Source organism: Intestinimonas timonensis, from assembly GCF_900626145.1.
GTDB classification, from domain to species: Bacteria; Bacillota; Clostridia; order Oscillospirales; family Oscillospiraceae; genus Intestinimonas; species Intestinimonas aquisgranensis.
Map to the genome: position 1 here is coordinate 472,155 of NZ_LR130817.1, position 55,914 is coordinate 528,068.

At 49.4% G+C, this 55,914-nt stretch carries 62 protein-coding genes, 23 tRNA genes and 1 other RNA gene (2 of these 86 running past the window's edge); 70 read left to right on the forward strand and 16 right to left on the reverse strand.

Going from position 1 to position 55,914, the window contains the following annotated elements; translation table 11 throughout:
- The 10 genes from E0E29_RS18090 to E0E29_RS08620 all read right to left on the reverse strand — a co-directional run.
- Positions 1-17, reverse strand: partial view of a hypothetical protein gene (locus E0E29_RS18090; protein WP_165449845.1) — the 5' end (the start) only. Its footprint begins 157 nt before the window's first position; the window shows 17 of its 174 coding nt (coding positions 1-17); it begins with the start codon at positions 15-17; its stop codon lies beyond the left edge, outside the window.
- 27 nt (positions 18-44) lie between these two features.
- Positions 45-218, reverse strand: a complete 174-nt coding sequence (locus E0E29_RS18095) for a hypothetical protein (RefSeq protein WP_165449846.1) — start codon at positions 216-218, stop codon at positions 45-47.
- A 64-nt stretch (positions 219-282) separates the two neighbouring features.
- Positions 283-609 (reverse strand): hypothetical protein, encoded by a 327-nt coding sequence (locus E0E29_RS08590; RefSeq protein ID WP_130849533.1) that lies wholly within the window; start codon positions 607-609, stop codon positions 283-285.
- 122 nt (positions 610-731) lie between these two features.
- On the reverse strand, positions 732-1,163 hold the full coding sequence (locus E0E29_RS08595; protein ID WP_130849534.1) for a hypothetical protein: 432 nt from the start codon (positions 1,161-1,163) through the stop codon (positions 732-734).
- A gap of 15 nt (positions 1,164-1,178) precedes the next feature.
- Positions 1,179-1,382 carry a hypothetical protein gene (locus E0E29_RS08600; RefSeq protein WP_130849535.1) on the reverse strand — a complete coding sequence of 68 codons (204 nt, stop codon included), beginning with the start codon at positions 1,380-1,382 and terminating at the stop codon, positions 1,179-1,181.
- A gap of 136 nt (positions 1,383-1,518) precedes the next feature.
- A complete protein-coding gene (locus E0E29_RS08605; protein ID WP_130849536.1) occupies positions 1,519-1,920 on the reverse strand; it encodes a hypothetical protein in 402 nt (133 codons plus the stop codon).
- 3 nt (positions 1,921-1,923) lie between these two features.
- Positions 1,924-2,064, reverse strand: coding sequence for a hypothetical protein (locus tag E0E29_RS18100; protein ID WP_165449847.1), 141 nt, complete (start codon positions 2,062-2,064; stop codon positions 1,924-1,926).
- Positions 2,065-2,178: 114 nt separating this feature from the next.
- Entirely contained in the window at positions 2,179-2,670 is a 492-nt protein-coding gene (locus E0E29_RS08610) for a J domain-containing protein (RefSeq protein ID WP_130849537.1), read from the reverse strand.
- An 89-nt stretch (positions 2,671-2,759) separates the two neighbouring features.
- The gene (locus E0E29_RS08615; protein WP_130849538.1) at positions 2,760-3,095 is read right to left on the reverse strand and encodes a hypothetical protein; all 336 of its coding nucleotides are present in this window, start codon (positions 3,093-3,095) and stop codon (positions 2,760-2,762) included.
- A 73-nt stretch (positions 3,096-3,168) separates the two neighbouring features.
- Positions 3,169-3,420 carry an LPD11 domain-containing protein gene (locus E0E29_RS08620; RefSeq protein ID WP_130849539.1) on the reverse strand — a complete coding sequence of 84 codons (252 nt, stop codon included), beginning with the start codon at positions 3,418-3,420 and terminating at the stop codon, positions 3,169-3,171.
- Positions 3,421-3,489: 69 nt separating this feature from the next.
- Here E0E29_RS08620 and E0E29_RS08625 point away from each other — a divergent pair, with 69 nt between their 5' ends.
- Positions 3,490-3,714, forward strand: coding sequence for a hypothetical protein (locus tag E0E29_RS08625; RefSeq protein ID WP_130849540.1), 225 nt, complete (start codon positions 3,490-3,492; stop codon positions 3,712-3,714).
- A 45-nt stretch (positions 3,715-3,759) separates the two neighbouring features.
- Here the strand turns inward: E0E29_RS08625 and E0E29_RS08630 are convergent, their stop codons facing one another.
- The 6 genes from E0E29_RS08630 to E0E29_RS08655 form a co-directional block, all read right to left on the reverse strand.
- Complete coding sequence (locus E0E29_RS08630; RefSeq protein WP_130849541.1) at positions 3,760-4,044, reverse strand: hypothetical protein; 285 nt, start codon at positions 4,042-4,044, stop codon at positions 3,760-3,762.
- An 82-nt stretch (positions 4,045-4,126) separates the two neighbouring features.
- A complete protein-coding gene (locus tag E0E29_RS08635) occupies positions 4,127-4,420 on the reverse strand; it encodes a hypothetical protein (RefSeq protein WP_130849542.1) in 294 nt (97 codons plus the stop codon).
- A 101-nt stretch (positions 4,421-4,521) separates the two neighbouring features.
- Positions 4,522-4,935 carry a hypothetical protein gene (locus tag E0E29_RS08640; protein WP_130849543.1) on the reverse strand — a complete coding sequence of 138 codons (414 nt, stop codon included), beginning with the start codon at positions 4,933-4,935 and terminating at the stop codon, positions 4,522-4,524.
- Positions 4,936-5,042: 107 nt separating this feature from the next.
- Positions 5,043-5,444 (reverse strand): hypothetical protein, encoded by a 402-nt coding sequence (locus tag E0E29_RS08645; RefSeq protein WP_130849544.1) that lies wholly within the window; start codon positions 5,442-5,444, stop codon positions 5,043-5,045.
- 150 nt (positions 5,445-5,594) lie between these two features.
- Positions 5,595-5,954 carry a hypothetical protein gene (locus E0E29_RS08650; protein ID WP_130849545.1) on the reverse strand — a complete coding sequence of 120 codons (360 nt, stop codon included), beginning with the start codon at positions 5,952-5,954 and terminating at the stop codon, positions 5,595-5,597.
- A 114-nt stretch (positions 5,955-6,068) separates the two neighbouring features.
- Positions 6,069-6,866, reverse strand: a complete 798-nt coding sequence (locus E0E29_RS08655; RefSeq protein WP_130849546.1) for a hypothetical protein — start codon at positions 6,864-6,866, stop codon at positions 6,069-6,071.
- A 1,374-nt stretch (positions 6,867-8,240) separates the two neighbouring features.
- Between E0E29_RS08655 and E0E29_RS08660 the strand changes: the two genes are divergently transcribed.
- From E0E29_RS08660 to E0E29_RS08990, 69 genes are all read left to right on the forward strand, one after another.
- Positions 8,241-8,813, forward strand: a complete 573-nt coding sequence (locus E0E29_RS08660; RefSeq protein WP_165449848.1) for a tyrosine-type recombinase/integrase — start codon at positions 8,241-8,243, stop codon at positions 8,811-8,813.
- Between the two features lie 367 nt (positions 8,814-9,180).
- Positions 9,181-9,555: a hypothetical protein gene (locus E0E29_RS08665; RefSeq protein ID WP_130849548.1), complete on the forward strand. Its 375-nt coding sequence runs from the start codon at positions 9,181-9,183 to the stop codon at positions 9,553-9,555.
- Between the two features lie 12 nt (positions 9,556-9,567).
- Entirely contained in the window at positions 9,568-10,047 is a 480-nt protein-coding gene (locus E0E29_RS08670) for a macro domain-containing protein (RefSeq protein ID WP_130849549.1), read from the forward strand.
- 58 nt (positions 10,048-10,105) lie between these two features.
- On the forward strand, positions 10,106-10,519 hold the full coding sequence (locus tag E0E29_RS08675; RefSeq protein WP_130849550.1) for an NADAR family protein: 414 nt from the start codon (positions 10,106-10,108) through the stop codon (positions 10,517-10,519).
- Between the two features lie 225 nt (positions 10,520-10,744).
- Positions 10,745-11,095 carry an HNH endonuclease gene (locus tag E0E29_RS08680; protein WP_130849551.1) on the forward strand — a complete coding sequence of 117 codons (351 nt, stop codon included), beginning with the start codon at positions 10,745-10,747 and terminating at the stop codon, positions 11,093-11,095.
- The gene (locus E0E29_RS08685; RefSeq protein WP_130849552.1) at positions 11,096-11,644 is read left to right on the forward strand and encodes a hypothetical protein; all 549 of its coding nucleotides are present in this window, start codon (positions 11,096-11,098) and stop codon (positions 11,642-11,644) included.
- 12 nt (positions 11,645-11,656) lie between these two features.
- Positions 11,657-11,872, forward strand: coding sequence for a hypothetical protein (locus E0E29_RS08690; protein ID WP_130849553.1), 216 nt, complete (start codon positions 11,657-11,659; stop codon positions 11,870-11,872).
- Positions 11,873-11,918: 46 nt separating this feature from the next.
- A complete protein-coding gene (locus E0E29_RS08695; RefSeq protein ID WP_130849554.1) occupies positions 11,919-12,332 on the forward strand; it encodes a hypothetical protein in 414 nt (137 codons plus the stop codon).
- Entirely contained in the window at positions 12,295-13,143 is an 849-nt protein-coding gene (locus E0E29_RS08700) for a DNA-3-methyladenine glycosylase family protein (protein ID WP_165449849.1), read from the forward strand. The genes E0E29_RS08695 and E0E29_RS08700 overlap by 38 nt, the downstream gene beginning before the upstream one ends.
- Entirely contained in the window at positions 13,140-14,360 is a 1,221-nt protein-coding gene (locus E0E29_RS08705; RefSeq protein ID WP_130849556.1) for a hypothetical protein, read from the forward strand. Before E0E29_RS08700 ends, E0E29_RS08705 begins: the two co-directional genes overlap by 4 nt.
- An 87-nt stretch (positions 14,361-14,447) precedes the next feature.
- Positions 14,448-14,633 (forward strand): hypothetical protein, encoded by a 186-nt coding sequence (locus E0E29_RS08710; RefSeq protein ID WP_130849557.1) that lies wholly within the window; start codon positions 14,448-14,450, stop codon positions 14,631-14,633.
- A 5-nt stretch (positions 14,634-14,638) separates the two neighbouring features.
- Complete coding sequence (locus tag E0E29_RS08715) at positions 14,639-14,995, forward strand: hypothetical protein (protein WP_130849558.1); 357 nt, start codon at positions 14,639-14,641, stop codon at positions 14,993-14,995.
- Between the two features lie 3 nt (positions 14,996-14,998).
- The gene (locus E0E29_RS08720) at positions 14,999-17,821 is read left to right on the forward strand and encodes a hypothetical protein (protein WP_130849559.1); all 2,823 of its coding nucleotides are present in this window, start codon (positions 14,999-15,001) and stop codon (positions 17,819-17,821) included.
- 352 nt (positions 17,822-18,173) lie between these two features.
- Entirely contained in the window at positions 18,174-18,365 is a 192-nt protein-coding gene (locus tag E0E29_RS08725) for a YonK family protein (protein ID WP_130849560.1), read from the forward strand.
- Positions 18,362-19,606 carry a hypothetical protein gene (locus tag E0E29_RS08730; protein ID WP_130849561.1) on the forward strand — a complete coding sequence of 415 codons (1,245 nt, stop codon included), beginning with the start codon at positions 18,362-18,364 and terminating at the stop codon, positions 19,604-19,606. The genes E0E29_RS08725 and E0E29_RS08730 overlap by 4 nt, the downstream gene beginning before the upstream one ends.
- Before the next feature lie 11 nt (positions 19,607-19,617).
- Positions 19,618-19,908, forward strand: coding sequence for an HU family DNA-binding protein (locus E0E29_RS08735; RefSeq protein WP_130849562.1), 291 nt, complete (start codon positions 19,618-19,620; stop codon positions 19,906-19,908).
- Between the two features lie 127 nt (positions 19,909-20,035).
- Positions 20,036-20,111 (forward strand) — tRNA-Ala (locus E0E29_RS08740).
- 137 nt (positions 20,112-20,248) lie between these two features.
- Positions 20,249-20,324: transfer RNA gene (locus E0E29_RS08745), tRNA-Ile, on the forward strand.
- A gap of 204 nt (positions 20,325-20,528) precedes the next feature.
- Positions 20,529-20,957, forward strand: a transfer-messenger RNA (tmRNA) gene (ssrA, locus tag E0E29_RS08750).
- Positions 20,958-20,963: 6 nt separating this feature from the next.
- Positions 20,964-21,033 (forward strand) — tRNA-Pro (locus E0E29_RS18105).
- 191 nt (positions 21,034-21,224) lie between these two features.
- Positions 21,225-21,300: transfer RNA gene (locus E0E29_RS08755), tRNA-Asn, on the forward strand.
- Positions 21,301-21,303: 3 nt separating this feature from the next.
- Positions 21,304-21,378: transfer RNA gene (locus E0E29_RS08760), tRNA-Met, on the forward strand.
- Positions 21,379-21,541: 163 nt separating this feature from the next.
- Positions 21,542-21,617, forward strand: a tRNA-Val gene (locus E0E29_RS08765).
- Between the two features lie 3 nt (positions 21,618-21,620).
- A tRNA-Gly gene (locus E0E29_RS08770) sits at positions 21,621-21,695 on the forward strand.
- A gap of 3 nt (positions 21,696-21,698) precedes the next feature.
- Positions 21,699-21,785, forward strand: a tRNA-Leu gene (locus E0E29_RS08775).
- 134 nt (positions 21,786-21,919) lie between these two features.
- A tRNA-Met gene (locus tag E0E29_RS08780) sits at positions 21,920-21,996 on the forward strand.
- Between the two features lie 104 nt (positions 21,997-22,100).
- Positions 22,101-22,174, forward strand: a tRNA-Cys gene (locus tag E0E29_RS08785).
- A 3-nt stretch (positions 22,175-22,177) separates the two neighbouring features.
- Positions 22,178-22,252, forward strand: a tRNA-Gln gene (locus E0E29_RS08790).
- A gap of 210 nt (positions 22,253-22,462) precedes the next feature.
- Positions 22,463-22,539 (forward strand) — tRNA-Glu (locus E0E29_RS08795).
- Positions 22,540-22,668: 129 nt separating this feature from the next.
- On the forward strand, positions 22,669-22,911 hold the full coding sequence (locus E0E29_RS08800; protein ID WP_130849563.1) for a hypothetical protein: 243 nt from the start codon (positions 22,669-22,671) through the stop codon (positions 22,909-22,911).
- A 10-nt stretch (positions 22,912-22,921) separates the two neighbouring features.
- A tRNA-Leu gene (locus E0E29_RS08805) sits at positions 22,922-23,008 on the forward strand.
- A gap of 4 nt (positions 23,009-23,012) precedes the next feature.
- Positions 23,013-23,089: transfer RNA gene (locus tag E0E29_RS08810), tRNA-Glu, on the forward strand.
- A 56-nt stretch (positions 23,090-23,145) separates the two neighbouring features.
- Positions 23,146-23,222 (forward strand) — tRNA-Asp (locus tag E0E29_RS08815).
- Positions 23,223-23,229: 7 nt separating this feature from the next.
- Positions 23,230-23,307: transfer RNA gene (locus E0E29_RS08820), tRNA-Trp, on the forward strand.
- 1 nt (position 23,308) lies between these two features.
- Positions 23,309-23,384 (forward strand) — tRNA-Thr (locus E0E29_RS08825).
- A gap of 3 nt (positions 23,385-23,387) precedes the next feature.
- Positions 23,388-23,463: transfer RNA gene (locus tag E0E29_RS08830), tRNA-Thr, on the forward strand.
- 3 nt (positions 23,464-23,466) lie between these two features.
- Positions 23,467-23,542: transfer RNA gene (locus E0E29_RS08835), tRNA-Lys, on the forward strand.
- Between the two features lie 19 nt (positions 23,543-23,561).
- A tRNA-Tyr gene (locus E0E29_RS18110) sits at positions 23,562-23,648 on the forward strand.
- Between the two features lie 253 nt (positions 23,649-23,901).
- Positions 23,902-23,994 (forward strand) — tRNA-Ser (locus E0E29_RS08840).
- Positions 23,995-24,134: 140 nt separating this feature from the next.
- Positions 24,135-24,210: transfer RNA gene (locus E0E29_RS08845), tRNA-Phe, on the forward strand.
- A gap of 387 nt (positions 24,211-24,597) precedes the next feature.
- Positions 24,598-24,673: transfer RNA gene (locus E0E29_RS08850), tRNA-Lys, on the forward strand.
- Between the two features lie 79 nt (positions 24,674-24,752).
- Positions 24,753-25,748 carry a hypothetical protein gene (locus E0E29_RS08855; protein WP_130849564.1) on the forward strand — a complete coding sequence of 332 codons (996 nt, stop codon included), beginning with the start codon at positions 24,753-24,755 and terminating at the stop codon, positions 25,746-25,748.
- Between the two features lie 3 nt (positions 25,749-25,751).
- The gene (locus E0E29_RS08860; protein ID WP_130849565.1) at positions 25,752-27,557 is read left to right on the forward strand and encodes a terminase large subunit domain-containing protein; all 1,806 of its coding nucleotides are present in this window, start codon (positions 25,752-25,754) and stop codon (positions 27,555-27,557) included.
- Between the two features lie 15 nt (positions 27,558-27,572).
- Positions 27,573-29,243 carry a hypothetical protein gene (locus E0E29_RS08865; protein WP_130849566.1) on the forward strand — a complete coding sequence of 557 codons (1,671 nt, stop codon included), beginning with the start codon at positions 27,573-27,575 and terminating at the stop codon, positions 29,241-29,243.
- A 12-nt stretch (positions 29,244-29,255) separates the two neighbouring features.
- The gene (locus E0E29_RS08870) at positions 29,256-30,455 is read left to right on the forward strand and encodes a hypothetical protein (protein ID WP_130849567.1); all 1,200 of its coding nucleotides are present in this window, start codon (positions 29,256-29,258) and stop codon (positions 30,453-30,455) included.
- 17 nt (positions 30,456-30,472) lie between these two features.
- On the forward strand, positions 30,473-30,934 hold the full coding sequence (locus E0E29_RS08875; protein WP_130849568.1) for a hypothetical protein: 462 nt from the start codon (positions 30,473-30,475) through the stop codon (positions 30,932-30,934).
- 23 nt (positions 30,935-30,957) lie between these two features.
- The gene (locus E0E29_RS08880) at positions 30,958-32,064 is read left to right on the forward strand and encodes a hypothetical protein (protein ID WP_130849569.1); all 1,107 of its coding nucleotides are present in this window, start codon (positions 30,958-30,960) and stop codon (positions 32,062-32,064) included.
- Positions 32,065-32,153: 89 nt separating this feature from the next.
- Entirely contained in the window at positions 32,154-32,621 is a 468-nt protein-coding gene (locus E0E29_RS08885) for a hypothetical protein (protein WP_130849570.1), read from the forward strand.
- A gap of 25 nt (positions 32,622-32,646) precedes the next feature.
- Complete coding sequence (locus E0E29_RS08890) at positions 32,647-33,051, forward strand: hypothetical protein (RefSeq protein WP_130849571.1); 405 nt, start codon at positions 32,647-32,649, stop codon at positions 33,049-33,051.
- 12 nt (positions 33,052-33,063) lie between these two features.
- Positions 33,064-34,116: a hypothetical protein gene (locus E0E29_RS08895; RefSeq protein ID WP_130849572.1), complete on the forward strand. Its 1,053-nt coding sequence runs from the start codon at positions 33,064-33,066 to the stop codon at positions 34,114-34,116.
- Positions 34,117-34,129: 13 nt separating this feature from the next.
- Positions 34,130-34,630 (forward strand): hypothetical protein, encoded by a 501-nt coding sequence (locus E0E29_RS08900; protein WP_130849573.1) that lies wholly within the window; start codon positions 34,130-34,132, stop codon positions 34,628-34,630.
- The gene (locus E0E29_RS08905; protein WP_130849574.1) at positions 34,623-35,348 is read left to right on the forward strand and encodes a hypothetical protein; all 726 of its coding nucleotides are present in this window, start codon (positions 34,623-34,625) and stop codon (positions 35,346-35,348) included. The genes E0E29_RS08900 and E0E29_RS08905 overlap by 8 nt, the downstream gene beginning before the upstream one ends.
- Positions 35,349-35,381: 33 nt before the next feature.
- Positions 35,382-36,158, forward strand: coding sequence for a hypothetical protein (locus E0E29_RS08910; RefSeq protein ID WP_130849575.1), 777 nt, complete (start codon positions 35,382-35,384; stop codon positions 36,156-36,158).
- 11 nt (positions 36,159-36,169) lie between these two features.
- Positions 36,170-36,517, forward strand: a complete 348-nt coding sequence (locus E0E29_RS08915; RefSeq protein WP_130849576.1) for a hypothetical protein — start codon at positions 36,170-36,172, stop codon at positions 36,515-36,517.
- A 58-nt stretch (positions 36,518-36,575) separates the two neighbouring features.
- Positions 36,576-37,151 (forward strand): crossover junction endodeoxyribonuclease RuvC, encoded by a 576-nt coding sequence (locus E0E29_RS08920; protein WP_165449850.1) that lies wholly within the window; start codon positions 36,576-36,578, stop codon positions 37,149-37,151.
- Positions 37,108-37,758, forward strand: coding sequence for an ATP-dependent Clp protease proteolytic subunit (locus tag E0E29_RS08925; protein ID WP_130849578.1), 651 nt, complete (start codon positions 37,108-37,110; stop codon positions 37,756-37,758). Before E0E29_RS08920 ends, E0E29_RS08925 begins: the two co-directional genes overlap by 44 nt.
- 16 nt (positions 37,759-37,774) lie before the next feature.
- Entirely contained in the window at positions 37,775-38,509 is a 735-nt protein-coding gene (locus E0E29_RS08930; protein WP_130849579.1) for a PhoH family protein, read from the forward strand.
- Position 38,510: 1 nt separating this feature from the next.
- Positions 38,511-39,122, forward strand: a complete 612-nt coding sequence (locus tag E0E29_RS08935) for a hypothetical protein (protein ID WP_130849580.1) — start codon at positions 38,511-38,513, stop codon at positions 39,120-39,122.
- Between the two features lie 35 nt (positions 39,123-39,157).
- Entirely contained in the window at positions 39,158-39,646 is a 489-nt protein-coding gene (locus E0E29_RS08940) for a hypothetical protein (protein ID WP_130849581.1), read from the forward strand.
- A gap of 28 nt (positions 39,647-39,674) precedes the next feature.
- A complete protein-coding gene (locus E0E29_RS08945; RefSeq protein ID WP_242622437.1) occupies positions 39,675-47,831 on the forward strand; it encodes a phage tail tape measure protein in 8,157 nt (2,718 codons plus the stop codon).
- Positions 47,832-47,885: 54 nt separating this feature from the next.
- On the forward strand, positions 47,886-48,671 hold the full coding sequence (locus E0E29_RS08950; protein ID WP_130849582.1) for a phage tail domain-containing protein: 786 nt from the start codon (positions 47,886-47,888) through the stop codon (positions 48,669-48,671).
- Between the two features lie 15 nt (positions 48,672-48,686).
- Complete coding sequence (locus E0E29_RS08955) at positions 48,687-52,655, forward strand: tail fiber domain-containing protein (RefSeq protein WP_130849583.1); 3,969 nt, start codon at positions 48,687-48,689, stop codon at positions 52,653-52,655.
- 10 nt (positions 52,656-52,665) lie between these two features.
- Positions 52,666-52,845: a hypothetical protein gene (locus tag E0E29_RS08960; protein WP_130849584.1), complete on the forward strand. Its 180-nt coding sequence runs from the start codon at positions 52,666-52,668 to the stop codon at positions 52,843-52,845.
- Positions 52,846-52,868: 23 nt separating this feature from the next.
- Positions 52,869-53,255 (forward strand): hypothetical protein, encoded by a 387-nt coding sequence (locus tag E0E29_RS08965; RefSeq protein ID WP_130849585.1) that lies wholly within the window; start codon positions 52,869-52,871, stop codon positions 53,253-53,255.
- 35 nt (positions 53,256-53,290) lie between these two features.
- A complete protein-coding gene (locus E0E29_RS08970) occupies positions 53,291-53,695 on the forward strand; it encodes a phage tail fiber protein (RefSeq protein ID WP_130849586.1) in 405 nt (134 codons plus the stop codon).
- A gap of 13 nt (positions 53,696-53,708) precedes the next feature.
- Positions 53,709-54,632 carry a hypothetical protein gene (locus tag E0E29_RS08975; protein WP_130849587.1) on the forward strand — a complete coding sequence of 308 codons (924 nt, stop codon included), beginning with the start codon at positions 53,709-53,711 and terminating at the stop codon, positions 54,630-54,632.
- A gap of 16 nt (positions 54,633-54,648) precedes the next feature.
- Positions 54,649-54,939: a hypothetical protein gene (locus E0E29_RS08980; protein ID WP_130849588.1), complete on the forward strand. Its 291-nt coding sequence runs from the start codon at positions 54,649-54,651 to the stop codon at positions 54,937-54,939.
- Between the two features lie 14 nt (positions 54,940-54,953).
- Positions 54,954-55,337: a hypothetical protein gene (locus tag E0E29_RS08985; protein WP_130849589.1), complete on the forward strand. Its 384-nt coding sequence runs from the start codon at positions 54,954-54,956 to the stop codon at positions 55,335-55,337.
- A 127-nt stretch (positions 55,338-55,464) separates the two neighbouring features.
- On the forward strand, positions 55,465-55,914 hold the 5' portion of the coding sequence (locus E0E29_RS08990) for a hypothetical protein (RefSeq protein WP_130849590.1). It continues 642 nt past the right edge of the window; only the first 450 of its 1,092 coding nucleotides appear in the window; the start codon lies at positions 55,465-55,467; its stop codon lies off the right edge, out of view.

Below are 55,914 nucleotides of genomic sequence, written 5' to 3' on the forward strand. Positions count from 1 at the left end.
CAGATTAAAAATTTCATAATCTTCTCCTTAATACTTGATCTCAATTACAGCAACAGGACTTTGCGTCCGTCAGATGTTATCCCGTACAAGGCACCGCCAACAGCATCAGCGGCCCGCCGTGCCTGCTCCAGGTTTGGTGTCTTTCCCATGTATTCCCCTTTCTCCGTGGGAGACTTTACGGGGCGGTAAACCTCGAAGGAAACGTATTTGTTTTCCATCATTGCACCTCCTGGTATAATTACAGAAGGGGAGAACGATTTGCTAACCGCCCTCCCCAAATTTTTATACTCCTATTCCTCTCTTGAATTTCTCATAGTCGATGACGCAGATGATGGCGCTCATTGCGTCCAGATACTCCGCAGACTTATCAACCGCCTGAACGCCATTCTTCTTATCCTCCAGATACTGGTCACGTGATTTATCAAACCACTGACCGTAGATCATGACCACCATATCCCGGATATTCTGAAGCTCGATGTTGTTGCGCTTATCAATTTCCAGCACTTCGTAGATGGCCTTGGCCTCCTCACCGGAGACGATACCCCGCACTTTCGGGGCGTATTTCTCCTTCAGCTCCTGGATGGCGTGAAAATCAGTTTTCGTTGTCATGTGTCATTCCTCCATTATTTTGACTTTCTATTTTAATTACAGAAAGAAAGGCAAATTTGCTAACCATGAAATAAAAAAAAGAGGAAGGACTTTTTGCCCTTCCTCTTCGGTTTAGCTATACCTTATTCACACCATGGCTTTTTCCGTCCGGTACTGCTGAACCAGGGATAAACGCCGGACTCTCCGCGCTCATTGAAAAGGAACCGGGCCAGCCGCTTTTTGTCGTCCTCGTTCATCCAGCAGGTATAATTCGGATTGTCCCAGCGTCCGTTATGGCGTTCCTTGCGTTGCATGGATTTGACAGCGGCCACCAGCAATTCCTGATTGATGTCCAGCATGGCGCAGATGTCGGCCAAAATGCTCCCGGTCGCTCCTGACTTTTCAAACAGCTCGCCCAGGCGGTATGCCTTGGAGCCATTCAGGGAAGGAATCCATAGGGTAGAGTTGGGAGCCAGCCCCAGCTCTTTTCTTGCGTCCAGACTGTATTTCATATAGTCCGCTTCGGCGTCCAGATAATCGCAGACGATGGAAACCAACTTTTCGACATCATACATGATGATCTCCTCCTATCAATAGCCAGCGGCGCGACCAAACTTAACGGCCTCTTCACCCTCTGCCAACTCCCGGATATACTCGATCTTCCCGTTGGGGAGTTGCCACTGACGGATATAAAGGCGACCTCTGGCCCGTGCCTCTGTTTTATTCTTCACGGTAAAAACCGCTTCGCCCGTGCCGCCGTCATCATCAGTGATACAAACTGCATAGCGTTTCATTCTTTCGACCTCCGTTAATTTACTTTGTCGCTTTGGAACATTGCCCCTTACACTATATTTACAGATGGTTTTTCAATCCTGCTAACCTAACCGGCAAAAAAAATAACGGGCCAGCCACCAGGCCAGCCCGTTTTTATCAGCCGTAAATCACGTCGCCGAAAATCGCATACTGCATAATGCAGTCAGCAGAAATTCCGTCGTACTCGTCGAAGTCGTCCGCGTTATGATCTTCCGCGTACTTTTTCCAGCCGTTCAGAAGTTTTTCCAGCGTCAGCTCGTGGTCTTTGTCGTCCTCACGGTCGTACACGGTCAGCTTGCCGCCGCTTTCCAGAATCTCGGCCAGCACGTCCTCATAGCAGGGCTTCATATCGGCCTTTTCTCTCTCCGCCAGCCGCTGCCGCGCCGCCTCGTAGTCCTTCTCATCGCTGCACAACTCGCCCCAGTAGTCAAAGCCACCGGCCTCGCAGGACAGTACACAGTCCACGATGTTCTCCGTCGTGATCTTCAATTCCTTTTCGATCTTAAATGTGTGTTCCATCTTTCATTCCTCCCGACAAATAACGTGCCGAATTTGCAAAAGCTCCTCAACCGTTCCATCTCTTAAAATCTCGCGGTTTTTGGCCTCGATCTCTTTGGCCTCCGCTTCGGTGATTTTCTTATCGCCCAGGTAGTAGCACTTCAATGGACTTGACCACCTCCCACTATAATTACAGACTGTTCCGATCATTTGCTAACCATTCAGTAAAATTTTCCGAAAAAGAAAAGGCGGGCCAGGTTTTCCCAGCCCGCCGATCTGTTATGCAACCGCGATTTTTCCGCTGTCCTCTTTTTCAATCTTCTCGCTTCCGTAGTAGCCTCTGATCTCGTCCAGCGTCAGAGACTTCTTGCTCCGCTTCTTGTATCCGTCGCGGTGGAAATACCACGCGGATTTGTTGCTGCTCCACCGGAAAGACAGGGCTTTCAGCTCTTCCTTGTGCGGCCTGGTGTCGCCAGTGACCCACACCCAGGAACCGCACACCTCGATCTCGATGCCCTCCATGTGAATCAGCTTTTCGATGATGTCCATGAACTCCGTGGCCGTCTCGGTCGTGGCCGTCCGTGCCGTGTAAAACTCGCCCTCTGCGTTTTTGTGGGTATCTTTCAGCCGGGAGAACAGCGCTTCATACTCAGCGTTAATCTCCTGCATATCCGAAGTTTTGCCGCCCCGGTCAGGATGATTTTGAAAAGCCAGCTTCTTGTATTGCTTTTTCAGGTCTTCCAGCGTCTCAGGATTATTGAACCACTTCATGTTTGTCAGCCTCCGTTATTTTCATTTGATTTCCAGGTATCTACTATAATTACAGAATGAAATTCGTATTTGCTAACCTAATCGGGAAATTATTTTCCCCATCCAGGCTCCCCAGGCCAGACTTCAGCACGCACAGCGCTAAACGGCACAAATATGTTGCGGATGACTAACTCAGGATAATTCACAGACTCCGGGATTACCACTCGACCATCAGGCAAGATCGTTTCCCGGCGACTTCCGCCCAGGTGCTTTATAGCAGCCTCCACAGTGTCATACAAAGCGGAAATAATCAAGCTATTGTGATAAATTACAATGCTCGTTTCCTGTCCGCCAGCGTCCCGCAGCACTCTTACGCCCTCGCCGGTATCGTACTCGATAATATGAAAATTTCCGTCAGCCTCCAAAGAAATATAATATTTTGTCACGGTTAGAACCTCCATTCGTTTTCTGATATATTTACAGACAGAAACGGCGGTTTGCTAACCGCCCGGAAAAATTTTATACCACAAGCATCTGCTCCGCGTATTCGTTGATCTTCTCCTCGCTCATCCATTCCGGCGCGGTGAACGCCTCGCACAAGCGGCGGTAAATCATCCGCATCAGCTTGATCTGCTCGCGCTCGTTGCCTGCCCAGAGATGGCCCGCAAAGCGCCCGCCATTTCCCAGATAATACAGGCAATCCGCTTCCAGCCGTCCCAGCATCCGATACAGGAACTCCGGCGAACTCTGATTGATCTCCTGAATGTCCATTTGCTTTCCTCCGTTCCAAAATAAACATTGCGTCGATTTCCATTATTTGATATAATTACAGAAGGAATTATGGACTTGCTAACCGTTCCAAAAAAAATATTTTTAGGTGATTATATGTGGGTATTTGTCATTCTTGCGGTGATCGTCGCCGGATACCAGGCCATCCAGCACTATAACGCCGTATCCCGTTATGAACACGTCCCGTTTTTCCCGTTCATGTTGAAACATCATCCACTTGTTACCATCGGCGCGGTGATCGCGTTCGGCCTCCTGGTCGCTATGGCCTTTAACTGAAGACAAAAAAGACGGCGGGAAAACTCCCGCCGTTCTCTTTGTCCGTTATCTCTGTTTATCCAGCAGCGCCCGGTATTTCTCCGGCATTCTGTTGTAGCCTCTGACTTTGTGGCCGCTGCTCCACTCGTTGATTGCCACCTCTCGGATGACATAGGTTTTCAGCTTTCCGGCGTCGTCGTATAACAGCACGTCGCCGTGTCCCAGCACGCCCTCACGCATCTGGAGCATCTGCCCGCCTGCGTCCAGGTATTCCGCAATCAGCCTGCCCACGCTGGAAGTCGTGTAAAGTGTTTGTACCTTTGGAGTAGTCCAGGGAAGTTTACTTGCCATGTTCAGCGCCTCCGTAAAGTTTTTTTGTGTCCCTCTGTTATAATTACAGACTGATTTCCGCATTTGCTAACCGTCTTCCACTCTATTTTTCAATCCACCAACGGGGAGCCAGGTAAAATCCCTCCTCAGTTTCCAGACATCCCAATTCACCGGAAAAATCATCATCAAAACCGGGATACAGGAAAAAACGTGATCTATCATCCAGCGTGCAGCGGACTTCACTGCTCAGATACTCAACGGCAGTTACCAAGCGGGTCACGGTTCCATCCGTAATATATACGGGCCGAAGGGACTGCAGCGCCTTTATCATCTGGTCATAGAGAGACAGCGGCGCGGGTTCCTGCTTGCGTTCCGGGAAAGTGACTTTCTGATTCATGGGTCTTCCTCCTTAAATTTCTGTTCCTGTTATAATTACAGACGGATTCCCGCATTTGCTAACCGTAAAATAAAAAGCCGGAGAAAAAAATCCCCGGCTTTTCAGAATGGACGGACTACATCACGCGGGCGATGTCCGTAAACGTCCTTGTAAAAATCGGAATAGAAGGAAAACAGCTCCTCCCACTCATCGCAGCCCATCGGCTCCGTCTCCAGCTTGTTGCGGATTTCCGCCAGCCGTTCCCGCTCCGCCTCTGCCTCCTTCAGCCGTTTAGAATAGCTGTTCAGCTGTCCCGCCACGGCTTCCAGCGTGTCACCGCCCAGCCAGGGAAGGGAAGGGGAATAAACCAGGTAGTATTCCACCTGGTCAAAGCTCGCAGGCGTTCCGCAACCGGAATAGCAAGGCGATACCGTCACCTTGTCACCGTTGCAGGCCATGGTCAACGTGATCTCCCGAAAACCGGCGGCTTCAATCCGTCTCCGTAGCTCTCTTGCGGTTTTTTCAATCGTCATCATTTTGCGTCGCTCCCTTATGTTGTTTTGGATCTCCTGTTATAATTACAGACGGATTCCCGCATTTGCTAACCGTTCCAGAAGAAAAGCGGGCGCTTGGCCCGCGTTTCTCAATCCTTCGCCGCCGTCATGAAGTCGTACAGCTTCGCCTTCAGGCGGATGATCTCGGCCTCCGCAGCATCGGCGCGGCTCTGGGCACGCTCCAGCGCGGTGTGCTCGTCTGATCTCCAGCTGTTCAAAGTCTGCGCCGCCTCTGTCAGCTCCGCAATCCGTGCGTTGCACCTGTCCAGCTCCGCCCGCAGTCCGTCCGCCTCGGACTTGACCGCCTCCAGCTTCTGTTCCGCATTCTGCCAGCGGCCCGCCATACTGAGCGCCCAGTCGTTTTCAATGTTCGATTCCGCGTCTTCCACGCAACCGGCAAAGGCCGTGCCGATATAGCTATCAGCCCCAGCATCCGCCAGGATGTTTCTAATCCGTTCCAGCGCCTCGCGCTCCTGCTGTTTAGTCATCATTTTGTTTCGCTCCTTTACGTCGTTTTGTGTCCCTCTGTTATAATTACAGACGCCGCGCCCGATCTGCTAACCGTTCCGAAAAATTTTCTTGCACGGCCCGGAAAACAGAAAAGCGGGCGGGAGCCGTAGCCCTCGCCCGCCGTCCTACTGTTAGATAAAATACATCTCGCCGTTGATTTCCAGGGCGATGGCCTCTTGTCCCATCTCCCGCTTCAGCTCCTCGCACAGCTCCACCACGCGCCCGACGTGCTCCTGGAGCGCCGCATCCGCAGCGTAGGCGAAAACCACCGTTGTAGCCTCAGCCACCAGCCCAGCCGCCGGAGACATCCAGTAGCCCAGCGCCGGGGTGGAAGTCGCGCCGCCGAAAAGCTCAGAGAGGAGCGCCGCCGTTTTCTTGACCTGTTCGGTATTGTCTGCCGCCTGGTCAACGCCGTTTGTGGCGGGCACGTAAACCGTGATCTTGCTGGACAGTTTCAAGCAATTTTTCAGAACCGCGTTATTGATAGTCATTTTCAAATCCCCTTTACGTTTTTTTCCATTGGGGGCCGGCGTTCCGTTTTGCCGGCCCCGCTATCATTTACAGACTGATTTTCTTTGCTGCTAACCGTTCGGAAAAATTTCTTTTCAGGCAACCCGCAGACTTTCCAGCGCCGCCCGCATTTTCACAATGCGCTTGTGTACGGCAACATTAGAGATACCCACGGCTTTCCCAATCTCGCGCTCCGTCTTGTGCGCGGCTACCATTTCCAGAATCTGCCGCCCGATCTCGTCCAGCCCATCCCGGAACGCGTCCAGGTCTGCCCGGATGATGGCGCTTGTTTCGGTGTTCACCGTAGCATCTCCGCAGCAGGTTTCAAGGAAGCTCGCCGCGTTGCCCTCGCCGTCATTGATTTCCCAGTCATACGCCGCGCCGTGTTTGCTGTCGGCGTAGTACACCGCCGCAATAGAAGCCCGCGCCGCATTGTAGACGACGGACACCAGGCGCATCGGGCGCTTACCCTGAGCGGCCCGCCGTTCATTTGTTGCGGCCAGCTTGTCAAGGTCGGCCAGCTTGTCAAGAACTCGGATACAGGTCTCCGATATGAACTCATCAAAATCATGGGCACGGAAGCAACCGAACGCGGGCACTTCAGAGAACTGCAGGTAATGGTCTTCGGTGGAATAGCCGATCTCATTCTTTGCCGCCTTGCGGATGCAAGCGGTCATCATTCGCATCTTGTCAGCGTCGGCCATGTTCGCCCACTCGCCCGCGATGGCGGCGGCGTTGGTCTCAGCGTTTGCGCCTTCAGCTTCAGCCCAGGCAATCTTCAGACATTCGCCCATCAGGACTTCAGACACCTTGCACCCCATGTCAGCCGCCGCCGCTTTGCGGATGGCCCATGCCCGCGTCATGGTCTCGCTCATGTTGTAAGTCTTTTTCATTGTTTCTGTCTCCTTTACGTTGATTTACTTTGTTGCTATCGGGAAGCGGTGGAGCCTGCCGCCCGGAGAGGATACCCCCGGCCAACGGCCCCAGCGCCCGCCCTCTTTAACTGTCTATATCTTATCATAAAAGATCCCATCTGTCAATCATTTACTTTGTTGCTATATCCAAAAAGTTAGAAAAACAGCCTATTTTACACCAAAACAGGCATATTTACAGCGTAAAAAGCACAGAATACAAGGCACTATTTTCGTCATTATGCTGCATTTCTTATTGAATCTTTGTGCATTTTGCCGATTAGCAAGCCGCTTGGCCTGAGATCGCCGCCCCTGCACAGCGCCAGCCCCAGCGCCCGCACAGACTGCCCCAGTACGGCCAGCAGGGGAGACGGACAACAGACACGGCACGAGAGCGGCCAGCCCTGCCCCATGCCGCAGGAGAGCACGACACGTCCAGCACCACGGCCAGACGGACACGCCGCCCGCCGCCCCTATGCCGTCAGCTTGCCCGCCCAGATCGAACAGACAGAAGAGGGAGAGAGAAGAGCACGAAGGGAGAAAGGGCGAAAAGATGAGGACTTGCGCCCGCTTGCCTGCCGTTTTGCCGTCAAAGTCATATATAGACCGAACCCCGCCCCAAAACGGCCAGCCCAGCACCGCCCCAGGCCAGCAGGCACCCCAGCCCGCACCGGCTGAAGCTCCCAGTCTCCCGACGTACTCCCGCCCGTTTCTATCTCTGTCAATTCTGCTTTTGGAGAGTTTGCAGAACCCCGGCCCGTTTTCGCCCGTCAGCAGACGCACAACGGCACCCCGCCCGCCTGCCTGGACGCCACCGGCACCGGGGGAGCCTTCACATTTTCGCGCCCGCCCCGTTTCTCACGAAACGGCTCAGTACCTCTACTCTATCACGTACACCCCATATCCCCATTTTTCACTCGGGAACAATCTCGATGATTCCCCAATAGTAAATGAATTAAACCCATACCTCCAAAATCACATTTTTAGCCTTACAACCTCGGTTTTTCTGTAAACCCTCTATAATTTACCTCGTTTACAGTCGTATTCTTCTTCGATAGCAACAAAGAAAACTAATATTTTAATTGACTTTAGACCCCAGATATGGTAGAATAAATTAAAGTAAGAGACAACAACTGACGGTCTTTTGCGACAAAGAAAATGAGGTGGACTATGGACACGCAACTTACTCTCTTTGATCAGCCTACGGCTCCTCAGATCAATACCGTATCGCCGACCAGCTGTAAAATCATTCAGTTCCCCGGTACCTCTGCTGTCGAGCCTCCCAAGAAGGTCAACTACCGCAAAGGAGAAGAGCAAACGGTTTTTCCGATCAAGTCTCGTGAGCAGCTTGACGCTATGGCCTCCTGGCTACGGGCTAATGCTGATCCCAAATACCTGCTGGCATTCATCCTGGGAATCAACCTCGGCCTCAGAGCCAACGAGCTTCTGGAACTGAAGTGTTCTGATATTTTCTTCCCTGACGGCAAGATCCGCTACATTGTCGGAGACTACACCGATACCACCGACAAAATCTCAGTCTTTCAGGAGAAGGTAGACAAGCGACGTGGACTCTATCTGAATGAATCCTGTGTCCACGCTATTCAGTGGTACTATGGTAACGATGCCGGCCACTACTCTGATGGATATATCTTCGCTTCCCGTGAAGGTGGTCACATTGAAGTGGACACCCTGCGCAAGAAGTTGAAGGATGCGGCTAAGGCTTGCGGGATCAAGCAGAACATCGGTACCCATACCCTGCGGAAGACTTTCGGATACTTCCACTACCAGAGTAACCACGACATTGTGTTCCTCCAGCGTCTTTTCGGTCACTCCAGCGCTCTCATCACCATGCGCTATATCGGAATCGCAGACGAGGAAGAGAAGAAAGCCTACCACGATGTTTCAATCGACCTGTTAGGGGACATTTGATTTTCTCTGGTGTCCACGCTGCCAGTCGGCAGAAGACTCAAGATACTGGGGGATGGGTAGATGACTAAATCGAAAGTGTCTACCCCGCACCTACCTTTTGGGTTAGGCCGCTACCAACTCTCCGTATATCCGCGAGCGAAGCGAGCGGCCTAACTGCAAAAACTTCCCCTTTGCAAATTGGCTATTTTTGCAACTTTTTAGACTACTTTGAGCGTAGCGATATTACCCCTTCCCCTTCTAAGGGACGATTTTCAAATACCCCGTTTGTTGACGAGCGTTTGAGCATCGAAATTTAGAATTTATCACCTCAAAAGTGATAATTCGATTTTGGGGTTCTGAACTTTTGAACATTTTTGGAGGTTTTACTATGTTCCTGAAGAAGCACTCCCAGCCGGAATGGACGCCGGCTGACCGGCAAAGAGAACGACTGCTGCTGGACTACTTTGCCGCCGAAACAAATCTGGAAGAGAAGGCTAAGGCAGCGATCGTGCGCAAGGGTGTCATTGACCTTTACCCGGACGGCCCCGACAAAGATCGCGCCATCAAGGACTTTGAGGCGGCGCAACACTCTCTGCTCTGTGCGATCGGTACGGTGGATGGGCTGCGAAATGACATGAGGTCTTACATTGCGGCGCACGAGAAGGACTTCGAGGCTACGGCTCGATGGGCAGTCCCGAGTGTCAACATTTCCAGCCATACCATCATCGAAAAGGTCTACCGCGATTTCTTTGCGGCACGGTAATAAGGTACGGTCATGATCGAGATACAAAACACCGGTAGTCTCTTCTATCTTTCTCAAAACGAACATGAGGCTGTGGTCGTCACCACCAACGGCGTGATTCGTAAGAACGGAGATGCCGTACTCGGTAAAGGGCAGGCGCTGGAAGCGAAAAAGCTCGTTCCCGGTTTGGAACATCGGTTAGGTGAGTACCTGCGGCGGTATGGAAACCGCGCATTCTATATGGGTGTCCATAGGGTGGGGGATCGCCTTACATCTCTGGTAACATTTCCTACCAAGCACCACTACCGCGACAATTCTGACCTGGATCTTATTATGAGATCTGCGGTACAGCTAAAAGAGATCGCCGCCAAGTTCCAGCTTTCCAAAATCTACCTTCCGCCTGTTGGCTGTGGTCTGGGCAAGCTGGACTATGAGAAGCAGGTGCGGCTTGTTCTCAATCAGGTATTGGATGACGACCGATTTGTGGTTGTCTTGGGATATAAGGGCCTCTGAGGAGGCACACCCGGACATATGCTCTGTATATATTGATACGAAATGATGGAGGTATAACATGGGAGTAAGTATCAGCGAGTTTAGAGGTGAGTATTATTTTCTGAGTAACTTCTACTCGGCACCAGTTACCTACAACGGAATGTGTTTTGAGAATAACGAGGCGGCGTTTCAAGCGGCTAAATGCCCAGAACGTATGACTGAGTTTTGCCGTCTGAATCCGTCAGAGGCAAAGAGGCTTGGGCGTAGGGTTAAGCTCCGTGGTGACTGGGAAGCGGTCAAAGATACCGTTATGTATGAGATTTGCAAGGCAAAGTTCTCACAGAATCCTGATTTGGCAGACAAGCTTGTTGCGACCAAGGATGCCGAACTCATTGAAGGCAATACTTGGGGCGACCGCATCTGGGGCGTCTGTGATGGCGTTGGAGAAAATCGTCTTGGTAAAATCCTTATGCGGGTCAGAGCAGAAATGTGATGTGAACTATGAAGAAGGCTAACACTTATAAAGGAAAACTCGGCTGGCAGTCTGAGTTTAGCCACAGATATGCTTGCTGGGCGAACAACCACAATGGGTGGGCAAAAGCCAAAAAGTCCAACAAGCGGTTGGCTAAGCGCAGATTGAAGGAGGAGCTACGGAAAGAGCTTGTTTATAGCGCATCGGATAAACAAGTTGGAGAATGAGCGGAAGGAGAATTTATGAATGGAAAAGAGACGCAGGCTGACGCCGGCAGAGCGCCGTGCCGTTTATGACAAGATGGGTGGGCGGTGTGCATACTGTGGCGAGCAGCTAAACTATGAGGATATGCAAGTCGATCACGTTGTTGCGCTGAGGAGTGAGGGCGAAGACGATCTGGCAAATATGCTGCCGGCCTGTCGGAGCTGTAATCACTACAAGCGCGGCAACTCATTGGAGGGCTGGCGGCGAATACTGGAAGCTATGCCGGCTACCTTGGAGCGTGACTGCTATACTTACCGTCAGGCTGTACGGTTTGGTATGGTTAAGCCAACGCCAAAGAAAATTACATTCTACTTTGAAAGGCGGTGCATCTGAATGACCGACATTGAAGTTTTGGAACGGGAAAAACAGTGCGTACAGAGGAAGATGGCAATCAACTGCTCTGACTGCGCCCACTGTGATTTGCTCATGGACGATGCCGTTATTTTAGCAGCGTATGATAAGGCGATCTCCGCCCTTCGTGCCAAAAGGGTGCAAAAAGTAAATGATCTGTACGACGAAGACGGCAAAGAGATTTACGAAGAAAACAGGGAAAGTAGCACCATGTTTACTTTGGATGAAGCAATTCAACATTGCTATGAGATAGTGGAAAAACTGAGAAAAAGCAACCCTTGTGATACCTGCACTACCGAGCATGAACAGCTCGCCCACTGGTTGGAGGAGCTTAAAAAGCTCAGAGTGGAATGCGACGGGCTGCGCTCGAACTGGTATAAGTGTGCGGAGAAAGTGAAAACGCTGCGGGCAGAGCGCGACGCCGCCGTGTCTGATCTTCGTAAGCTCGTTCCCGCCTGGAAGTGGGACGGCGAGAAGGAACAAAGTTCCCACAAGGAAGCGCCCGAATGCGGTTGTGTGGAGTTTGGATAAGGCGGTGGATATATGAAGCATTATGATTTTTTCGGTCGGGAGCTTATGGTCGGCGACCGTGTGGCCTACATTGACTCCAAGTACCAAGAGCTTCGGAACGGTGAGATCTTAAAACTCAATGAAAAGCAGGCAACTATTCGTAATCTGGACGACGACGGCCTATTCGGAGACAAGATGGGATATGGCCGGACGTGCAGAGGCTATGGCTGCATAGTGAAGAAAGTTTGACCTTCAAATAGCAACAAAGTAAATCAATTAGAAAGGAGCGCGTGCAGTGGACGAGCTTAAAGAGTTGACGCGCAGACTGAACGAGTCTGAAGCGACGATCCTGCGTATGAATCAGGAGCGTGCCGCTCTGTTTGAAGAGGTGCAAGCGTATAGAAATGCCGCAAGACTCTATGGAATTGACCCGGCGACAATGCTGACGCTGGCTAAGAGTCAAGTCAAAACCTGCGCCGATAATATCCGCCTCATTGAGAAAATGCAGGAGGTATTTGAGCTGTTCCGGTATGTGCCGGAGAATCTGACGGAGCAGGAGGTTGTATCAGCAATTACCCAATACGATGGCGACGGCTCCAAGCCGTATTGCGATCTGGTGTACTGCGGACTGAGCATAATCCGCAAATATTTGAGGAAAAGGAGCGAGTATGATGAGTGGCGAAAAGGTAATTTGCCGGAGGGTTTCTGATGGCGTGCTCATTAACATTCCCCATACGTTTGATTTGAAGCAGATTGCGGATTCCGGCCAGTGCTTCCGGCTGACCGCACTGCAGGATGGGGGATATGTGGCGATCACCGGCATGAAGCTGGTGAAAATCACACCGGATACCAATGGCGGGTACGTTTTCCACTGCCCCTATGATGAGTTCCGGGATGTATGGATGCCCTATTTTGACCTGTCTGCCGACTATGAAGCATATCAGCAGAAGATGGCCGGAGACCCGTTTTTGCGGGAGGCGATAGCGGCAGGTGGCGGTATTCGTGTCCTGAGACAGGATTTGTGGGAGATGGTAGTGACCTTCATTATCTCTCAGCGGAACAACATCCCGCGTATTCGCAAAGCGGTAGATATTCTCTGCCAAACATTCGGTACGCCGCTGGGGGAGATCGACGACCAGCAGTTCTATTCCTTCCCGACGCCGGCGCAGCTGAGAGGTCAGGATCTGTCACCGGCATCGCTGGGCTATCGTGAAAGCTATGTGAAAGAGATGGCCGAGTATGACGAAGATTTCTGGGTGCAGCTCCAGAAGCAGGATGACGATACGGCCCGGAAGACGCTGATTGCTCTGCGGGGCATTGGCGAGAAGGTTGCGAACTGTGTGATGCTGTTTGGGCTTCACCGTATGGATAGCTACCCCAGGGATGTGTGGATCAACCGCATGATTGATGATGTCTACCATGGCAATTTCGATCCTTCTCAGTACGCCGGATTTGCCGGCTATGTTCAGCAGCTCCAATTCTTCTATTACCGTAAGACGGCGAAGGAGGAAAGCGTGTGATCGTTAAGGTATGTGACACGATTATGGGAGCAGGTAAAACCGAGTCTGCGATCACTTTGATGAATCAAGATAAGGAAAGCCGCTACGTATTTATCACGCCATACCTGGACGAAGTAGAACGAATCAAACGGAGTTGTAGTGGGCGAAAATTCAAAGATCCGCAAAGTAAAGGTAAGGGTAAGTTGGAAAACCTGCATTACCTTCTGTCTATGAGGGATAACATCGCCAGCACTCATGCGCTGTTTGAGTCGTATAACGATGAAACGATTTCGCTGATCCAAGACGGCGGCTATAAGCTCATTTTGGATGAGGTTTTCCAAGCCGTTCAGACAATCCCGATTTCTCCAAAGGATTTGCAAATGCTCAAGCGGGAGATGATCGAGGTTGACTCTGAGTACCGTGTGCGGTGGGTAAATGATGACTACGAGGGCAGATTTGAAGATCTGCGGGATATGTGCATGACCGGCAACGTCATTTTGTATAATGACTGCCTCTTGCTATGGAAGTTCCCGATTGAGGTGTTTCAATCCTTCGATGAGGTGATCATTCTCACCTATATGTTCGATGCCCAAGTGCAGAAATATTACTTCGACATTCATAATATCGAAGTTCAGCGGATCGGAACGGTTTGTGAGAACGGGGTATATCATTTCAGCGATACACCTCACATACCGGATTACGTAGCCGAACTCCCAAAGAAAATTCATATCATCGAGGATGAGAAACTGAATAAGATCGGCGAAATGAGGTCGAGCCTATCTGTTTCTTGGTATAAGAAAGCGCGTGACGTCAAAGGACAGCCGCTTATCAAACAGCTGAGAAACAATTTGACGAACTTGTTCAAGAATATGCTCAATTCTTCATCAGACCGTAACCTGTGGACGGTTTTTAAGGATTACCAAGCTCTCCTGAAAGGCAAAGGATATACCAAGGGTTTCCTTTCCTGCAATGTCCGGGCGACTAACGCATATCGGAACAGGGACTGCTTGGCCTATTGCGTCAACGTGTACTACAACCCTTTGCTGAAAAACTACTTTCAGGAGCAAGGAGTTGAGGTGCGCGAGGATGATTATGCGTTGAGTGAGATGATCCAGTGGGTATGGCGGTCAGCCATTCGTGATGGCAAAGAAATCTGGATCTACATTCCAAGCAGGCGGATGAGGGAACTGTTTCGGAATTGGTTAAACGGCATCTCTCATGGAAACACGACAGACTAATGCGGCGTCAACGATTCATTTGATCATATAGGGAACTTGAAATTTAAGAGAGCTGACGCGGCGGTGTGTAGCGGAAGGAGGCTTACAATGAACACCGCACGAAAAAATTGTATTTGGTATGACCAATGTGGCTCGGAGTGCCAGGGGAAGTGTGATGACTATTCTCCGGCTGATGACGCAGGGGAAAACGAAGTGTTGTTCTATCAGGGCGTTTTGAAAGAGAACGCTCAGGAGTACGAAAAGGTAATTCAGGAATATTCAGACAGGGGGTAATGTGTTTGAACCGTGAAAATCGCAGAGCTTTGAAAAAGAAGCTCAGGGACAAAGGCTCACGCACACTGGCTGCGGATGTCCTGGAAAGCCTCGGAAACGAGATTGACAAAAAGATTCGTGATGGGGATTTGGTCACTTTGAATGTGGATCAAATCATAGCTCGGAAGGATTATCCGCGTATGCAGGGAGAGTACCGTCAATTCGTGGAGTCCAGTCGTGACAAGGTATTTGTTGCGCATCCGCATCGTGAACGACCCGATGGGTTCTCTGCTCTGATCGAGCTGGAGGGCGTAGAGACCTGGTTGTTTTGGTATGGGGATCTGATTCAAGTCGAAAATATTCAAACTGAGGAAGGTGAATAGACCATGGGTAATTCGGTCTATATCGTGTCTGTGGATGCCAAGGATTTGTTTTTGGCGAACTATTCAAGCCCGAACAGTAAGGAATATTCTGTGAAGCTGGCTGGATCAGACCACAACGACCAGTTCAATACAAGACGTTTTGTCAATACTTTGGATTATAGCCTCGACCTGATAAAGCTGAGGGAAGTTTATGAGAAGGTATACCGCCGCATGGACTTCACATTCAGTAAGCGGGGTAAAGAATACTGCCGGCGCGTGATCAATGTCACGTTCAAGTATAGCGTCAAGGAGTTCAATCGCTTCTTTGACAACACCTACATCAAGTATGGCTATCTGCCGCAGGATGTGCAGCTTACCGACAACATTTGTATCAAGGATGGGGAACTGATTGCTGTACGGGTAGGATCTCCCGTCGAAAATCCGGCCTCTCCCCAAGAGCTGGGAGATCTGTTCGTTTTTGATAACGGAATGTATCGGCTCGGGAAAACCATGAAGGTACTTCTTACCGTAGCCCAGCTTCGGAATCGTCTTTATCAGGACGGATTCACGTGCGATGGTATTGTGTTCCGTAGGTTCAAGCGTTCAAGTGGAAGCAGCCGAATTGGAAAGTGCCTGTTCATTGATGAGCAGTTGTATCCAAGAATGCACAAGTGGGAGCTTTGTGGGCTGAAAGTAAAAGAGGGTCAGGAGATTGATCTGGCCGCTCTGGAAGCCTATATCGCCCTTACTCTGAGCAGCATCGTCGGTACTATTCCGCTGCGGCCCGAGAACTTCTTGGTAATCGACGACTATAAGAGCGTGTTCAAAGATCGCGTTGTGGCGACAAGGATTGGCAGCGATAACTGGCTTACTTCAAAGCCGGAAGAGGTTGAGATCGAGAATAGCATTTGGGACGGACAGTCTCTCATTGACAAAAGTGCTATGGGCGAATGGCAGGATTACGGTATGATCCTTCTGCGGAACCGTTTTTTCAAATCGGCCTGCTTTAATACCAATATCCAGAAGTTCTTCGCCGATCGTGGCATTACTGACGTGTCCCAGCTTTCCGGTTTCACGCTGGCGCAGGATATCAGCGATATCAAGGTTATTACTACGCCCAGTAGTATTAAGTACGTGAAGTTTGGCACTCTGGAACAGTGGCTGAGATTGCTGGACGAAGACGGTAACTTTGGCGTCGTCAAGCATGAGAAGCCGACACATTTCTTTGATGGCCGCATGGTGCAGATCCATTACCAGCTCTTGAATACTCTTCAGCTTTCGCAAGATGATGTTGACCAGTTGGTAAAACCGTCGTTGGATTATCTGCGCATGATCCAGACAGATCCTGCGGTGCTGCGGTACCATATCAAATATATGGGCGGGGATGAGGAGATCGACAGCGACGGAATTACGACGACGAACGATGTGGTATATCAGATGTTGGGTGTCACAGATAAGTTTTCTCAAACGAAGCTGTACCACAACTTCAAAACCGACGTATCGAAGTCGTTCAAAAAAGAGTTGGCCCGTGGACACATCCTTGTGGAAGGAAACTATTCAACTCTGCTGGGAAACCCCATCGAAATGCTTTACTCTGCGATTGGGCAATTTGATGGTGAGAGTAAAATCGGAGTAGGCAATATTTTTTGCCAACAGTTTGCTTTTAATCAGACTATTCTCGGATCGCGCAGTCCCCATGTGACGATGGGAAATGTTCTCCTGGCGAGGAATACGGATAACGAGGAGATCCGGCAGTACGTCAATACCACGCGAGAGATCGTGTGTATCAACAGTATCGGCGAGAATATTCTTTTCCGGCTATCCGGTGCAGACTTTGACTCTGATACTATGTTGCTGACGAACAACGCCATCCTTATTCGGGCCGCAGAACGGAACTATCACAAGTTCCTCGTTCCGACCAGCATGGTAGACGCTAAGAAAATCGTGCGTCGTTATACCAAATCAGATCAGTCTGATCTGGATATCAAAACATCGGTCAATAAGATCGGTGAGATCGTAAACCTCTCCCAAGAGCTGAATACGAAGCTGTGGGACGCGCTGAACAGCGGAGCAGATTTTTCCGAGTATGAGGAGCTTTACTGCGAGATCGCCCAGCTGGACGTTTTGAGCAACATCGAGATTGATAAGGCGAAGCGAGAATATGCCGTAGACAGTGTTGCGGAAATCAAACGGTTGAGAAAAAAATATGAGATACGCGACGATGATGGCCGGCAAGTAAAGCCCAACTTTTTCGGGAAGATCGCCCGCATGAAGGGCTATTATGACAGTGTGGGCAAAAACTATCGCTTCCACAATACGACGATGGACTTTTTGCAGCACAGCCTGAACTCTTACCGTACAAGCTATGCTTATACGTCGTTCATCCCGTTTTCTGAACTGTTGGTAAACGACGCTTATCTGCAAAAATCTGTGAGCTATTCACAGGTCGAGCGGATCATGGAGTTTGTCAGAGATATGAGATCTAAGATCCGGGCAGTTTGGGATGGAACAGACGAAAACCTGGATAACTACGGTAAGGCAATCCTGGTACATGAGATTCGGCAGGAGTATATCAACTATATTAAGTCACTGCGGATCAGTCCTCATACTGCATATCGGTTGATGCTCGCCATTGAGGAGCCTCAGAATAAAGATATCTCACGCACCTTGTTTTATACGTTGTTTTCGGCACCTAATCAGTGCTTTTTGGACTTGATTGAGCAGAGTCGGACACCCATTTCAACGTTGACTGAGGTTTCTGACGGCCTGTGGGACGTGGAAATTTATGGGTTCCATTTCCGTAGAGAAACGGCGATGTGCCCAAAAACAATGTCCGATAACTGTTGAATTTTCACAATTTTATACAGATTTTCGGGTTTGTTGGTCGAATAATTCTAAAACCACGTTGGGAACTCCCATTTGTTGTCGGGAGTTCCCAAGTCCTAAATTTGGTGTAATTTTGAGGGAGTACCCTCAAATTTATTAGAAAAGGATGGTTCTCGTGGTTCCTATTAACAAGACAGAGAAAGATCTGCTGGTCAAAGCGTTCCCTCCGCATAAGTATCCCCACTACTACTGTTATCCTCGGACGATGAAGCAGGACTCGAAGAGGGGTCATTATTTCTGCGTCGAATCCCCTGAGCTGCTTGCAAAGCTGAACGAAATTCGTCGTATGAACGTGATCGAGGAGCACAAGTAAATGGCAGTGCGGGAGCAGCGTGAGGTATATTCTCACGCGACGATCGACTGCTCCGATATGACGCTGACGGAGTATGACGTGAATGGTGCTCGGACTTACGATATCAAGGAGATCTTGGAGCGTTGGGCCGGCGTACCAAACATTGAAATTGAAATCAGGCAGAGCACGCTTCTGCCAGCAGAAGAGGGGTGAAGACATTCGTGAATCCAAAGTATGAACGCAGAGAAGGTGAGGATGCATATGAATATGGTCTTCGCCTAATCGAAATCAAAGTCGAACAGAAGCCCGACGATCTGGACTGGGAAGACATCGTTGAAGCAACTGGCATCGAATGCCATCGGGATAGTTTGAGAAAGGCGGCATCTGTAACGCCATACTCCGGCTATGCTGTTGCGCAGTATTTCAAGAAAAAGTATGCCGCTCAGGGTAATCCCGGCCAGGATGATTATATGGGCGAGCTAAACTGCAAAATTGCGGAGATGCGTAAAGAGGCCAAACGCTTCTATGACCAGCGCCGCGAGTTCAATAAGATGGTCGATCGGATGGGTCGTGAGGAAAATCTGGAAGATCGGCTCGTTAAGGCTGCTCAGGATCTGAATGAGTCTTTGCCGCTATCGGTTAATAAGCCGGACGACTTTTGTATGTTCCTTGGCGATGCTGAGGCTGTTCTTGTGTTTGCCGACTGGCATTACGGTATGGTAACGGACAATATCTGGGAGCGGTATGATACTCAGGTATGCCGTTATCGTGTGGAACGGCTGGTTGAGCGAGCAGTTGAGCGTATCAGGCTGAATAAATGCCATAGACTTCATGTCGTGTTGTTGGGCGACGCGGCTCATGGTTCAATACACACCAGTGCGCGTGTTGCCTCTGAGGAGCTGACGTGCGACCAGATCATGCAGGTGTCAGAAATTATGGCACAGGCGATCAGTGTTTTGGCCGATGAGGTTGAGCAGACAGTAGTTCACGCGACCTACGGAAATCATTTGAGAACCGTTCAAAATAAAAACGACAGCATTCATGCAGATAACATGGAGCGGCTGATCCCTTGGTGGCTTGAACAGCGGCTTCGTGATCGCAGTGATATCGTTTTCCCGGAGTCGGAGTATTACGAGTTCTTGTACTTCTCCGTATGCGGGTATAACATTTGTGCCGCCCATGGTGACTTGGACAACGTGAAAAACGCCGGAAAGACGCTGCACACGTTGTTCGCCAAGAAGTATTCCAGCGATATTGACTATGTGGTGTTGGCCGATAAACACCATAAAGAGGAGTTTGAAGAGCTGGGAATCGAGAGTATGATCGCACCCTGCTTGTGCGGTACGGATGATTATGCTAACGGAAAACGGCTCTATTCGACTCCGGCACAGCTGATGATGGTTTTCCGCCCCGGAGTAGGTGCGGATGCCTGCTATCAGATCAAATTGAATTAAGGAGTGGGACAATGGTTAAGGCCGATATCGTGTCCGCTCTGTGCGAGAAAGGCTACTACAAGAATCAGGCCAATGATGTGGTGGACGAAGTGCTCCAAATCATCAGAGACGCGCTGGTTCGCGGGGAGCAGGTACAGCTCAGAGGTTTCGGAACCTTTGAGGTGAAAACCAGAAAAGGCCGCAATAGCAAAAACATCTCCACCGGGGAGATGCGGGTATCGAGCGATAGCAAGGTACCCACGTTCCGAGCCAGTAACAGCCTGAAAGAGGATGTTCGCGCCGGTACAGACTCGCAGCAGTGACACAAAAAATATAAAATAATTTTCTTTGTAGCTATTGACATCCAGAAATGCCTATGGTATCATATGACCATAGCAACAAAGAAAATCAATGAAAACAGCGCCGCCCCTTATTAGGGGGCGGACATATGGGGCCATAGCTCAGCTGGGAGAGCGCCTGCCTTGCAAGCAGGGGGTCGGGAGTTCGATCCTCCCTGGTTCCACCACTATGCTGTATTGGCTAAGTTGGCGTTTGTGCGGTTCAGCTCATTACTTTTACTGCTATCTCAGCCAAAAGCCTATCGGCTGCAGACGAGGTTTTTCGGACGTACAGCTATTACGGCAGATGCGTCTGCCGTAATATCGGGATATAGCTCAGTTGGTAGAGCACACGATTGATAATCGTGAGGTCAAAAGTTCGATCCTTTTTGTCCCGACCAGTCCCATTCGCCACAGGAATGGTATTTTGACCGAATGCCGATGACAAGGCGGGAGATACGGCTGTGGCACATATCTTTCTCTATGAACTGCAAGACTTCCCCTTCCGCACGCCGATAAGATTCGCCGTCTGGAATATGCAGGGATTGGGGAACGTGGTCGGGCAGCGCCTACGCCCGAACCGGTACACCTTGACAATTTCATATGGGGCCGTAATGGGTTCGACGGGGTTCTGAGAGAGTAAGACTCGCAGGTAGAAGACCGCCTCAAGGCTTAAACAAAAATGAAATGACAACGATACGACTGTTGTAATGATCCATCCCGCTTTTTCCGCTGCTCTTGCAGCAAAGGGAATTGCCGCCTGATGACGGCTGGATTCCAAAACGATGTACCCACTGACCGGGTAAACATCTGAGGTCGAAGATTCGGTCAGAGTATTGCAGTTTTCCTTGTCACTGTGAAAAGAAACAAGGTGGTGGAGGTGCATCTAACCGGTGTGCCCTGGGCGCGGAGTGACAACTGCTGATCCGCCCGTCTCAGTTTGAGGCGAATTGATAAAGTGTTGTCTATTGCGTAAGACTGTTTTATTCATGTAGGGATTTCGGACAGGGGTTCGATTCCCCTCGGCTCCACCATATATAGAGGATGTAGTGATAACGGTAGCACGCCTGCCCAGGGAGCAGGAAGAACGGTTCGAGTCCGGCATCTTCTACCATTTTTGGGGCACGTACAGCAACTTTCAAAAACTTTTTATGGGAAAAAGAACAACCGTGTTCCGTATTTTGAGACGCTAACAGCAATTTTGAAAACAATTCTACTTGAAATAGAAAAATCATCGCCTTTAACTAAGCATATGCCGAACAAATGTGGTGTCGTTAAGAATGCGTCTCGTAGATCTATATTGGCCCGTAGCTCAGATGGTAGAGCGTCTGACTGTTAATCAGATGGTCGCAGGTTCGAGTCCTGCCGGGTCAGCCATATTGCGGGGTGTAGCAGTGGTAGCTTACCAGCCTCATAAGCTGGTGGTCGCAGGTTCGAGTCCTGCCCCCGCAACCATGCCCGTCCCACGAACAGAGCGGAGACTGTAAACTGAATGGGAAATAGAAACCTTCACATCTGGCAGTGATGACTTTTACAAGGTTTTGGGAGTAAAACCGGCGCAATCCGGCAGGCGAAGTACGAGCCGGCACCATGGCTTACGGTGTGAGTAAGCCGATCTGTCCGGTTAGCTCAGCTGGGAGAGCATTTGCCCTACAAGCAAAGGGTCGGCGGTTCGATCCCGTCACTGGACACCATATGCGGGTGTAGCACAACGGCCAGGGCACCGGCCTTCCAAGCCGGGGATGCGGGTTCGATCCCCGTCACTCGCTCCATATGCCGGAGTGGTGGAATCGGCAGACGCGGAGGACTCAAAATCCTCTGGTAGCGATACCGTGTGGGTTCAAGTCCCACCTTCGGCACCAAGGCGTATCTGCATTAAATCACAGCCCCGCACCATTTTTTTCGGTTTTGATGGTCGCTCGACCCAGTGCCAGCACTGGGATGAGAGGGTTGCAATCACGAAGTACAAGTGATGTGAGCCACGCAAACCGTATATGGCAGTATGACTGGAGATGGCTCCAGCACGACCTCATACGTCGTAAGACGCAGGTTCGAGTCCTGCTACTGCCACCACAGCTCTCCCATTTTGGGCGAAACGATATTATAAATAGCGGTGGCCTTATGAGTGGGGCGTTAATCAATGGGGCTGACATCCATTACCGCTGAAGTCAGCTTATGATACCGTAGCCAAGTGGCAAGGCTCTGGGCTGCAACCCCAGGATCATAGGTTCAAATCCTATCGGTATCTCCATATAGGGGTGTAGCCAAGTGGTAAGGCAAGGGACTTTGACTCCTTCACTCGCTGGTTCGAGTCCAGCCATCCCTGCCAAAAAAATACGGTGGCGGAATAAGTAGACGCTAAAGTGTGGCTTCTTATAGGTTGGTTGGTGAACGGATAATGTAAACCGTAAAAAAGTAACTCCGAGTCAGCTGCGATTGATCGCCAGTTCTACGCAACATGAAAGGCCGAGGGTAATCACGAAGGAATAACCTAAAACTCCAACTATGTAAGGTGTAAATCCTTACCCGTATTATATATGCTCCCATCCTCTAACTGGAATAGGAGGCCGGCCTCTCAAGTCGGCAATACGAGTTCGAGTCTCGTTGGGAGTACCAGAGGTGGATCTGTGAAGGGGCTTGTGCGCACAAGTTGTTATAACAGAAAGAGCAGTCTCATGAACTGCTTGCCGCAATAAGGCTTCCAACTGGAAGCGCCTTGCCATAATTTATAAAGCAGGTGCAATCATGCCGAAGAAAGATTCGGGCGTAACGAAAGAAAAAACATCAAAAATCGTTAAAAAGATTTCCGCCTCTGAGTGCGGTACCGGTGTGCTGTGTACAACGAGGTCGGGCAAGCAGTACCAGATCAGCCAAAATCCAGAAAAGAAGAAGCATACGCTATGGCGTATTGTGGATGGCGGATATGAGAAAATTGCGACTGAGGATTCGCCCTATGATCTATACCCTTTAATTGATTGGGACAAATAAATCCAAATATGCTGCTATGGTGGAATAGGCAGACGCGCCAGCTTGAGGTGCTGGTGGGAGAAATCCCGTATGGGTTCGAGTCCCATTAGCAGTACCAACATGGTGCGTTGGACGAATTGGTAGAGTCACCACCCTTTCAAGGTGGAATTTCCGGGTTCGATCCCCGGACGCATCACCAATGCAACCTAAATTGGTTGCAAAATAAAAATGCAACCATAAATGGTTGCTGTATATGGCGTGTTAGCTCAGAAGAGTAGAGCACCGGCCTGTCACGTCGGAGGTCACGGGTTCAAGTCCCGTACACGTCGCCATTTTTATAGGGGTTTGGTGTAATTGGTAGCACTCCGGTCTCCAAAACCGATGTAGGTGAGGGTTCAAGTCCTTCAACCCCTGCCATGCTGACATAGCTCTAATGGTAGAGCGGTTGCTTCGTAAGTAATAGGTTCAGAGTTCGAGTCTCTGTGTCAGCTCCATATGCTGGTGTAGCTCAGTCGGTAGAGTGGCTGATTTGTAATCAGTAGGTCGGGGGTTCAAGTCCGTCCACCAGCTCCATATGCGGGTATAGCTCAGTTGGTAGAGCAGCTGACTCTTAATCAGAAGGTCGTGGGTTCAACCCTCTCTACCCGCACCAATATAAGAATAGTAAATATAGGGGAGCGCCAGAGTTGGAGAGCTGGGGCGGTCTGTAAAACCGTTGCTTTCGAGCTGAGTGGGTTCGACTCCCACCTCCCCTACCATACAAATATTTGTTGCTACCCGATATGCAACTGAAATAAGGTCGGGTTCAAATTGACGAGTGGGTGATTCAATGAAGTTCCCGTTTGGATCTTTAATGTATTATGTGTCCCCGGTGAATGGAGCAAAAACACTTTGCCTATACATTCGAGACGATCATGGAAAGGCTGTTGTGTTCTTTGAGCACGCAGAATGGGCAGCTCGGGTTGGGTACGATCAGCTTGAAAAAATAATGTGTGCCTAAATTTTACAAGTGGCGGAATTGACCCCAGTAGGTGCGGGGAGCAGTCTTGAAAACTGTTGGTCGTGATGAGCGGCTTGTGGGTTCGAGTCCTACTTCCGCCGCCAACGGGATGTGTTGATATTTACTGCTTTCTAACGACCCCAAGACAAACGGTACGAAAGCGGCGCGGTTCCAGCGATAGGGGACGGTGGACTTTGCTACGCTGTCCTGTGCAATGCCGATAAACAAAAATGCGTAGCGCTATGGGATGATAGCTCAGTTGGAAGAGCGGCAGGTTGAAGCCCTGCGCGTCGGAGGTTCGATTCCTTCTCATCCCACCAGTCCGTAAGGATACTACCTATGATGACGTGTGACGGCTCTGACACGTCGGTAAAATAAAAATTGGCCGTGTGCAGGTAGATTGGGGTCGCTCCCTCCGGTGAAAGTCCGGCGCAGGCAAAACGCGATAGACCAACCTAAACGCTGTAAGCAAAGCGGCAAGCCGATCAGGAGCGCGGCGGGCTGGCATACCCCAACGGGACTTCGTGAGCCTGGGAAAGTATGCCCCTCTAATGGTAGTCAGCAATGGAGGATAAATAAGTGTAGTAACCGTGCAAATCGGAATTATTGCCTGATTAAGATAACATATCACGGCTGTGAATGGCGGTCGGAATCCAAGGTAAAGGTGTGTGGTGAGGCCGGGAGTGGAGTCACTTCATACAACATATGCGCCTGTAGCTCAGTTGGGAGAGCAGCGCACTTTTAATGCGTGGGTCGGGGGTTCAAATCCCTTCAGGCGCACCAGAAGAAATAATAACGATTGAGAAAACCTCGGAGTCTTTGGACTTCCGAGGTTTTGTCATATAGAAAGGAGGTCGCGGACGTGGCGGCAAAGAAACAGCTGATGAAACCGGCTACACAAAAGGTAGTGAAAGATGCGAAGCCTACCGAAGTTGAGCCGCGTGTAATCAGCGATGAAGAATATCGCTGTACCTGCTGCGGCCACAAGTACAAAAAACAGGAGACTAATTTTGGCCGTTCAAAGTCCCCTATTTATAAGGGCAACAACGGCTTTGTCTCTATCTGTAAGAACTGTGTTGCAGAGCTTTACGAACAGTACGTAAAGTTCTATGACGGAGACGAAGATGCGGCGGCAGAGCGGATTTGCCAGATCACGGATATGTACTTTGATTTGGATATCTGGGCGTCGTCACGAAAGATCAGTGAGAGCCGCAATGGAAAGAGTCGCAATCGGATCAGTACCTATATTTCCAGACTGAATTTGAGCCAGGTAGACGGAGCAACGACCTACTCTGATACATTGGTGCGGCGCTGGGAGGCCAATGTGGAAAACGCACCTACGGTGGAGGATGTGGCAAAAAATGACGACATCCAGACGCCCGAGGAGGTTGTGCGCCGGTTTGGTGTCGGTTTTGATGCTGGCGACTACGATTCTATGCAGTATGAGTATCAGGATTGGGTAAAGCGATACGGCGAACCGATGGATAAGCGGCAGGAGGAGCTGTATGTTTCAATTTGTTTCATGAAGCTCAACCTGCGAAAGCTACTCCAGAAGGGAGACTCCAACATTGGTACGGCTGCGAATAGCTACAAGTCGCAGATTGACGCAGCTACTACTGAGATCGAAGACCGGAAGAAAAAGGCTGAGGCTGAAAAGCAGCTGAGTCCTTTGGGAGAAATGATTCGAGATATCGAGGAGTTTTGTCCGGCTGAATATTACAAGGACAAGAAGCTGTATGCGGACTTCGATCATTTGAAGGAGTATATTGAGCGGTTCATGACCAGACCTCTTCGCAATCTATTGACCGGCTCTAAGGAACTGGACAAGGAATTTAGCCTGTCTGATTCGGAGGAGTGAGTTATGGATTACGAAGCGTTGATGGATGAGCGGCAAAAACACGTCCATGAACATTTCTCACCCAATAGCAAATTGAACGACCCTGAGTTTGTCAAAAAGCTATTGGATTGGATAACGTTTTGGCGAAGGAACCCCAGCCGCTTTGTGCAGCGGTATTTCGGAATTACTCTGTATCTCTATCAGCACATCATTTTGTACCTGATGGATATTTTTCCGAGTATCTGCATTGTGGCCGCTCGTAGTGCGGCAAAGTCATTTATCATTGCGGTCTATGCCTGTAAAGAAGCAATTTTGCGGCCTGGATCATTGATCGTCGTAGCTTCGGCGACAAAAAAGCAGGCGAGATTGATCGTATCAGAAAAAATCGCCAAAGAGATTTTGCCAAGATCTCCGTTGCTTCAACAGGAGATTAAGACCATCAAGGACAACCAGAACGATATCGAAGTGAAGTTTAATAACGGAAGCTCTATTGTTGTATTGGTTGCCAATGAGAATGTGCGTGGATACCGTGCTACGGTCTTCATTTATGAAGAGTTCCGTATGATTGTGAAAAGCATTATCGACACGGTTCTTTCTCCTACGCTGTTCCAGCGGCAGATTCCGTTCAGAATCAAGTACCCCGACGAGTACAAAGAACTGAAAGAGGAACCGAAAGAAATCTATATCAGCTCTGCATGGTACAAATCTCACTGGATGTGGGACTACATGAAGCTCGTGACCCGCGATATGTTGGGCAAGGGCAAATCTGTTCTGATTGGTATGGATTACAGTATCGCTTTGAAGCACGAGATTAAAACCCGTGACTTCTTGGTGAAGGAGCGAAAGAAGCTGGATAGGGTCGCCTGGACGATTGAGTATGAAAATCAGATGGTGGCCGAGAATGCTCATGCGTACTTCACCTACGATATGCTGAACAAGAACCGCGTGTTGAAACGTCCGTTTTATCCAAGGAAGAACGAGGACGTACTGTCAAAGGTCAAGGCAAAGCACACAATTCCCAAACAGGCAGGAGAAATCCGTATTATCGCGTGCGATATTGCCCCGGAGGGCGGTACCGGCAACGATAACTCGGTATTTACTTGCATTCGTGCTCTCCCTGAGAGCAAGGAGTATAAGGTCTCAGATACCAGCGGAGATCATATTGAGGTCAAGCAGGGATATCGTCGGCAGGTAGTCTATATGGAGCCGCAGGCAGAATTTGAAACGACAAAACAAGCCATTCGCATTAAGCAGCTGTTCGCTGACTTTGAGGCGGATTATTGCGTTTTGGATACACGAAACGCGGGTGTCGCTATTTACGACGCTTTGGCTAAAGTGCTTTATGACGTAGATCGGAACGTAGAATACGAACCTTGGACGTGTATGAACGATGATAAGCTGAAAGCTCGTATCGTAATTGCAGGCCAGAAAGAGGCGGTATTCTCGGTTAAGGCGTCCTTGGAGCTGAACAGCAAAATTGCTGTCTCTATGCGGGATAGTTTGAATAACCGGATGATCGAACTCATGGTAAGCAACCAAGAGGGCGTTGAAGAATTGCAGCGCTTGTATCCTGAGTATGTCTCTGCCGATGTAGATACCCAACTTTTCTATGAGCGTCCTTTCCTTGAGACAGTGGCGTTGATCAATGAGATGATTGGGTTGGAGTATACTGTGCAGAACCAGACCAACCTCATTAAGATTGAGGAACGCCCAGGTGCGCGGAAAGACCGGTATACATCAGTATCTTATGGCAACTATTTCGTTTCACTTTTGGAGGCGGATCTTTTCTCGGATAGCTCCGGGTATGAATACGTAACACTTTGTAATTAAAGGAGGTGAAGACAAGTGGCAGGAAAATCATTCTTTGGTCGGATTATGGGCCGGAATCAATCTGAAACGCAGACCGCAGTACCTATGTCGCAAGTAAACAGTGCGCCGCAGGACGACAAGACCTATGAGTTCAACACGCGTTTGGGTTCGTCTTATTTGAACGTGGTCAACTACGGTACGAAATGTACGGCACCGTATTCCACGGAAGAAATCACGCGAATGGCGAGAGATCCTATGCAGTACATCTCTGAATTGCGTCAATGGGCGAAGTGGGCGTATTACTCAAACGGCACGGTGACGACAGCTATTGATAGCCTGGTTAGTCTTCACTCCCTTGATTATGTGGTAGTTGTTAAGCCCAAGAAAGCGGGAGGCTCCCGTAAAGGGTATCGTGCCAGCATGGACAAGATGACCAGCGTGCTCCGGTCGATGCGCTACAAGGAGGTTATTCGTGACGGTCTATTCCACGATGCCAATGAGGGTATGTACGTGGGGTACATGGAGACGAGAACAGTACCAGTAGACGATCGGCTTGCGCTGACTGATCTTGATATCCAAGGCATCACCGAGATTAACTCAGCCGGCGTCAACTGTGTTGTTATTTCTTTGCCGGTAGAATATACAAGAATCATTGGCCGCAGGAACAACTGCTACGAAGTAGCGTTTGACCTGCGGTATTTTAGCGCCATGACAGAGGGAGATCGTAAGCGTAAGCTGCAAGGCTTCCCTCGTCAGATTCAAGAAGGATGGCGCAGATATTCCAATGGAGAGTTCCCGGATGGTGCGTGCTGGCAGAGACTGGACTGGCGCAAGACGATTGTAACCAAGATCAAGAGCGGACAGAACGATCCGTACGGTGTGCCTTTTGCAGTAGCCGCGTTGGACGATATCGACTACGCCAAATACTTCATCAATACGAAGCGGCGTGTGTTGGATACGGTCAATAACCAGATTTACTATGAGACTTTCCCCGAGGGAAAGGACAAGGGTACATCTGCTCTGTCTCAGTCACAGCAAGAAAACCAGCATAACACAGTCAAGCAAGCGCTGACGCAACGCAGCAACACAAACGGTGTATCATTCTTCTCTTTGGCTTCTGGCACAAAGATGGATCGGCTTCCGGTTGATCTCTCCCTTTTGAATGAGGAAAACGAAAATGCCATCAAAGAGGATGTGAATGAGGACATCGGCGTGGCTGCTGCTGCTCTGAGTGGCAGTTCTACGGGTAACTATGCCACGGCCACACTGAATATGGAAATCGTTGCGAATAACGTATTCACGTGGATTGAGGCTTTGGTGGAAGAGCTGAACAAGTGCTTGAATTACAACGTAATCAGGGACGGCAGCTACCGGGTGGAGTTCCGGGTGCTTCCCATTACTTTTGTCAATCGAGAAAAACAGGTGAAGTTTTTCTCTGACCTGTATGCCCGTGGAAAGGGCAGCTTGATGGCATGGATTGCCTCTACAGGGTTTGACGTGGATGACTACCTCTCTCTTATGGATCTTGAGTTGGATGAAGACTTTGAGAATAAGTACCCTGTGCATAAGACCTCGTTTACTGTTACCGGTAAGGATGCGCCTGACGGTGATGTGGACAAGAGCACCGGTGGCGATCCTCCGGTCAATTCAAGCACAGAGTCTACAAAGGCTAATAATGCTAACGCAAGCCCCTCTCCGTCAGGATAAGGAGGTGAGAGTATGTCTGAGAGAGCTTTTGCCCCTATCTATGAGATCTCCAGTGAAAATAAGATTGCCGGCAGACGACCTATCAAGGTTGTATTGCATGAGATCTTCCCTGATAACACTCGTTGGCAGGAAAACGGAATCTCGTGGAAAGAGGAATATGTTCAAGCTAACCTCCACTCCGTTGTCGGAATGTCGATTGTAGCGGAATTTTTGACCGAAGATCGGGACGTTCCATACAACCACGGTATGACGGATGTACGGGAGGAGGATAAGTTGCCTTTGTTTGAAGACGCCACTATGGTTGGACACTTCGACAAGGCGTATGTGGATGACGTAGAAATCGGAGGCGTTACTAAACGCTGCTTGGTAGCAGAAGGAACGCTGGATGAAATGCGTTATCCCAAGTTTGTTGCTTGGCTCCGCGAAAATATGGCGGACTCTGTTGTTAAGGGTTCCGTGGAAATTGTGGGTAAGCCCGAGCACGATGGATACATTATTTACTCCGGCGGTTGGAAAGAGGAAGGTCGTGTTCCGCAGTATTACGATTACAGCGGATATGCGATTCTCAGTGTTAAACCGGCTGATGAAGCCGCCATCGTAATGGAGCTAAATAATAAAAAACTGGACAAGGAGGATGGAACAATGGACGAGAAGACCAAGAACGAGTTGATGGCGGCTGTGACTGGTGCTGTCTCTGAGGTCAACTCCAAGTGGGAGGAGTATTGGGCCAAAGTTGACACGCTTCTGGCTGAGATTAGCCAGCTGAAAGCTGACATCGCACAGAAGGAAGCTGATATCAAGCAGCTTCAGGCGGATTACGACAAGGAAGCCGCCGCGAAGGAAGCGGCAGAGGCCGGACTGACTGAGGCTAACGCCGCGAAGGAAGCGGCAGAGGCCAGCCTCGTTGAGGCTAATGCCAAAATCACCGAAATGCAGAACGCCGCTGCCGTGGCAGAACTGAATGCTGCACTGGCCCCCTACACCGAGGAGCAACGTGCAGTTGCCAAGGAAGATATCGACGCTTTCAATTCCAATCCCGGCAGCGTAGAGATCAACAGCATCGTTGGCAAAATCTGCACCGCTATGGTGCAGGCGGCTCGTGAGAGTCAAATCGCAGAAACCAATGCCGCCAGCCAGATTGACGTATTTGGCATGACGGATGACGCCGGCAAGAAGGAGAACACCGATCCCGCCGACGTGGACGTATTTTAAGAAAGGGATGAAAAACAATGAAGGCTAAGACGATTGGTTACTACAAGAACGTGCAGAACGTTGGCGACGTTAATGCCGCCGTCGATCTGAAGGTCGGCATGGGTGTGGTGCTGAATCGCGCCGCTCGTACTGCCAACCTGCCCGCCTCTGAGGAGGAGGCTAAGGCTTGCTTCCGCATCGTGAGCAATATCAACGACAAGCCCGAAATGCGTAATTTCGAGGAGACGTTGACGGTCAAGGCCGGCGAGAAGGTACGCGCCGACGACCTGACCACTGTGGCAAATCTGGAGATGGAGTTTGCCAGCTATGAGATCAGCACCGACTATGCCGGCATCTCTGTTGGCGATAAGCTGGTCTTTGGTACGGATGGCCTGCTCGCTAAGAGCACCGACGTAACCGGTTACAAGGTGTACTTCGAGGTTACGAAGAAGACCGCATACATGGGCAAGGGCGTCCTCGTCGTTGTCCGCGTGCAGTAAGAAGAGAAAGAGAGGGATAAACGATGAGCACGATTTATGAAATCAACATGAGCAACGCTCAGACTGATGTGAATACTGGTCGTGTCAAGCAGAACTCCAAGATCGTGGAGGTATTTTCTGCTCTGAGCGCCGGTAAGCGCCCCGAGGTTGACGACAAGACTCTGGACAAGAGCGTGGCAACCATCAAAGAGCTGTCCAGCAAGGCTATCGACGGCGATAACGCCGCCCGTAGCGAAATCAACTCCATCATCCGGTTCTCTATTGAGCCGAAGCTGTTGGAGGTTGTTCGCCTGTTCGACTTCATGGGCACATATCGCCGGATCGGTTACAACGAGGCTCCCATGATGAAGACCTACGGATACGAGAGCATCGATTCTCGATTCCAGGCATCCAGCAGCGACGTACCCTTCGCCGCTGTGAATTGGCGTGAGTATCCGATCGGCACCCAGACCATCTCTGCTGGTTTTGCTGTTGACTACCGCGAGCTTCAGAACGGTAACTTCGACGGCAATATCCGTGAGGGTATGAACCAAGTGCAGATTGATATGCAGAACAAGATGACCTACTACGTCATGACCGTTCTGTACAACGCCCTGAAAAACGCCAAGGGTGTGAAGCACTTCGCTGAGGACAACGGCATCACCAAGACCGCTGTTGACAATATGCTCAAGTCCATGCGTCGCTATGGTAAGGTCAACATTGCCGGCGATTACAGCGTAGTGTCTCAGTTCAACGACTTCGCTGGCTTCAAGCAGTTCTCCGCCGATGAGATCCGCTACGCCAACAACATTGTTGCCGAGGAAATCCGCCAGACTGGTCTGGTAAGTATGTACAACGGTGCTTTCGTAACCGAGCTGCCCAACGCGATCAACTGGACTCAGTTGAACAAGGACGGCACCGATTATGACCTGTATATGCCCCAGGGTCTGCTGTTCTTCCTGCCTCGTGGTTCTGTGTCTCCTCTGCAGGTCTTCCTGCGTGGCGGACTGACCACCATGACTGGCGACGACATCGTAACCCGTCAGCACCTGACCCGCTTCGATATGGAGTTCGGCGCAGGCGTTGCCGAGGGCATGGAAGATCAGATCGGTCTGATCTCCGATACGAACTTTGATGCTCCCACTTTTTAAGTGAGAGGTCTTTTTTTTATGCCTGAATGACGGCACAAACGGGGAGGGGCGCAAACCCCTCCCCTAATTTCAATCAAAGGGGAATCGTTATGAAAACGAATAATGTTCTGGTAAACAACCTTTGCTCCTGGCCTCTGGGCTTTCGGCGTTTGGCGGGGCAGGGCGATATCGCAATTCCGGGCAAAGCTCGGAATTTCCCCCTCCTCTCCGAAGAGGAGGTTCTGGCTCAGATCCAAACCGGCAACGTGATGTTTACCGGCACTGATGGTATGGGCAATCATGCCCGTATTCAGATCGTGGACGAGGCAAAGCGTAAGGAGCTGTTCGGCCTGGGCGACGCCGAAGTTTCCACTCCTATCCTCTTGAATGAGGAAAGCGTTAAGGAACTGTTGGCTATTCGCTCCAAAGCCAAGTTCAACGAGCAGCTGGAAGCTATGGTGAAAACCGACGCCGAAAAGAGAATGCTCGTGGAGCTGGCGTTTAGTGCGGGCGCTGAGGACGCGGAGTCCTGGAAGGTGGACGCTCTGCGCAAGCTGGCTGAGACTGCCAAGGTCTAACCGATGAAAGGAAAAGGTGTGGATTATGGCGGACGAAAAGAAAACGACCTTTGCGGACGTTGAGCAAAAATTCCACTCCATGCCTTTGACTAAATATGAGATCCCGGAGGCATTGGAAGCAGAATGGCTATCCACAGCGGTAGCAGATTTTGAACTGAATTTGGGCTGTGACCTCGGGTATAACGAGGAGACACGCGAGTTTTCTGGCAAGTTGAAAAGTATTGCCGTTCGTACTCTCGCCCAGATGATGTATGTGTCTTACCTGCAAAGGGAACTGAGCAGGGTAATGGCGCTGAACGGGATCTATGGAAAGGATGTTCAGCTAACCGGCCAAGATGCGACCAAACGTGTAACAAAACAGGAACTTGACGACCAGATCGCCAAGGTTGAAGTTTTGCTTCATCGTCAGAAAGATCCTGCGTATGGATAAGGGGGTAGCAATATGTCAGAAGAATCCAAAAGCTGGTATCGAATGACACGCCCTCTTTTCAACAGCGGGTTTGAGGATGATGAGTTTTGGGCATACGGCCAAGATGGTTTTCAGGAAGTGCTCGATTCCTTTATCGGGTCTGATATTTTGATCTACGATAAGGCGATTGGAACTGAGCCGCAGCAGGTAAGAGCTATTGTCCAACAGAAAACCAGCGATGTGTATAACAGCACAACGGTTAGACAGATTCTTTGCAATATCGGTATCTTGAGATGTGGGCAGTACGTGAAACACGACGGGGCGTTTTGGCTGGTGAGTTCGCTGCCGGATAACAACCGCATTTATGAAAAGGCGGTACTCTGGAAGTGCAAATACTCTATCCGATTCGTCTCCCCTTTGACAGGTGAGATTGTAGAATACCCCGTATATAGCACAAACAGCACACAGTATGGCACTGGTGAGGCGGGTAAAACGCAGATGACGGTTGGTGAAGACCAGCACCTGATCTATCTGCCATACAATGAAGAAACGATTATGTTGGACGCTCAGACCCGGCTCTTGATGGACAAGAACAAGGTCGATCCAACAGCCTATCGTATCACCAGAGTTGATCCGATCTCGTATGCAGTGGGCGACGAACGTGCAGAGGATGGCTTGATTCAATGGGCCGTACTGGAAGACCAATTCAATGCCGCTACCGATAACGCCGAGTTGATGGTGGCGGATTACTATACTTCTGTTCCCGGTGGGACAGAGGAAACCTCGGGAGCAAGCGTCCATATCACATTGACAGACCTGGACGGCGATTTCAAGATCGCAGGCGGAGAGACAAAACAAATCCGTGTCCAAGTCTTGGATGAGAGTGGCGTTCCTATTGATCCACTCCAATATCGTTTGGAGTATGACTTTGCTGGCGCGGCCAGCATTGTCGATGAGATGAACGGCGTTATCACGCTGCGGGCGTCGGATGATCCCGTATTTGTGGGAACACAAATTGAGATCAAGGCAATCCACGACGCCTCCGGCAGTGAGGCCGTTATGAAAATCCAAATTGTGAACTGGTAAGGAGGTGATGAGGGTGCCGCATTTTGATTCGATGATTCAACAGAAGATCTTGCTGAAACGAAAGCTGCTGCAAAATCAGGCGGTGGTCAATTTGCTCTGTAACGTAGGGAACAACGTGGCGGAGTTTGAGGATTTCAAAACGGGTAGTAAAAGCCCTGCGGAACCCCTCATCAAAACCCACTTTTATGTCCCTGGTACACAAACAGATGACAAAAACTTTATCACGATGCGTAGTCGTGTGGTCTATACCGACTCGAATGTGATTAAGGAGACAGGGATTACTGTCTATATTATCTGTAACGAGCACCAGATTGACTTGCTGCAGGGTTCCAGAGCGGATCTGCTGGCAGATGAGGTGGATCGCATTTTGAACAACGGGGACAAGCCCCTGTTCGGACTGGGTGGGATCAAGCTCAGTACGGCGGATGAGCTTCAGTTCAACGAAGGATACTCCGGGTGGTCAATCCCGTACGTTACCCACGAGATGAATAGGGAGGCTGGTATCATTGATTGATCAGCTGAAATTGTTTCGTGGAGAGGGATACAAGATCAACGATAAAATCTTGATCAGGCAACCCACCTTGGAGGAAATCGTAGATTTTGGCGAGCAGCGGTATTTCGGACTGGTACGCACTATTTGTTCGACACCCGCTGATCGAAAAGTTGAAATCTGGGACAAACTTCATGTCTTCTGGGAGAAGATAGACGAATACGACCTTTTCATATCCCTTTTTCAGACGCTTCAAAAATCTGAGGTGTCTATCCTTTTTGGGGATATGGACTTCACGACCTTTAAGCTCGGTACACAAACAGGTCTCCCAGACCTTGTACTGAAGAATAAAGATCAAGTGGTGATCGACCGAGCTATTCATAAGCTCATGACTGACTATCTCCGTCAAATCCATAAGCTGAAAAAGAATGTGGATACGGGATTTAATGACGCCACGAGAAAAATCATGATTGAGGATGACAGGGATGAAATGGCACTGCAAATGCAGAAGCCTTTTCAATCATTACTGCTACCTCTTATCTCTTCTTTGACAAACTGCCCAGAATTTAAGTACCGATGGGATGACGTATGGACGTTGCCCATCGGTGTTTTTATGGACAGCGTAGAGCGTGTTCAGAAGCATAAGAGCTACAACTTCGTAATGCAGGGCATTTACAGCGGTTGTGTGGATATGAAGAAGCTCGACAAAAAGGAACTGCATTGGATGGGGGATCTGAAATGATCCCGAAAAAATACAGAAAGGACGATGAATACCATGTTTAACGCAACTCAATTTGTCATCGACAAGGTACGTCGGATCACTCAGATCAACCTGGCAACGGGTTTGGTGGACTTCACCGGTACGAGCGTGGAGAGTCCCCAGATCGAGTTCACCGGCGAGTCTACCGACAAGACTGACGCTCAGGGCGTCCTGCTCGCCCGTTTCGACACCGCTAAGGGTGTGAACTTCTCTGGTGAGCTGTCTCTGCTGAACCTGAACCTGATGGGCGCACAGCTCGGATCTGAGGTACAGGTGGCCGATAGCTCCAAGAAGGTCAAGGGTGCCGACTTTGCTATCCTCACCGTGACGGATGACAAGGGCACCAAGACCGCTACGCTGAAGCACGTGCCCACTTCTGCCCCCGCTGCCGTGTACACCATGAGCGAGGACAAGAACATCAGTGGCATGATCGAGGTCGGCGTTGATGAGGGTAACGCCAAGATCGAGGGCAAGGTTATCACTCTGCCCGCTTCCTTCGTCGGAACCACTGTTGGTGTGTTCTATGAGTACGAGACTGATTCTGCCGTCAAGCTGGTGGACAGCGCCGAGAGCTTTGCCGAGGCCGCGATGTATGTCGTGGACATTCTGGCTGCTGACGTGTGCAACCCGTCTGTCAAGCGTGCCGGTAAGATTGTCTTCCCCAAGGCCAAGATCGACAACAACTTCACGGTCAACCTGACCACGGAAGGTACGCACCCCTTCTCCTTCACTGCTCTGAAGGATTACTGCGCCGACGACGCGGAGCTGTGCTACATCCTCTTTGAGGAGTAAGGCGGTTTACCATGATTCGGAATTGCAAGGTGTGCGGCGCTTCGTACAAAACCTGCTATTCCTGTGAGAAAGAGCGGAGCTGGAGGCTTCATACTGACACCCCTGAGCACTACTACATTTGGACGGTGCTCATGGGGTATCAGGCTAACCACGATGCGAAACAGGCATATAGCGCTCTTCGGAAACGCGGCATCGACCTTCGTAATACGGCAGAATATACGCCGAGTGTGCAAGCACTGCTGGCGGAAATCTATGCTTTGGCGCACGAAAACAGTAGGGCAAAGAAAGCAGTAGTCGAAGCGGAGGAAACCAAGGCCGAAGAACAGGTGAATAACGAGGCTGAGCCGCAGCAGGAGTAATGGGAAGGAGGGCTTCGGCCCTCCTTTTTCAGACTCATAAAGAAAGGTGGTGAGACGGGTGAAAATCTTGGCCGTTGACCAAGCCAGACACGGCGCATGGGCGGTTTATGACTATGAGGGAAAGAAACTGCTGGACTATGGGACGTGGGGCTTTGATAGCAAGAACTATACATTCGAGCAGGCAATTTTGCACATTGAGGCTTTGCTTAGTGAGGTGATCCGAACGCACGACATTGATGCGGTGTTTTTGGAAGACATTCAGCTTAGAAAGAATGTTCAATCTTTCAAAAAACTGGCTCAACTACAGGGCGTACTCGTGAATATGTGTGAAAAAACGAATATTTTGTACAATTTGGTAGCACCCACACAATGGCAAAATTACTGCAAAGCAAGAGGTAGGACGACAAAGGAGATCAAGTCAAAGATCACATCTGTCGAACCTACGGGCAAAAAGACATCAAAAATCCTATCGCTGCAAGCTGCAAGGGATATTTATGGGATCGTTACTGAAAACGACAACTTGGCGGACGCCACGATGATTGGGCATTACGTCGTAAACAATATCAAAATCGGAAGCGAGGACGACTTCAATGAAAAAGAACGAGATGACCAAGAAGCTCATGGAGGAGTTTAACGAGGATTTTATCGACGTGGGGGGGGTATTAGACACTACGTTGCCTGATCCCACTATGGTGGAATATTATCGCCGGTTGAAAAAGCGCGAGATTCTTTGGAATGACGATATCAGCGACGCCACTATTGATATCGCTTTGTATATCAAAAAGTGGAACGCCGAGGATAAGGGAATTGCGCCGGAAGAGCGTAAGCCCATCAAAATCTTCATCAATTCGGATGGTGGCAGCGTGGACACGGTGCTCCACATCATCGACATGATCCACCTGTCCAAGACACCGATTTACACGATCGGTATGGGCCGAGTGTACAGCGCTGGCGGACTTCTGCTGATGGCCGGCCATAAGCGCTATGTCTTTCCTCATACCAGTTGTCTCATTCATGATGGATCTTCCGGTGCGATCGGAAGCATCGGCAAAATGTTGGACAACTTGGAGTTTACCAAGGAATTGGAAAAACGCATGAAGGAGTACATCTTGTCCAGCACCCGAATCACGGAGGAAGTCTACGACCAGAACTATCGCCGTGATTGGTTCTTGTTCAGTGAAGAAATGATCGTGTTGGGTATTGCCGACGAGATCGTAACTGACATTGATACCATTCTTTGATAGGAGTGAAGAAGATATGGCAAAGAAAAATACCAGCATGGAAATCTATGATGTCCCCGCTACCCTGCAGGAGCATCCTTTTTATGGACTGAGACTGGATGAATACCAGAAAGTTTTTCGGGATGCTATTTGGGACACGGAGAAGCTGATTGTGTTTTGCAATGCTAAAGCTGGTACCGGCAAGACACTGATTGCTACAGCCACAGCCAATTTGCTTTATCAATACGGACGGTGTAATGGCATCGTCTATATTGCCTCTCCTACTCAGGAGCAGAAGCAGGGATATTTGAAGGGCACGATCGAGGAAAAATCCGAGCCGTATTTTGAGCCATTTTATGAAGCATTGGAAAAAATCGGTGTAAATCGCAATACTGCATTTTACGATGGTGCAGTCAACGAGAAGTATCAAACCGCATATATCCAGTGCGCTACGCACACGTTTCTGCGTGGTACCAACTTTGAGAACAAAGTGGTAATCATCGACGAGGCGCAGAACTATTACTTTGACGAGTTGAAGAAGGTTCTGACTCGTTTACATGACAGTTGCAAAATCATCGTAATCGGTCATGAGGGACAGAATGATTTGTTCGATCACCCGGAGCGCTCCGGTTTTGTCCCCTATCTGAACTGGTTTGCAGGTGATGATCGGACGGCGGTGTGCCGACTGGTAGAAAATCATCGCGGCTGGATCAGCCAACACGCCGACGAACTGACGTTCCGTGCGGCAATGAATCTTGTGGAGGATCAATAAAATGAAGAAAATCGCTGTAAATACGGTGAAAGCCTTTCTGAAAGAGAACAAGAAGGAAGATGCTTACACCCAGGTGTTTACTGTGGGGGACAGCTCTTTTGAGGTGTCATTCCATACAGCTCTGACTATCGCAGAGAAGAGCACCTTTCTGAATCGTGTGGTCTCTGGATGTTTCGATGCGACGGGCAAGTTCCGCCCTGAGTATGTCTCGCCTATGCTGCGAGCTACTATTCTCCAGATGTGTACCAATATCCCGGCCATGACGCTCAAAAACGAGACAGATGAAGTGGGTGTCCCCGCTCTGGATGTGGATGCCATGAATGAGCTGTATCTGGCTATGGACTTGGATCACGTCCAGAACGCCGGATATCAGGATATGCTGAATGAGATGGTTCCCCTGTGCGGGCAGGCTATCGACTGGAAAAAGAGCAGTATTCTTGCCGATCATGGTACGGATACAGCTCTCCGCGATCTGCTGGAGGGATTGGCCGATAAGGTGAAGGATATCGACACGGAGTCGCTCATGCAGTATGCCGGTATCCTTTCCGAAGGTACCAAAGGACTGGGTGAAGGTGGAATCCTGCAAGGTCTGCTGAACTCAAGAAAGGCGTAAGCAACAAAGAAAATTATTGAGTGGGAGGTGGCGGCATGAACATTCGGGAAGCGCTTGAAAAGGCAAACAAGCAGCTTATGGCAAAAATCGACGACGCAATGACAAAAGAAGTCTTTGAGGAAGTCCAGGATGAAGAAGCTGCCACCATCTACTCTGAGGTGTACAAGGTCTATACCCCTCGGATGTACCGTCGCCGTGGAGAATACGGCGGATTGGGAGATCCCTACAACATTGAAATCCGAGGCGGAGCAGCAAAGGGCGGCGTGATGGTCGTGGTCAATATGACTGAACCGAATCCGGGTGGCTGTATGAACGACGATCAGGTAACGACTGGTAAAAATCTACCTGAGCTGGTGGAATTTGGAGACGGTTATAAATTCTATCACTATGATTTTCCCAGCCGTAGGCGCTATATGGAGCCTCGTCCTTTTACTGCAAAAACCATTGAGCACCTGAAAGAAAGCCGCGCTCATGTAAATGCTTTGAAAGCTGGACTGAGACGACAGGGGATCAATGTGAAATGAAATTTAACAGAAAAAGGTGGTGAGAGATGTGGACGAAGATCTGAAAATTGTATTGACCAGTGAGCTGGAGGCTGATGAAGAGGCTTCCGCACAACGTATTTCTGCGCAACTTCCCAACATTGCAAAGCTGATCAATTCCAAAAGCAGCATCAAGGTTGGTGTAACTCTGGACGAAGCTGGTATTCAGTCTCAAACTCAGCGGATTACTCAGCAAATCGCCAGAGCAACAAAATCCCAAAGCGTTGGTGTTTCTTTGAGCTTGGATCAAAGCTCTGTCAACAAGATTAAGACTGAGCTTAATAATTTGAAGGTCAGCCCCGACATCTCTCGTGCCATGACTGATCAACTGGATCAAATGGGTATCCAGATTGACCGAATCACTGGCCGCTGGGAAGCGGTGAACGGCGAAGAGGAACGTATGCTGAATCTGACCATTCAGGGTACGGATCAGATGCAGAGAACCGTCACGTATCTGCAAACCTATAATGCGGAGACGGGCGAAATCAATACCCATTTGACCAATGTGACTGCAAATCTGGAGCGTCAGCGCAGAGAGCAGGAGCAGGTAGCGGCTCAGGCCAAGAAGGACAATGAATCAAGGGTTTCATACTTGAATCGCCAAAAGGCTCTTTTGGCTGATATTCAAGCCGCTTATGTCGGTCAAACTTCTGTAAAGCCGATTACGGATAGCGCTCATTTGACAGCGCTGAATGATACTTACGCCGCAGTCAATGCCCGGATTGAGACCATGATTGCCGCCGAAGGGCGGCTGGATAATGTTCAACGCTCTAATCTGGAAGCTCAGATTTCCGGCTTGCAGCGTTTGGTCAAAGAGTACCAGAACGCCGAGTATGTAGCAACCAAGCTGAGAACAAAGGACATCGGTTCTATCAAGGCCGATCAGCTTTCCGGGCTGGAAGCCTTGGAGAAACGACTGGAATCTGCCGGAACACTGACCGACACGTTTAAGAGTAAGATCGACGGATTGAAGAAAACTTTGCAAGGCGTCGGTACCAAAGATCAGTTGGTAGCTTTCCTCAACAGTTTTGACCAGCTGAACAATGATGTGGCTGTCTTCCAGGAGCGGCTGCGTGGTGCGAACAAGATCTATACTCAGTTGATCTCTCTGGACAAGCAGATTACCTCTGTTCAGTCTTCTATGACAAAGCTGAATACCAGCGACGACAAAAACAAGTTGCTGGCTTTGCAAGGTCAACTGTCTGTGCTGAATAATCAACGGGCGGCTCTGGAGGCACAGCTGGTTCCCTATGCTGATATTATTCAATATGCGAAGCAGGCGACGGCTCTTGAACAGAGCCGTCTTTTGAATGGTACCCAACTGGTTTATACCCAGATGGAGCTGGCTGACAAAGCGCGAGATTATGATGTCGCAATGCAGAGTATCCCGTCTACCATTGCTGATTTGCAAACGAAGTTTAGCCAGGTGGTGGCCCCCACAGAAAATCTCGTGCAGAATATGAGACTGCTCCGGGAGACAGCGGCACAGTATGGCGCTGATATGGGGGATAGGGAGAAGGTTGCGACATATGAGCGGCTGCAATCTCTGATTGGTGCTTGCAGTAAGGAAATGTCTGAACTTCTCCGCGTCCAGCGTGGTGATGTCAACGACTTCAAGTTTACTCAAAACTTGGAGAAAGCAAAGGCGGATTTGGAAACAGTTGGAAGAACGTGGAGTGCATTGAAGCAAGATCCCGGTCTTAATGCGCAATTTCAACAGCTGAGTGAAAACCTCAAGCGCGTTGACAATCAGATGGATTTGAGAAAATGGACGGCGCAATTTAGCACGTTCAAATCTGAGGTCAAAGCTGCTGGAAAGAATATGCAGTCTTTGGGCGACATTTTGAAGAACAACGTAGGTAAGGTACTCCAGTGGGTATCTGCTACTACGCTTCTCTTCCGTGCGTTCCGGCTGCTGAGATCTGCACTTACTACGATCGTTGATCTGGATACGGCCATGATTGACCTGCAAAAAGTCACGACCGCGACCAGAGAGGAGTATGACCGTTTCTATCATAGTGCCAATGGCACAGCCAAAGCGCTGGGTGTAACCACTGAGGAAGTTATTTCTCAGACGGCGGAATGGGCACGACTGGGCTATGCTATGCAAGATGCCGCAAAGCTGGCAGAAAACTCTGCTATCTTTGAAGCTATTTCTCCCGACATGGATATTACCCAGGCGACAGACGGCTTGGTAAGTATCATCAAGGCTTACGACCTCGATGTTGAAGACTCTTTGGATGGTATTATCTCCAAGGTCAACGAAGTGGGTAATAAGTTCGCCGTGTCCAACGGTGATATTGTGGAGGCTATGACCCGTAGCTCTGCTGCTATGGCTGCTGCAAACAATACATTTGAGGAAACGGTAGCTCTGGCGACCGCCGCTATCGAAATCACAAGAGACGCGGCGACGGTTGGTAACGGTCTGAAAACCTTGTCAATGCGTATCCGTGGCTATGATGAGGAGACGGAGGAATACTCCGCAGACGTGTCCGAATTGACCGGTACGATTGCCGATCTTACTAAGGTCGCAAGCAATAATAACCGGGGTATCAGTTTGTTTGAGGCGGACGATCCCGAGACTTATCGTTCTACCTATGACATTCTGTCCGATATTGCGGATATCTGGGATGAGCTGACCGATAAGAATAGAGCTAACCTTTTGGAGGCTTTGTTCGGTAAACGGCAGGCCCAGATTGGTGCCGCGATTTTGTCCAACTTTGATCAGGCGCGTAGTGCCATCGTAAAGATGGAAGAGAGCGCCGGCAGCGCAGGACGCGAGATGGACAAGATTACGCAATCGTTGGATTATAAGCTGAATGCACTGAAAGAAACATGGGTTGGTGTGGCTCAGAACCTGTTCCAGACCGACGATATGAAGCTCGTTGTTGATGCTTTGAACCTTGTTTCCAACGGGATTGACGAGCTGACGGAGAAGCTGGGATTGTTTGGTACAATCGGTCTTGTTGGTGCGATTGCGTTGATTTATAAATTCCGTGCCGAAATGAATATGCTCCAGAGCACTGTCCTTCCGGTGACAGAGGCTATAAGAGCGTCTGGCGTGGTTATGGACGGTAGCGCCACAAGTGTACAGTATTATGCTACTAAGCTGATGGGACTTGATAAGTCTCAGCGTGCGGCAGCAATGAGCGCACTTGGACTGACTGCGGAGCAGAAGAAGCAGGTCATGACAATGACCAGTCTGATTGCTTCTGCACAGAGATATACGATCCAAGAGTTGGCGGAAAAGGCCGCTACGGATAAAACGACTGCTGCTACGCTTGCCAAGAATATGGCGAAAGCTACCGAGAAGCGGACGACCGAGCAGATTACCGCCGCAATGATGACCGAGATCCTAAACTCCAAGAAACTGACGGCTGCTCAGAAAGAAGCAATCGTTGCTGCTCTGCAACAGACCGCAGCGAATGAGAAGCAGGCATTTTCTTTGAAGGTTCTCGGTGCCAACGCCAAGGCCGCATTTGCGGCGATGGCGACTAACCCCATGACATGGATTACCCTGGCAGTTACTGCTGTCATGGCTTTGGCTCAGGTATGGCAAAGCGTAAAGCAACGGGCAGAAGAAGCTCGTCAGTCTATGACTGAGGCTGCGGAGGCGGCTAATGATCAGCGTAATTCGCTTGCCGATCTGATTGCAGAGTATAAAGAGTTGGCAACTGCCGGTGACTTCGACTCTTCTGCCAGAGAGACGGCGAAGCGTATCCAGAAAGATATTACGGATCTGGTTGGGGCGCAGGCTGATAATCTTGATCTGGTTAATGGCAAGCTGGATGACGAGATCAAGAAGCTCGACAACATTAAACTGCAAGCAGCGTATGACGCCAGAGATACTTTGGATACCAAGTACCGTGATGCAATGTCACGATATAACCAAGGTATCAACGCTGAAGGTTCTGGAACGAATTTCCTTGGCGTTGTTACTGACGCAGGTGGCATTGACCAGATTTTGCGAAAGATCGGTTATGTTAATGATGCGTGGGAAAATGTCAACGGGCAAATCAGTATTAGCTATGCACTGGCAGGAAAGAACGCAGAAGAAGTCCTGGCAATGTACAAAGAACTCCAGCACGTACTTTTGAGTGACGATAGTTGGCAAAGCATGGCTGATAGCTGGCTTGGGGACTCATCCCAAGATGTCCTCAACAACGTTCAGCAGCAGATTGAGTTTTATCAGGGACTCGTAGACGATTATAACTCCGCTCAAGAGAACTTCCTCAAAAATGAGGCGGTCATTGACCTTGGAGAGACGCTGAAAACTACTGATATCAATACTCAGGATGCTTTCGACGGATATATCCAGGGGATCAAGGATAGCACGGAGTATTCTGAGGCATATAAGAAGATTCTTTTGGAGCTTGCCAACGATACCTTCCCGGAGTTCAGCGGAGCAATGCAACAGGCCACAAACAACGGTGGCACTTCTGTATATATCGCACAGCTGGAAAAACTGACCGATGTTATTTCGGGGTTGCAGTCTTCGTATGATGCTTTGGCGTCTGCCGAAAGTGATATGGCCGGTGGCGGCGGATTGTCTGCTGAAACTATTGAGTCTCTTGCCGGTGCTGAGGAAAAATATCTGGACTACCTCTACGAGGAGAACGGCGTCGTAAAGCTCAACACAGCGGCATGGAAAGAAAACGCTAATGCTAAAATGCAGGGCGAGATGGACGAGATCCAAAAGGAGATCGACTCGCTTCAAGAGCGTAACGCCACCCTGCAAGAGAGCATTAAGTATTACGAGGAGCAGCGTAACCTTGGCAATGATGGTGGTCTGTGGTCGGGCATGATCGGCAACGCTACAGAGGAAATCAAGAAAAACAACGAGGCGATTGCTGAAAACCAGGGCAAGTTGGCGATCTACAGCAGTTTGTACGGTTCAATCACCGGTGATCTGGACGCATATACTTCTGCCTTGCAAAACTTCTCGAATGTTGCAACTACCATTGATACTATCTCTGATTCTTTCCGGACGCTTGCAGATTTGCAGGCTGGGGTAGCCAACGGGTTTACCATGTCATTGGATAAGGCTTTGGAGTTCGCCAAGGTCTATCCTGAGATCATGAACAATGCCCAAGTAGCGGCTGATGGTCAGATTATCCTTAACGAGGGCGTAGTAAACTCTTTCATTCAAGGCAAAAAGGCTGAATTGGATGCTCAGATTGATGGGCAAATTGCCCAGCTGGAAGCTGAAAAGGCAGTCTTGCAGGCCAAGATGGAAGCAGCTCAGACGCAGCTTGACCTTGCCAAAGCGGTTGCTGAGGGTGAGGGAGATATCTCAAAAGAGCTGGCGGAGTATCGGATCAATGCCGGTAATGCTGTTGCTCAGGCTCTGATTGATGCTGGCGTTGATGAGGCGACTGCGTTTAAGCTGGCGGCGGCTGCTATGGCTCAAAATGCGGAAGAGTTCAACCGGGTAGCGGCTGAGGTCTGCACGGATGTAAATGGCAACTTTAATCAAGCTGCCTATGATCTGGCGCAGACGATGTACAACAACCTGACCAGCGTAAAGACGGATCTTGCTTCTGTCGCAAAGCAGGCACACCAGACAGCTAAGGCTATTGCTGGTGTTGCAAGCGGTACAGTAGCTGGATCGGCTGACGTACGAGGTGGGTCTGGTGGTGGTACTGGCGGTAGTGGCATTAAGCTCAACCTGACAAGCGGTAGCTTTAAGGGGACAGAATATTCCTACACCGCTAAGGAAAGCAATCTGGAGGACTTTATTTCCCAGATTGAACTGGATGTTTCCAAGTACCAAGACGCGATCAGCCAGATTGATGGACAAATCGCGGCTTTGCAGGCGTTGAAAAATACGCCTTTGAAGAGTTTCAAGAGCGATACGAAGTCGGGTAGCAGCTCTAAGAAAGATGTCGAAGAGTATGTCGCTACCATTGACGACTATCGAGAGGCGGTTGAACGGCTGCGCAAGACACAAGAGGCCAGAGCGGAGCTTGAAACCAAAATTGATAACTCTGACGATTTGAGAGAGAAAATCCTTTTGGAGCGTCAGCTGATCGGTGCCTATCAGCGTGAGCAAGAGGCGCTGCAAAATCTGAATGACCAAAGGGAAAGCACGATCTCTTCCAACGTTAAGGCGCTGCGAAATCTGGGGTTCGAGGTACAGTATAACGCCGATACCAATGAACTTTGGATCGCAAACATGGAGCACCTGAATGAGCTGGTGGCCGATAGTAAGGGTGGATACGACACTCTGCAGGAGGCCACAAATGGTTTGAGGAAGGAAACTGAGGATCTTATCAATTCTCTGACGGACTTGAACGAGGAAAATCGTGACGGTTCGGAAAGTTGGAAAGAACTTGGACAGGATATCAAGGAAGCCCGTAAGCAGATTACGGAGCTTCTGGATGGTATCGTTGAAGAGGCTTCCGACGCGGTTGATACTATCCAAAATGTTTATGACACACTCCATGACGCGGCGGACGAGTATGCCCAGAGCGGGTTCATTACCGTAGATACTTTGCAGAGTATTATCGGGCTTGGGCAGAAGTACGTAGCGTACCTGATTGATGAGAATGGGCAGCTTGTCATCAACGAAGAGCGCATCCAAGCGGTTATTGCCGCACGGACGCAACAGATGGCGATTGAGAGTTCTTTGGCCTATGTAGAAGCGCTTCGTATGGCAAAGTCTGAGGGCGATATCGCAACTCTGAATAATTTGCTATATGCAACCGAACAGGCTACTAACGCAACTTGGGGATTGGTCTATGCAAATCTGGCTTTGGCTGGACTGGACGAAGATCAGTACCAAGCTGCGTTGCGGAATATCAATGCAATTCGGGCTATGGCGGACAGCGCCGTACAGAGCATTGGTAAAACCGTGGGTGGCGTGACGGACGAGTTAGAGGAGATGCAGAACGGATTGAACGACATCCTCGATTATGTAATGGATATGCTGAAACAGCGTATCCAAGATCAGATTGACGGATTGGAGGACATGAAGGATGCGTACTCTGAAATTATCGACCTGAAGAAGCAGTCATTGGAGGCCAGCAAAGACGAGGCAGATCACCAGAAGACCATGGCATCTAAAATGCGTGAGATTGCGAAGCTGCAAGCTCGTATTGATATGCTTTCTCTGGATGACAGCCGCGAAGCTCAGGCTGAAAAAGCGGCGTTGCTCAAAGAACTGAGTGAGCTTCAGTCTGATTTGGCCGACGAACAGGCGGACAGAACACTGGAGGCTCAGGAGGACGCTCTGGATAAGATGGAAGAGTCCTATCATGACGAGAAGGATAAGGAAATTGGGATTCTGGAAGACAGTATCTCTTCTCACCAGAAGCTCTATGATATGGCAATCTCTTATATCGAGTCTCACTGGGATACGCTGTATAGCGAGCTGATCAGTTGGAACACGCAGTATGGTGATGTGCTGAACAGTGATATTACGAATGCTTGGGATAACTGCTTGGCTGCTGCACAACGGTATGGAAGTTACGTGTCTGCTCTGGGAAGTATCGGAGGAGACATCAAGGCCACGCAGTCCAGCGGAACAAATTTCCAAGTTGGGAATGCTACCTACGACAATAGCTCCAGCGGTGAAGATATGATCCATGCGATCATCAAAGAAATGTATGCAAACAGCAAGCAGCACGCTTATGAAGATGCTGCCGGCAAGCTCTATCTGAACCGGCGCAATCTTGAGCTTGGCGCACAGCTGGCACAGTATGGCATTACTGCGGTGCGCGGCAGTGATGGTGTTTGGTACGTAGATCGCGTGGGTGGGCAACTGCTGTACGATAAGTACAGAAAGTACACCTATCATGAGGGTGGCATTGTCGGCGGAGGAGATATCAAGTCCAACGAACAACTCTCTCTGCTGAAAACCAAGGAGTGGGTATTGAGCGAACAGATGGTGGACAATCTGACCACACAGATGGATCGTATCAATATGCTCTCTGACGCAATGAGTGATCTGCCGGATTATGCTGGCAAGTCTACTTTGTCTGATGTGATGAAGCAGGTAGGCGGCAGTAAGACGGTAAATAATATCACCAACAACAGCAGACCCATTGAAGTGCAGATTGGCGATACGATCATTCATGGTGCCGACCAGTCTACGGTTGATAAGCATATCAAGGTTACACGCGATATGGTCAATCAGATTGGACGGCTCATTGGAATCGGGAGATAAGATTGGGACGCCCAATTTCGGGCGTCCCTTTCATATAGCAAGGAAGGGAAGACAATGTTCAAAAGCTATGAATTTACCTATGCTGGTATGCCCGCTTCCATGTTTGGTATGTACATTGCGGATATGTCCAGCAATAAACATAGTGCCAATAGTTTTGGCAATAAAGCAAATCTGGTGGAGACGCGGCTGGCAAATCGTGTTGCGCCGATCCACTATGGTGTGCGATATAACGATAGTCCGTTGAGCTTTACGTTGATTTTCGGAGCAGATCATAAGTTGGATCGCTATGAAATGCAGGCGGTTTCAAAATGGCTGACAGGGTATCAGGAGTACCAATGGCTCAGTATTGATCAGCCGGATATGGAGCATATTCAATTCCGGTGTCTTGTTCAGGAACTGACGCCTATTCATCTCAGCTGGGTGCCTATGGCGTTTGAAGCTAAAATCATCTGCGACTGCCCATATGGATATAGTTATCCATTTGCGAAGACCTATCAAATCAGCGGGGGAACAGCGGTGCGGTTTTACAACGACAGTACCTGCATGGAAAAGTTGCGCCCAGAAATGTTGGTCACTCTTGCTGCCGGCTGTACCAGTTTTGCAGTAAAGAACAAGACGACCGGAGCAGAAATGCGGTTTGATAATTTGCCGGGAAGCAGTTTGTCTATCCGCGTTGACAATGAGAACCAGGTAGTTACCGAGGAAGTTTCTGGCTACGATCTTTATGAACACTTCAATTTTGTGTTTTTGGAGTTGGAACCCGGAGACAATGAATTGGTATTCACTGGAACTGGGAGCGTAACGATCAGCGGTCGATACCTTTATAACGTCGGAGCATAAGAAAGGAGGCCAGAGGTGTATCTGGATTATTCTAAATTGGAAGCCAGCCAGATTAAGCAGCCCACTTTGCGGTTGCAGACTCTGGCCGGTAAAGAGCTTGGGGTTATCCCTTGGGTCAGCAACCTTAATTTTGAATTGAACTATGCGGATGTAAGCCGTGTTGAGTTCGATGTCCCTCGGCATTCCGATGGGAAAATCAATCCGGTTTATCGTCTGCTGACCAGCTACAAAATGCTGTTTACCGAACAGCTTGGTATCTACATTCTTCAGAGGCCGGCTACATCAGGTGACGGTGTATCTGAGGTAAAGCATATTACCGGATACTCTATTGAGCAGCTTTTTGAGAAAAAGAAACTCTATTTGGAAGAAGGAACGTATAACTTCTGGAATCCTGTTCAGCCGGAGGATACTATTCTGGGCCGTATTCTGGAATTGGATACGACATGGAGTATTGGGTATGTTGACCCCAAGCTGATTGGATGTTATCGCACCTTTGACGAGTACGATAGCGATGCCTTGAGTTTTTGCTATGGTAGCGCTATGGAGAAGTATAACTGCACGATTGTGTTTGACGTGTACGCCAGGACAATTAGTGCTTACGACGCGGGCAAAAGCCGTGGAACCGTACCTATCTATCTGAGTTATCAGAATTTGGTGGACGCGGTTGATCTGGAAGAGCTTACCGATGATATGGTGACAAAGCTCCATCTGTACGGATCGGACGACCTGAGTATTCGGGATGTAAACCCGATCGGCACAGACTACATGGTAAACCTGTCATACTTCATTTCCAACGGCGATTTTGATGTGATCGCCGAGGGCAGCACAGTTACTTTGGCCGAGCGCGTCAAGAGCTGGAATGCTGCAATTAAAAGCAACCAAACTCACTACACCAATCTGGTAGCAGCACGGGCATCCAGAACCGCCCAAAGGCTGGCGGAGGAAGTGACACTCGCTTCGCTGAAAGGCGATTTGGAAGTCCTGACTACGCAACAAAGCGTAATTATCCAGACAATGGCTCTGGAATCCACTGCCGCTGGAAAGACAAGTCAACAGCAACAGCTGACAGAGATCAATGAGAAAATCTCTGCAAAGAACTCTGAGATTGAGGCGCAAGAAACAGTGATTGCGAATTTGCAGGCAGAGATTGATCGGTATACCACTGATATTCAGGGTGTTGTAGAGCAGCTGTCTATTTCCAAGTATTTCACAAAAGCCGAACAAAAAATCCTCAACCACTATTTGATTGAGGGCGAAGCGGCAGAAGAAACTTTCGTTGCGACCGATGTAGATACATCGGCTTCTGGTGCCATCTCCACATTGCAGGGGGAGGTTACATTGACCGGGGCTGATATTGCACAGGCAAGCCTTAACGGTAAAAGTATGTATGCTATTGCGGGCGGCGTTTTGAAAATTGCCAGCGCAAAGCTGACGGCAGACATTGTGCGTGGTACTTTGGAGGTTAATCCAAGTACAAACGAATATGTACTGACGGTGTACATGGGATCTACGACGTTTGATGAGCATAGCTTCCCGAGCGGACTTGTTACTGCATCCGGCATACTTTCTCAGTTCAGCAGTGATATTTCTCCTGTTTCTCAGGATGGGGTAACGGAGAACAAAGGCACCCAGATTTCTTTTGAGGCGGGCACATCCAAGCTGTTTTTCACAGTAAATGTGAACGAGTATCAAAAATATTCTGTGGCGCAAGAGCTGTACGCATTTGGCGAAGAGCTTTTGGATGAATGGGCATGGCCTGTTTACGAGTTTTCCATTGATACGGCTAATTTCTTGTTCCAGAAAGAGTTTGAGCCGTTTAAGAATAAATTGGAGTTCGGCAAGAGCATTTATCTGAACGTCGGTGATGGTGGTGTGATCGAGCCGAAGCTGATCGGGGTAGCTCTGGACTTTGAGAACCCCGAGAAGTTGACATTGACCTTTTCTAACCGTTTCCAAAAACGTGACGTAGTTGCGAATTGGCTGAGTGAGGTCAATAAGGTCAGTGCGTCCAGCCGCAGTTTTGATACCAGCAAATACCTCTACAACAGAACTGCGAATAAGACTACTCAGGTTTCGCAGTTTATGGAGAACGCCTTGAATGCGGCAGTAAACACCATTATTGGCGCAAGTAATCAGAGCGTTGTGATCAATGGTGCGGGTATCCAAGTGGGCGGTGACAGTAAGTATCAACTGCGTATCGTGGACAACATGATTGCCATGACTGACGATGGTTGGAAGACTGCTAAACTGGGTATCGGTCGGTTTTACTCCGATGCGAAAACAGGTCTCAAAGATGATAAGGGTAACGATATCCTGATTGGAGAGACATGGGGTATCAATACAGAACTGCTTGCGGGTAGTCTCATTATTGGTAACAACCTCGTTTTGGAGAACGCCAACGATAACGGCGTAATGCAATTCAAGGTGGACGCCACCGGAGCGTGGTTGTATAACGCCTCGTACATTATGCAGCATGACGACGGTGGCCTGATGATCTTCGATCCGAAGTATGGTATCGTGGCCGGCAATAAGCTCCTGTTCAATACTAACGGTACAACCGTGACCCCGGAGTTTATTGACGATTGGGGCGATATCAAGTTCGATGCGGACGGTATGCCTGAGAACGCAAACTTCTATCTGGATCTTCGAGACGGCAGCGCTTATTTCAGAGGAAGAATCAAGGCCGACTCCGGTTCGATTGGCGGGTGGGAACTGGCCGAGAATGAGCTTCATTGTGGATCAAACTCTACTTTTGTTGCCCTCAACTCTTCCAAGGATACCAATTCGCTGTATGCGATTTGGGCGGGTGCTACAAAACCTGAGAATGCAAAATTCTGGGTAAAGCGAGACGGCACACTGCACGCAAGAGATGGCGAGTTTAGCGGTACGCTCTCTGCCTCAAGACTGAGCGGAAATCTGACAGCCGATCCACAATCTGGTGGATGGCTGAAAGGCTGCGGTATTGATGTAAACAACGGTGCGTTCTATGTCGATCCGTCCGGCAATGTCACTATGAAGGGCAGCATCAATATGGCGGACGGCAGCATTACTTGGGGCAGCGGCAACAGCCCGTGCTTGGTGTTGTATTGCAGTATTGCCGCCTCACCTCCTACCGGGTCATACAACTCGTATCCGTCCAGGGGAAGTACCAGTTGGCACAAGTCTATCAATGACGGAGATCTCTATGCTTCTTATACCTACGATGGCGGAGTGACCTGGACTTCGGCGATTAAGATTCGCGGTGAAGACGGCCAGAATGGTAAAGACGGCCAGGATGGTATGGACGGAAGCGATGCGACCGTCAATGAGCGAAACGTTTTTAATGTTTTGACAAATGGCGGTACAAAGTTTGGCGTTTTTAGTGATTCTTCGACACGCAAGCTGTATATCAATGCAAACTATATTCGTGCAGGTCAGATTGACGCCGATTTGATCACTCTTGGCAGTGATTATGGTGGATTCTGTTGCGCGAGGGGCAGCGACGGCGTGAGTTTTACTTACGGCGCTAAAATGTACGGAAGTGATGATGAATACTACTTTATTGCGACCAACAAAGGTGTGCGTATGCAGGCACCGGATCATGGTTTTACCATTACAAACAATGGTTTGTTTGCTGATGAAGAGATCTCGGTCGGATCTGATAGGAGATTGAAGCAAGCGATCGAGTACAGAATGGACAAGTACGAGAATTTCTTTATGAAGCTGAAACCTGCTCAGTATCAGCTAAAAGCTGGAAAGTCTAAGAGACTTCATACTGGATTTATCGCGCAGGACGTTGAGCGTGCATTGTTGGAAAGTGGTTTGACGACGAATGACTTTGCCGGCCTGACAATTACTCCTGTCCAAGAAGTCAATCCCAAAGACGGTATTGATGACGTTTTCTATCGTCTACGGTATGGGGAGTTTATCTCTTTGAATACCTACATGATTCAAACGCTTTACCGTCGCATCTCCGAACTGGAAGAAAAAATCAAGTCTTTGTAAGGAGGACTATATGAAGGATCAAGTTATGCAGCAACTGGGATTCGTGCTGAATGCGCTGAACAATGTCTATGTAAAAGGCAAGGCGAATTTGGCAAATCTGAGTGGTAGTATCGCCATTCTCGAAGAGGTTGCCGACGTTTTGAACAATGCGGAAATTGTTGAAGCTACTTCAAAATCCGCTGAAAAATAATATTTGAAAGGGCGGTGATAGGTATGAATTGTGATTACAGCCCTTACTCACTTCCTACCATCGACTTTGTGGGAGGATCAACGCAGGAACTTGTGTTCCACACGTTCTTTTCACAAAACAAAAAGCCGTTTGATCTATCCTCCTGTACGGCCAGTTTTGCGTTGATCAATTTTGTCAACAAAAACGGATCACCGCTTATTGCCAAACCGATGGAGGTTAGTAAGAGTGAGGACGGCGACGGAACTGTAACAAATGTTCTGCGTGTGGTGTTGCTGCCAGAGGAAACGGTAGATCTGGTCGGTAAGTTTATCTATCAGATTACTATTCAGGATATCTCAGGGGAAATTGAGATCCCGGATCAGGGTATTATTCGCATTGCGAACAATATCAACAAAAGTTTCCTCCATTAAGCAACAAAGAAAATCATTGAGAAAGGATGAGGACGATGAATACGACCTATTTTCTGAATTTGGTGTCAGGCAACGTGTTTGGCTCCAAGAAAACCCCGGCTTTGCCTGAGAAATATTATCTGGGTCTGAGTAGCGCCGCGCCTGCTCTGGATGGCAGTGGCGTTGTTGAGCCTGGTGAGGGCGCCGGCTATGCTCGTGTAGAGCTGACTTCTTTGAGCGCCCCTGTTAATGGTGTCGTGACCAACAATGCTGCGATTGATTTTGCGGAGAGCACTTCCGAGTGGGGCACTATGACCCACTTTGTTGTTTACGATGCTCTGACTGGTGGCAACCTGCTGATGTACGGCGAGCTGTCTGCAAGTCGTCGTGTTGAGGCTGCAACCATCATGACCATCAAGCTGGGTTCTCTGAACCTGTCTGTGGTGAACCCGACGGCATAAGGAGCGATAGGAGATGAAGGAGTACGATATTTTCCTGAAACAGCGTTTGACTGAAGGTTCAATCATCGTTTACTCCCTCCCATTTCGTGATGGCGTATCAGCTGTAAACAGAGTAGTTTTGCGGGCGATGCTGTCATATTTCAGCCTGCAAAAGAAAATTGCAGTGGCAAATCAATCTGCTCTGTTGTCGGAGATCGACGAGATGCTGGCTACGGTCAGTGAGAAAATCGGTGATCAAGTTTGTCTGGAAGCGAGCGCCGCACTTACTATCAAGTATCGAAACGAACTGGAGCAGGCAGCGATGAGGCTGGATATCCCAGCTTTCACGCTGTTTGCCCAGAGTTTCTTTGCCTTGGAAAGTCAAATCGGTATCAAAGTTAGCCAGCCGATTGCTTATGCTAAGAGTTCCCTTGGCGATGCGCAGAGTGCAATGGCGATTGTAGCAAAAAGTCTTGCGGAACAAAAGCAAGTCTTTGACACTATTCAAAATCAGACTGTTTTTGGTGCAAATGATCTTGCATTTCGGAAACACGATTTTGAGTCAGGCAGTAGTGCGATCGGTATTGACCAGACAAGCCCGGAGCTGCTTTATCGCTATACAACAGGAATGGAGGCCGCATTTGCGATTGCGGCAAGCATTGGAGAAACAGAGTTCCACTATTCTCTGGGGGACGGTAGCAATGCAATCGGTATTGAGACTTCCGAACCAGAAACTATTGCAGAAAAGAAACTGCAAATTGGTAATGCTATCGAAGTGTTCTACGAACTGGTTGTCGAGACGATCAGCTTGTTTGCTGTGTCAAATGATGCAGAGATCCTAATGACACTGAATGCGGGCATGAAGCGCTACCGCCTGTTGTCAGATCTGGACGATAAAACCTTGGCAGAGATCGACGATATGACTCTGGAAGAGTTGGACTTTGTTGTACTTGCTTAGGAAAGGAGTAAGAAAAATGTCACAGGCACATTTGGGTTGTTTTAGCGGGACTGTGACGCCGAATGTCAATATGCTGGATATCTTCAAACAGAATGAGCGTGCGGATAATCCCAATAGCATTTTGAACTTCGGTCAAATGTCGCTGCGGAAGCTCAGTATGATTTGCCCAGAAGGAACGAAAGTGAAAATCAACGGGAAGGAGATCCCACTGATCACTGGTATTTTTGAGCTGGGCATGGATCAGATTAACATTACGTCTCTGGAATTTTCTGAGGCGGTTAATGTCAATATTTACTATATGTTCTGAGAGGAGGCACAATTATGGCTGATTTGAGCTGGATTTCTGCCTTGACTAATCAGGGCGGAGGCGGCGGTTCTTCTGGCGGTGTTTCTGACTATGACCAGTTGAAAAACCGCCCTGTAACAAACATTGCAGGAACCGGAACTGTAATCAGTGCTTTGGAGACCGGTGTTTACAATATCGAAGGTACGTGGAAACTTACACCCGATGATATTGAGCGTGAAACATTGGCTGATGACCTGTTCTATGTAATGAACAATGGCGCGGAAAGCAAACTGACATGGATCAGTGCTGGTCAGATTAAAACCTATGGCGTCCCCGTTGGCGGTACTGCTGCTGATATTACAGAAGGATCTATTGCTACTACTGAGGAAGTAGTACGCAATATGGTAGGAGTATTCTGATTTCGTGCCAGTCGAAAAAGCTGCAAAGAAAATCAATTTCATGCAAACGGGCAACAATCTGGATGCAGAGATGTTTTCTTTACAAATATATCAATCCACAATACGTGAGAAGAAAGGATGAAATGCTATGACTGCAAACTACAAACTCGTGTACCATGGTAACAAGGCCAACCTGCCTGCCGTTCGTGATGCTGGTAGCTTCTACCTGACTGACGACACCCGCGAGCTGTATTTCGGTGACAAGAAGTACGGTGAGGGCGTCCGTCTCTATACCAGCGCTGAGGGTAAGCCTGCCACTCCTGCCGAGGGCGTGATCTATGTCAATACCGATACCGGTGTTGGCGAGGTCTACAATGGCTCCGCTTGGGTTGTTGTGATCAAGGGTTATGCTACCGCTATCGGCGAGAACGCTGATGACAGCACTGTGCCTACCAGCAAGGCGGTGAAGGACTACACCGATGCGAAGGTCGCAGAAGTTGCCGGCATTGTTGATGGTCTGGGCGCTCTGGCAAAGAAGGACGAGGTGAGCGAGACCGAGCTGGAGGCTACCCTGAAGGCCAAGATCAACGGCAAGGCT

What these genes read in the sequence shown, in the direction of transcription:
- E0E29_RS18095 (WP_165449846.1), bottom strand. Translation starts at nt 218, where the DNA reads ATGGAAAACAAATACGTTTCCTTCGAGGTTTACCGCCCCGTAAAGTCT.
- E0E29_RS08590 (WP_130849533.1), bottom strand. Translation starts at nt 609, where the DNA reads ATGACAACGAAAACTGATTTTCACGCCATCCAGGAGCTGAAGGAGAAA.
- E0E29_RS08595 (WP_130849534.1), bottom strand. Translation starts at nt 1,163, where the DNA reads ATGTATGATGTCGAAAAGTTGGTTTCCATCGTCTGCGATTATCTGGAC.
- E0E29_RS08600 (WP_130849535.1), bottom strand. Translation starts at nt 1,382, where the DNA reads ATGAAACGCTATGCAGTTTGTATCACTGATGATGACGGCGGCACGGGC.
- E0E29_RS08605 (WP_130849536.1), bottom strand. Translation starts at nt 1,920, where the DNA reads ATGGAACACACATTTAAGATCGAAAAGGAATTGAAGATCACGACGGAG.
- E0E29_RS08610 (WP_130849537.1), bottom strand. Translation starts at nt 2,670, where the DNA reads ATGAAGTGGTTCAATAATCCTGAGACGCTGGAAGACCTGAAAAAGCAA.
- E0E29_RS08620 (WP_130849539.1), bottom strand. Translation starts at nt 3,420, where the DNA reads ATGGACATTCAGGAGATCAATCAGAGTTCGCCGGAGTTCCTGTATCGG.
- E0E29_RS08625 (WP_130849540.1), top strand. Translation starts at nt 3,490, where the DNA reads ATGGACTTGCTAACCGTTCCAAAAAAAATATTTTTAGGTGATTATATG.
- E0E29_RS08630 (WP_130849541.1), bottom strand. Translation starts at nt 4,044, where the DNA reads ATGGCAAGTAAACTTCCCTGGACTACTCCAAAGGTACAAACACTTTAC.
- E0E29_RS08635 (WP_130849542.1), bottom strand. Translation starts at nt 4,420, where the DNA reads ATGAATCAGAAAGTCACTTTCCCGGAACGCAAGCAGGAACCCGCGCCG.
- E0E29_RS08640 (WP_130849543.1), bottom strand. Translation starts at nt 4,935, where the DNA reads ATGATGACGATTGAAAAAACCGCAAGAGAGCTACGGAGACGGATTGAA.
- E0E29_RS08645 (WP_130849544.1), bottom strand. Translation starts at nt 5,444, where the DNA reads ATGATGACTAAACAGCAGGAGCGCGAGGCGCTGGAACGGATTAGAAAC.
- E0E29_RS08650 (WP_130849545.1), bottom strand. Translation starts at nt 5,954, where the DNA reads ATGACTATCAATAACGCGGTTCTGAAAAATTGCTTGAAACTGTCCAGC.
- E0E29_RS08655 (WP_130849546.1), bottom strand. Translation starts at nt 6,866, where the DNA reads ATGAAAAAGACTTACAACATGAGCGAGACCATGACGCGGGCATGGGCC.
- E0E29_RS08660 (WP_165449848.1), top strand. Translation starts at nt 8,241, where the DNA reads ATGGCCTCCTGGCTACGGGCTAATGCTGATCCCAAATACCTGCTGGCA.
- E0E29_RS08665 (WP_130849548.1), top strand. Translation starts at nt 9,181, where the DNA reads ATGTTCCTGAAGAAGCACTCCCAGCCGGAATGGACGCCGGCTGACCGG.
- E0E29_RS08670 (WP_130849549.1), top strand. Translation starts at nt 9,568, where the DNA reads ATGATCGAGATACAAAACACCGGTAGTCTCTTCTATCTTTCTCAAAAC.
- E0E29_RS08675 (WP_130849550.1), top strand. Translation starts at nt 10,106, where the DNA reads ATGGGAGTAAGTATCAGCGAGTTTAGAGGTGAGTATTATTTTCTGAGT.
- E0E29_RS08680 (WP_130849551.1), top strand. Translation starts at nt 10,745, where the DNA reads ATGGAAAAGAGACGCAGGCTGACGCCGGCAGAGCGCCGTGCCGTTTAT.
- E0E29_RS08685 (WP_130849552.1), top strand. Translation starts at nt 11,096, where the DNA reads ATGACCGACATTGAAGTTTTGGAACGGGAAAAACAGTGCGTACAGAGG.
- E0E29_RS08690 (WP_130849553.1), top strand. Translation starts at nt 11,657, where the DNA reads ATGAAGCATTATGATTTTTTCGGTCGGGAGCTTATGGTCGGCGACCGT.
- E0E29_RS08700 (WP_165449849.1), top strand. Translation starts at nt 12,295, where the DNA reads ATGAGTGGCGAAAAGGTAATTTGCCGGAGGGTTTCTGATGGCGTGCTC.
- E0E29_RS08710 (WP_130849557.1), top strand. Translation starts at nt 14,448, where the DNA reads ATGAACACCGCACGAAAAAATTGTATTTGGTATGACCAATGTGGCTCG.
- E0E29_RS08720 (WP_130849559.1), top strand. Translation starts at nt 14,999, where the DNA reads ATGGGTAATTCGGTCTATATCGTGTCTGTGGATGCCAAGGATTTGTTT.
- E0E29_RS08725 (WP_130849560.1), top strand. Translation starts at nt 18,174, where the DNA reads ATGGCAGTGCGGGAGCAGCGTGAGGTATATTCTCACGCGACGATCGAC.
- E0E29_RS08735 (WP_130849562.1), top strand. Translation starts at nt 19,618, where the DNA reads ATGGTTAAGGCCGATATCGTGTCCGCTCTGTGCGAGAAAGGCTACTAC.
- E0E29_RS08800 (WP_130849563.1), top strand. Translation starts at nt 22,669, where the DNA reads ATGCCGAAGAAAGATTCGGGCGTAACGAAAGAAAAAACATCAAAAATC.
- E0E29_RS08860 (WP_130849565.1), top strand. Translation starts at nt 25,752, where the DNA reads ATGGATTACGAAGCGTTGATGGATGAGCGGCAAAAACACGTCCATGAA.
- E0E29_RS08870 (WP_130849567.1), top strand. Translation starts at nt 29,256, where the DNA reads ATGTCTGAGAGAGCTTTTGCCCCTATCTATGAGATCTCCAGTGAAAAT.
- E0E29_RS08875 (WP_130849568.1), top strand. Translation starts at nt 30,473, where the DNA reads ATGAAGGCTAAGACGATTGGTTACTACAAGAACGTGCAGAACGTTGGC.
- E0E29_RS08880 (WP_130849569.1), top strand. Translation starts at nt 30,958, where the DNA reads ATGAGCACGATTTATGAAATCAACATGAGCAACGCTCAGACTGATGTG.
- E0E29_RS08885 (WP_130849570.1), top strand. Translation starts at nt 32,154, where the DNA reads ATGAAAACGAATAATGTTCTGGTAAACAACCTTTGCTCCTGGCCTCTG.
- E0E29_RS08890 (WP_130849571.1), top strand. Translation starts at nt 32,647, where the DNA reads ATGGCGGACGAAAAGAAAACGACCTTTGCGGACGTTGAGCAAAAATTC.
- E0E29_RS08895 (WP_130849572.1), top strand. Translation starts at nt 33,064, where the DNA reads ATGTCAGAAGAATCCAAAAGCTGGTATCGAATGACACGCCCTCTTTTC.
- E0E29_RS08910 (WP_130849575.1), top strand. Translation starts at nt 35,382, where the DNA reads ATGTTTAACGCAACTCAATTTGTCATCGACAAGGTACGTCGGATCACT.
- E0E29_RS08915 (WP_130849576.1), top strand. Translation starts at nt 36,170, where the DNA reads ATGATTCGGAATTGCAAGGTGTGCGGCGCTTCGTACAAAACCTGCTAT.
- E0E29_RS08925 (WP_130849578.1), top strand. Translation starts at nt 37,108, where the DNA reads ATGAAAAAGAACGAGATGACCAAGAAGCTCATGGAGGAGTTTAACGAG.
- E0E29_RS08930 (WP_130849579.1), top strand. Translation starts at nt 37,775, where the DNA reads ATGGCAAAGAAAAATACCAGCATGGAAATCTATGATGTCCCCGCTACC.
- E0E29_RS08935 (WP_130849580.1), top strand. Translation starts at nt 38,511, where the DNA reads ATGAAGAAAATCGCTGTAAATACGGTGAAAGCCTTTCTGAAAGAGAAC.
- E0E29_RS08940 (WP_130849581.1), top strand. Translation starts at nt 39,158, where the DNA reads ATGAACATTCGGGAAGCGCTTGAAAAGGCAAACAAGCAGCTTATGGCA.
- E0E29_RS08950 (WP_130849582.1), top strand. Translation starts at nt 47,886, where the DNA reads ATGTTCAAAAGCTATGAATTTACCTATGCTGGTATGCCCGCTTCCATG.
- E0E29_RS08960 (WP_130849584.1), top strand. Translation starts at nt 52,666, where the DNA reads ATGAAGGATCAAGTTATGCAGCAACTGGGATTCGTGCTGAATGCGCTG.
- E0E29_RS08965 (WP_130849585.1), top strand. Translation starts at nt 52,869, where the DNA reads ATGAATTGTGATTACAGCCCTTACTCACTTCCTACCATCGACTTTGTG.
- E0E29_RS08970 (WP_130849586.1), top strand. Translation starts at nt 53,291, where the DNA reads ATGAATACGACCTATTTTCTGAATTTGGTGTCAGGCAACGTGTTTGGC.
- E0E29_RS08975 (WP_130849587.1), top strand. Translation starts at nt 53,709, where the DNA reads ATGAAGGAGTACGATATTTTCCTGAAACAGCGTTTGACTGAAGGTTCA.
- E0E29_RS08980 (WP_130849588.1), top strand. Translation starts at nt 54,649, where the DNA reads ATGTCACAGGCACATTTGGGTTGTTTTAGCGGGACTGTGACGCCGAAT.
- E0E29_RS08985 (WP_130849589.1), top strand. Translation starts at nt 54,954, where the DNA reads ATGGCTGATTTGAGCTGGATTTCTGCCTTGACTAATCAGGGCGGAGGC.